56 protein-coding genes and 1 other RNA gene (1 of these 57 running past the window's edge) are annotated in these 56,120 nt (G+C 64.5%); 34 read left to right on the top strand and 23 right to left on the bottom strand.

The genetic code is table 11. The features are described 5' to 3' along the window. Window positions 1–203: 203 nt before the first annotated feature. The 12 genes from yjgA to ACXAF3_RS14330 all read right to left on the bottom strand — a co-directional run bounded on the left by yjgA (window position 204) and on the right by ACXAF3_RS14330 (window position 9,830). A complete protein-coding gene (gene yjgA, locus ACXAF3_RS14275; protein WP_475112989.1) occupies window positions 204–803 on the bottom strand; it encodes a ribosome biogenesis factor YjgA in 600 nt (199 codons plus the stop codon). A 25-nt stretch (window positions 804–828) separates the two neighbouring features. Further along, entirely contained in the window at window positions 829–2,196 is a 1,368-nt protein-coding gene (mgtE, locus tag ACXAF3_RS14280) for a magnesium transporter (protein WP_475112990.1), read from the bottom strand. Window positions 2,197–2,280: 84 nt separating this feature from the next. Next, window positions 2,281–2,550 carry an HPr family phosphocarrier protein gene (locus tag ACXAF3_RS14285; RefSeq protein ID WP_475112991.1) on the bottom strand — a complete coding sequence of 90 codons (270 nt, stop codon included), beginning with the start codon at window positions 2,548–2,550 and terminating at the stop codon, window positions 2,281–2,283. Window positions 2,551–2,582: 32 nt separating this feature from the next. Then, window positions 2,583–3,464, bottom strand: a complete 882-nt coding sequence (rapZ, locus tag ACXAF3_RS14290; protein ID WP_475112992.1) for an RNase adapter RapZ — start codon at window positions 3,462–3,464, stop codon at window positions 2,583–2,585. Window positions 3,465–3,541: 77 nt separating this feature from the next. Beyond that, the gene (gene ptsN, locus ACXAF3_RS14295; protein ID WP_475112993.1) at window positions 3,542–4,003 is read right to left on the bottom strand and encodes a PTS IIA-like nitrogen regulatory protein PtsN; all 462 of its coding nucleotides are present in this window, start codon (window positions 4,001–4,003) and stop codon (window positions 3,542–3,544) included. Between the two features lie 3 nt (window positions 4,004–4,006). Further along, window positions 4,007–4,297: a ribosome hibernation-promoting factor, HPF/YfiA family gene (hpf, locus tag ACXAF3_RS14300; RefSeq protein ID WP_475112994.1), complete on the bottom strand. Its 291-nt coding sequence runs from the start codon at window positions 4,295–4,297 to the stop codon at window positions 4,007–4,009. 367 nt (window positions 4,298–4,664) lie between these two features. Next, on the bottom strand, window positions 4,665–6,110 hold the full coding sequence (locus ACXAF3_RS14305; RefSeq protein WP_475112995.1) for an RNA polymerase factor sigma-54: 1,446 nt from the start codon (window positions 6,108–6,110) through the stop codon (window positions 4,665–4,667). Window positions 6,111–6,303: 193 nt separating this feature from the next. Continuing rightward, window positions 6,304–7,029 (bottom strand): LPS export ABC transporter ATP-binding protein, encoded by a 726-nt coding sequence (gene lptB, locus ACXAF3_RS14310; protein ID WP_475112996.1) that lies wholly within the window; start codon window positions 7,027–7,029, stop codon window positions 6,304–6,306. A 72-nt stretch (window positions 7,030–7,101) separates the two neighbouring features. Further along, window positions 7,102–7,659, bottom strand: a complete 558-nt coding sequence (lptA, locus tag ACXAF3_RS14315) for a lipopolysaccharide transport periplasmic protein LptA (protein ID WP_475112997.1) — start codon at window positions 7,657–7,659, stop codon at window positions 7,102–7,104. After that, entirely contained in the window at window positions 7,646–8,212 is a 567-nt protein-coding gene (gene lptC / locus ACXAF3_RS14320; RefSeq protein WP_475112998.1) for an LPS export ABC transporter periplasmic protein LptC, read from the bottom strand. The genes lptA and lptC overlap by 14 nt, the downstream gene beginning before the upstream one ends. Further along, a complete protein-coding gene (locus ACXAF3_RS14325; protein WP_475112999.1) occupies window positions 8,212–8,760 on the bottom strand; it encodes a KdsC family phosphatase in 549 nt (182 codons plus the stop codon). The genes lptC and ACXAF3_RS14325 overlap by 1 nt, the downstream gene beginning before the upstream one ends. 98 nt (window positions 8,761–8,858) lie before the next feature. After that, on the bottom strand, window positions 8,859–9,830 hold the full coding sequence (locus ACXAF3_RS14330) for a KpsF/GutQ family sugar-phosphate isomerase (RefSeq protein ID WP_475113000.1): 972 nt from the start codon (window positions 9,828–9,830) through the stop codon (window positions 8,859–8,861). A 409-nt stretch (window positions 9,831–10,239) separates the two neighbouring features. Here ACXAF3_RS14330 and ACXAF3_RS14335 point away from each other — a divergent pair, with 409 nt between their 5' ends. From ACXAF3_RS14335 to hisD, 5 genes are all read left to right on the top strand, one after another. Continuing rightward, window positions 10,240–10,890, top strand: a complete 651-nt coding sequence (locus ACXAF3_RS14335) for an MlaC/ttg2D family ABC transporter substrate-binding protein (RefSeq protein WP_475113001.1) — start codon at window positions 10,240–10,242, stop codon at window positions 10,888–10,890. Window positions 10,891–10,984: 94 nt separating this feature from the next. Next, window positions 10,985–11,221 carry a BolA family protein gene (locus tag ACXAF3_RS14340; RefSeq protein ID WP_475113002.1) on the top strand — a complete coding sequence of 79 codons (237 nt, stop codon included), beginning with the start codon at window positions 10,985–10,987 and terminating at the stop codon, window positions 11,219–11,221. A gap of 117 nt (window positions 11,222–11,338) precedes the next feature. Further along, window positions 11,339–12,601: a UDP-N-acetylglucosamine 1-carboxyvinyltransferase gene (murA, locus tag ACXAF3_RS14345; protein ID WP_475113003.1), complete on the top strand. Its 1,263-nt coding sequence runs from the start codon at window positions 11,339–11,341 to the stop codon at window positions 12,599–12,601. A gap of 298 nt (window positions 12,602–12,899) precedes the next feature. Then, window positions 12,900–13,529, top strand: coding sequence for an ATP phosphoribosyltransferase (gene hisG / locus ACXAF3_RS14350; protein WP_475113004.1), 630 nt, complete (start codon window positions 12,900–12,902; stop codon window positions 13,527–13,529). Window positions 13,530–13,558: 29 nt separating this feature from the next. Continuing rightward, window positions 13,559–14,866 carry a histidinol dehydrogenase gene (gene hisD, locus ACXAF3_RS14355; RefSeq protein WP_475113005.1) on the top strand — a complete coding sequence of 436 codons (1,308 nt, stop codon included), beginning with the start codon at window positions 13,559–13,561 and terminating at the stop codon, window positions 14,864–14,866. A 7-nt stretch (window positions 14,867–14,873) separates the two neighbouring features. Here hisD and ACXAF3_RS14360 read toward each other — a convergent pair whose 3' ends face one another. Together ACXAF3_RS14360 and ACXAF3_RS14365 are read right to left on the bottom strand one after the other, a co-directional pair. Continuing rightward, window positions 14,874–15,311 carry a nuclear transport factor 2 family protein gene (locus ACXAF3_RS14360; RefSeq protein WP_475113006.1) on the bottom strand — a complete coding sequence of 146 codons (438 nt, stop codon included), beginning with the start codon at window positions 15,309–15,311 and terminating at the stop codon, window positions 14,874–14,876. A 43-nt stretch (window positions 15,312–15,354) separates the two neighbouring features. Beyond that, entirely contained in the window at window positions 15,355–16,494 is a 1,140-nt protein-coding gene (locus ACXAF3_RS14365) for a S1C family serine protease (protein ID WP_475113007.1), read from the bottom strand. A 153-nt stretch (window positions 16,495–16,647) separates the two neighbouring features. Here ACXAF3_RS14365 and sat point away from each other — a divergent pair, with 153 nt between their 5' ends. Continuing rightward, window positions 16,648–17,838 carry a sulfate adenylyltransferase gene (gene sat, locus ACXAF3_RS14370; RefSeq protein WP_475113008.1) on the top strand — a complete coding sequence of 397 codons (1,191 nt, stop codon included), beginning with the start codon at window positions 16,648–16,650 and terminating at the stop codon, window positions 17,836–17,838. A gap of 47 nt (window positions 17,839–17,885) precedes the next feature. Here the strand turns inward: sat and ACXAF3_RS14375 are convergent, their stop codons facing one another. Then, window positions 17,886–18,344 carry a Z-ring associated ZapG family protein gene (locus ACXAF3_RS14375; RefSeq protein ID WP_475113009.1) on the bottom strand — a complete coding sequence of 153 codons (459 nt, stop codon included), beginning with the start codon at window positions 18,342–18,344 and terminating at the stop codon, window positions 17,886–17,888. Window positions 18,345–18,500: 156 nt separating this feature from the next. Here ACXAF3_RS14375 and zapE point away from each other — a divergent pair, with 156 nt between their 5' ends. The 9 genes from zapE to ACXAF3_RS14420 all read left to right on the top strand — a co-directional run bounded on the left by zapE (window position 18,501) and on the right by ACXAF3_RS14420 (window position 27,282). After that, window positions 18,501–19,625, top strand: a complete 1,125-nt coding sequence (gene zapE / locus ACXAF3_RS14380; protein ID WP_475113010.1) for a cell division protein ZapE — start codon at window positions 18,501–18,503, stop codon at window positions 19,623–19,625. Window positions 19,626–20,097: 472 nt separating this feature from the next. Next, entirely contained in the window at window positions 20,098–20,526 is a 429-nt protein-coding gene (gene rplM, locus ACXAF3_RS14385; RefSeq protein ID WP_073272498.1) for a 50S ribosomal protein L13, read from the top strand. Between the two features lie 14 nt (window positions 20,527–20,540). Continuing rightward, entirely contained in the window at window positions 20,541–20,933 is a 393-nt protein-coding gene (rpsI, locus tag ACXAF3_RS14390; protein ID WP_475113011.1) for a 30S ribosomal protein S9, read from the top strand. Between the two features lie 304 nt (window positions 20,934–21,237). Then, complete coding sequence (petA, locus tag ACXAF3_RS14395) at window positions 21,238–21,837, top strand: ubiquinol-cytochrome c reductase iron-sulfur subunit (RefSeq protein ID WP_475113012.1); 600 nt, start codon at window positions 21,238–21,240, stop codon at window positions 21,835–21,837. Further along, complete coding sequence (locus ACXAF3_RS14400) at window positions 21,834–24,035, top strand: ubiquinol-cytochrome c reductase (RefSeq protein ID WP_475113013.1); 2,202 nt, start codon at window positions 21,834–21,836, stop codon at window positions 24,033–24,035. The genes petA and ACXAF3_RS14400 overlap by 4 nt, the downstream gene beginning before the upstream one ends. 111 nt (window positions 24,036–24,146) lie before the next feature. Continuing rightward, window positions 24,147–24,773 (top strand): glutathione S-transferase N-terminal domain-containing protein, encoded by a 627-nt coding sequence (locus ACXAF3_RS14405; protein ID WP_475113014.1) that lies wholly within the window; start codon window positions 24,147–24,149, stop codon window positions 24,771–24,773. A gap of 52 nt (window positions 24,774–24,825) precedes the next feature. Next, the gene (locus tag ACXAF3_RS14410; RefSeq protein ID WP_475113056.1) at window positions 24,826–25,221 is read left to right on the top strand and encodes a ClpXP protease specificity-enhancing factor; all 396 of its coding nucleotides are present in this window, start codon (window positions 24,826–24,828) and stop codon (window positions 25,219–25,221) included. Window positions 25,222–25,367: 146 nt separating this feature from the next. Further along, complete coding sequence (locus ACXAF3_RS14415) at window positions 25,368–26,561, top strand: GGDEF domain-containing protein (RefSeq protein ID WP_475113016.1); 1,194 nt, start codon at window positions 25,368–25,370, stop codon at window positions 26,559–26,561. A 106-nt stretch (window positions 26,562–26,667) separates the two neighbouring features. After that, entirely contained in the window at window positions 26,668–27,282 is a 615-nt protein-coding gene (locus tag ACXAF3_RS14420) for a Yip1 family protein (RefSeq protein ID WP_475113017.1), read from the top strand. Window positions 27,283–27,341: 59 nt separating this feature from the next. Here the strand turns inward: ACXAF3_RS14420 and ACXAF3_RS14425 are convergent, their stop codons facing one another. Beyond that, window positions 27,342–29,294, bottom strand: a complete 1,953-nt coding sequence (locus tag ACXAF3_RS14425) for a M48 family metallopeptidase (protein WP_475113018.1) — start codon at window positions 29,292–29,294, stop codon at window positions 27,342–27,344. 3 nt (window positions 29,295–29,297) lie between these two features. Then, window positions 29,298–29,894, bottom strand: a complete 597-nt coding sequence (locus ACXAF3_RS14430) for a LemA family protein (protein ID WP_475113019.1) — start codon at window positions 29,892–29,894, stop codon at window positions 29,298–29,300. A 248-nt stretch (window positions 29,895–30,142) separates the two neighbouring features. Here ACXAF3_RS14430 and ACXAF3_RS14435 point away from each other — a divergent pair, with 248 nt between their 5' ends. Further along, entirely contained in the window at window positions 30,143–31,333 is a 1,191-nt protein-coding gene (locus tag ACXAF3_RS14435) for an acetyl-CoA C-acyltransferase (protein ID WP_475113020.1), read from the top strand. Between the two features lie 149 nt (window positions 31,334–31,482). Here the strand turns inward: ACXAF3_RS14435 and ACXAF3_RS14440 are convergent, their stop codons facing one another. Genes ACXAF3_RS14440 through ACXAF3_RS14455 form a run of 4 tightly spaced genes read right to left on the bottom strand, consistent with a single transcriptional unit; the run spans window position 31,483 to window position 35,008 of the window. Continuing rightward, window positions 31,483–32,058, bottom strand: coding sequence for a BON domain-containing protein (locus tag ACXAF3_RS14440; protein ID WP_475113021.1), 576 nt, complete (start codon window positions 32,056–32,058; stop codon window positions 31,483–31,485). Between the two features lie 18 nt (window positions 32,059–32,076). Continuing rightward, on the bottom strand, window positions 32,077–32,667 hold the full coding sequence (locus ACXAF3_RS14445) for an SIS domain-containing protein (RefSeq protein WP_475113022.1): 591 nt from the start codon (window positions 32,665–32,667) through the stop codon (window positions 32,077–32,079). A gap of 57 nt (window positions 32,668–32,724) precedes the next feature. Beyond that, complete coding sequence (locus ACXAF3_RS14450; protein WP_475113023.1) at window positions 32,725–33,087, bottom strand: YraN family protein; 363 nt, start codon at window positions 33,085–33,087, stop codon at window positions 32,725–32,727. Further along, a complete protein-coding gene (locus tag ACXAF3_RS14455) occupies window positions 33,074–35,008 on the bottom strand; it encodes a penicillin-binding protein activator (RefSeq protein ID WP_475113024.1) in 1,935 nt (644 codons plus the stop codon). Before ACXAF3_RS14455 ends, ACXAF3_RS14450 begins: the two co-directional genes overlap by 14 nt. Window positions 35,009–35,059: 51 nt before the next feature. Between ACXAF3_RS14455 and rsmI the strand changes: the two genes are divergently transcribed. Further along, a complete protein-coding gene (rsmI, locus tag ACXAF3_RS14460) occupies window positions 35,060–35,902 on the top strand; it encodes a 16S rRNA (cytidine(1402)-2'-O)-methyltransferase (protein WP_475113025.1) in 843 nt (280 codons plus the stop codon). Window positions 35,903–35,970: 68 nt separating this feature from the next. Next, window positions 35,971–36,323, top strand: an RNA gene (gene rnpB, locus ACXAF3_RS14465) — RNase P RNA component class A. Between the two features lie 141 nt (window positions 36,324–36,464). Here rnpB and ACXAF3_RS14470 read toward each other — a convergent pair. Together ACXAF3_RS14470 and ytfE are read right to left on the bottom strand one after the other, a co-directional pair. Beyond that, entirely contained in the window at window positions 36,465–38,753 is a 2,289-nt protein-coding gene (locus tag ACXAF3_RS14470) for a nitric-oxide reductase large subunit (RefSeq protein WP_475113026.1), read from the bottom strand. A gap of 9 nt (window positions 38,754–38,762) precedes the next feature. Then, window positions 38,763–39,425 carry an iron-sulfur cluster repair protein YtfE gene (ytfE, locus tag ACXAF3_RS14475; RefSeq protein WP_475113027.1) on the bottom strand — a complete coding sequence of 221 codons (663 nt, stop codon included), beginning with the start codon at window positions 39,423–39,425 and terminating at the stop codon, window positions 38,763–38,765. Window positions 39,426–39,547: 122 nt separating this feature from the next. On the opposite strand from ytfE, the gene ACXAF3_RS14480 reads away from it, so the two are divergent. The 16 genes from ACXAF3_RS14480 to ftsZ form a co-directional block, all read left to right on the top strand. Continuing rightward, a complete protein-coding gene (locus ACXAF3_RS14480; RefSeq protein WP_475113028.1) occupies window positions 39,548–40,027 on the top strand; it encodes a DUF454 family protein in 480 nt (159 codons plus the stop codon). A gap of 2 nt (window positions 40,028–40,029) precedes the next feature. Beyond that, window positions 40,030–40,482 carry an RrF2 family transcriptional regulator gene (locus ACXAF3_RS14485; RefSeq protein ID WP_475113029.1) on the top strand — a complete coding sequence of 151 codons (453 nt, stop codon included), beginning with the start codon at window positions 40,030–40,032 and terminating at the stop codon, window positions 40,480–40,482. A 510-nt stretch (window positions 40,483–40,992) separates the two neighbouring features. Continuing rightward, complete coding sequence (gene mraZ, locus ACXAF3_RS14490) at window positions 40,993–41,436, top strand: division/cell wall cluster transcriptional repressor MraZ (RefSeq protein ID WP_475113030.1); 444 nt, start codon at window positions 40,993–40,995, stop codon at window positions 41,434–41,436. Between the two features lie 12 nt (window positions 41,437–41,448). After that, window positions 41,449–42,375 carry a 16S rRNA (cytosine(1402)-N(4))-methyltransferase RsmH gene (rsmH, locus tag ACXAF3_RS14495; protein WP_475113031.1) on the top strand — a complete coding sequence of 309 codons (927 nt, stop codon included), beginning with the start codon at window positions 41,449–41,451 and terminating at the stop codon, window positions 42,373–42,375. Between the two features lie 2 nt (window positions 42,376–42,377). Then, entirely contained in the window at window positions 42,378–42,647 is a 270-nt protein-coding gene (gene ftsL, locus ACXAF3_RS14500) for a cell division protein FtsL (RefSeq protein WP_475113057.1), read from the top strand. Window positions 42,648–42,683: 36 nt separating this feature from the next. Continuing rightward, the gene (locus ACXAF3_RS14505; protein ID WP_475113032.1) at window positions 42,684–44,453 is read left to right on the top strand and encodes a peptidoglycan D,D-transpeptidase FtsI family protein; all 1,770 of its coding nucleotides are present in this window, start codon (window positions 42,684–42,686) and stop codon (window positions 44,451–44,453) included. Then, window positions 44,450–45,967, top strand: coding sequence for a UDP-N-acetylmuramoyl-L-alanyl-D-glutamate--2,6-diaminopimelate ligase (locus ACXAF3_RS14510; protein WP_475113033.1), 1,518 nt, complete (start codon window positions 44,450–44,452; stop codon window positions 45,965–45,967). Before ACXAF3_RS14505 ends, ACXAF3_RS14510 begins: the two co-directional genes overlap by 4 nt. Further along, window positions 45,964–47,343 carry a UDP-N-acetylmuramoyl-tripeptide--D-alanyl-D-alanine ligase gene (locus ACXAF3_RS14515; RefSeq protein ID WP_475113034.1) on the top strand — a complete coding sequence of 460 codons (1,380 nt, stop codon included), beginning with the start codon at window positions 45,964–45,966 and terminating at the stop codon, window positions 47,341–47,343. Before ACXAF3_RS14510 ends, ACXAF3_RS14515 begins: the two co-directional genes overlap by 4 nt. After that, the gene (mraY, locus tag ACXAF3_RS14520) at window positions 47,343–48,428 is read left to right on the top strand and encodes a phospho-N-acetylmuramoyl-pentapeptide-transferase (protein ID WP_475113035.1); all 1,086 of its coding nucleotides are present in this window, start codon (window positions 47,343–47,345) and stop codon (window positions 48,426–48,428) included. Before ACXAF3_RS14515 ends, mraY begins: the two co-directional genes overlap by 1 nt. A gap of 71 nt (window positions 48,429–48,499) precedes the next feature. Further along, window positions 48,500–49,867 (top strand): UDP-N-acetylmuramoyl-L-alanine--D-glutamate ligase, encoded by a 1,368-nt coding sequence (gene murD, locus ACXAF3_RS14525; protein WP_475113036.1) that lies wholly within the window; start codon window positions 48,500–48,502, stop codon window positions 49,865–49,867. Then, window positions 49,864–51,087 carry a putative lipid II flippase FtsW gene (ftsW, locus tag ACXAF3_RS14530; RefSeq protein WP_475113037.1) on the top strand — a complete coding sequence of 408 codons (1,224 nt, stop codon included), beginning with the start codon at window positions 49,864–49,866 and terminating at the stop codon, window positions 51,085–51,087. Before murD ends, ftsW begins: the two co-directional genes overlap by 4 nt. Then, window positions 51,087–52,196, top strand: a complete 1,110-nt coding sequence (gene murG, locus ACXAF3_RS14535) for an undecaprenyldiphospho-muramoylpentapeptide beta-N-acetylglucosaminyltransferase (protein WP_475113038.1) — start codon at window positions 51,087–51,089, stop codon at window positions 52,194–52,196. Before ftsW ends, murG begins: the two co-directional genes overlap by 1 nt. A 70-nt stretch (window positions 52,197–52,266) precedes the next feature. Further along, window positions 52,267–53,712 (top strand): UDP-N-acetylmuramate--L-alanine ligase, encoded by a 1,446-nt coding sequence (murC, locus tag ACXAF3_RS14540; RefSeq protein ID WP_475113058.1) that lies wholly within the window; start codon window positions 52,267–52,269, stop codon window positions 53,710–53,712. Continuing rightward, window positions 53,712–54,503 (top strand): cell division protein FtsQ/DivIB, encoded by a 792-nt coding sequence (locus tag ACXAF3_RS14545; protein WP_475113039.1) that lies wholly within the window; start codon window positions 53,712–53,714, stop codon window positions 54,501–54,503. The genes murC and ACXAF3_RS14545 overlap by 1 nt, the downstream gene beginning before the upstream one ends. A gap of 115 nt (window positions 54,504–54,618) precedes the next feature. After that, window positions 54,619–55,854, top strand: coding sequence for a cell division protein FtsA (gene ftsA, locus ACXAF3_RS14550; protein ID WP_475113040.1), 1,236 nt, complete (start codon window positions 54,619–54,621; stop codon window positions 55,852–55,854). A 154-nt stretch (window positions 55,855–56,008) separates the two neighbouring features. Beyond that, window positions 56,009–56,120 carry the beginning of a cell division protein FtsZ gene (gene ftsZ, locus ACXAF3_RS14555; RefSeq protein WP_475113041.1) on the top strand. The gene runs 1,106 nt beyond the window's last position, so 112 of the gene's 1,218 nt are visible here — the first part of the coding sequence; it begins with the start codon at window positions 56,009–56,011; its stop codon lies off the right edge, out of view.

The raw sequence follows: 56,120 nt of genomic DNA on the forward strand, positions 1-56,120 counted from the left end.
CCCCCCCCCCCCCCCCCCCCCTCCCCCCCCCCCCCCCCCCCCCCCCCCCCCCCCCCCCCCCCCCCCCCCCCCCCCCCCCCCCCCCCCCCCCCCCCCCCCAGGGCCCTCGCATTTGGGTTGTTGGATAAGCGCACCTACGCAGGGCGACCACAAGCTTCGTTCCGGCCGCTCCGCGTATTCGCGGCGCTATATGTCAGCTGCGCTTATTGGGTTTCCTGCATAAAGAAATCGCGCAGAAAGCGGAACAGCTTGCGCTGGTTGGTCGGCGGTTTGTTATTGTTGATTTCCCGCAGTGAATCGCGCACCAGCTGGCGCAGCTGCTGGTGGTCCGCCCGGGGGTGGCGGTCGAAGAAGTCGCTCTGCGCGGCGTTGCCCTCCTCGAGCAGGCGCTTGCGCCAGTCCTCGGCCATCCTGTCGAAGCGCAGGTGCTGCTGGTCGCGTTCCTTGAACCGGTTCAGCACCGCCTCTATCGCCTCGGCGTCCGCGCTGCGCATCAGCTTGCCGATATACTGCAGCTGGCGCCGGCGCGCCTCGTTGGACTTGATGCGGTGCAGTGTGTCTATCGCCTCGCGCAGATCCTCGTCCAGCGGCACTTCCGCCAGCTGCGCCTTGCCGAGCTCGGTCAGCTGTTTGCCCAGGTCCTGCAGCTGGTGCATCTCCTGTTTGACCCTGGTCTTGCTCTTCGGCAGCTCTTCTTCGAAATCGTCGTAATCCTGCATCTTCTGTATCCAATTGATGACCCGTAGGAGCGGCCCATGGCCGCGATCAGACTTGAGGTACACCCCGACATCGTTCGCGGCCATGGGCCGCTCCTACGAAGTGTTCGTTCTAGCCAAAATACCAAGTGGCCAGGCCCAGGAAGGACATAAAGCCCACCACGTCGGTGACAGTGGTCAGTGCCACGCCGCCGGCCAGGGCCGGGTCTATGCGCATGGCCCGCAGCGCCACCGGCAGTATCGCTCCGGCCAGGGCGGCGGTCAGCAGGTTGATGACCATCGCGGCGACAATGATGATCGCGATGCGCTCGTCGCCGAACCAGAGGGCGGCGATGGCGCCCATCACCAGGGACCACAGCAGCGCGTTCAGCGCGCCGGAGCCCAGCTCGCGCGACAGCAGCCAGCTGAGGTTGCTCCTGCCTATCTGGCCGAGGGCCATGCCGCGGATCACGACGGTCAGCGTCTGGCTGCCGGCGACGCCGCCCATGCTGGCCACTATCGGCATCAGCACCGCGAGCGCCACCACCTTGTCGAGGGTGCCCTGGAACAGGCTGATGACCCAGGAGGCGAGCAGCGCGGTGAGCAGGTTGATGCCGAGCCACAGGGCGCGGCGCCGCGCGGTGCGCCTGACCGGCGCGAAGGTGTCCTCCTCCTCGTCGAGGCCGGCGAGGCTCATCAGCGAGTGATCCGCGCCCTCGCGGATCACGTCGACCACGTCGTCGATGGTGATGCGTCCGAGCAGGCGGTTTTCCTCGTCCACCACCGGCGCGGTGATCCAGTCGTACTTCTCAAACAGACGCGCCACCTCGGTGTCGGGCATGTCCGCCGGAATCGGCTCCACGTCGGTATTGACCACCTCGCGCACGGTCACCGACGGGTCTGTGGTGAGCAGCTTGGACAGCGGCAGCACGCCAATGTACTGGCCCCGGCGGTTGACGACGAACAGGCTGTCGGTGGATTCGGGCAGCTGCTCGTGGCGGCGCAGGTAGCGCAGCACCACGTCCAGGGTCAGGTTGGGGCGCACGGACACTGTGTCCGTGTCCATCAGGCCGCCGGCGGTCTCCTCGTCGTAGGCGAGCACACTCTCGACCCGCGCGCGGTCCGTCTCGCTCATCGCGGAGAGCACTTCCGCCATGACCCTTTCCGGCAGCTGCTGCAGGATATCCGCCACGTCGTCGGCGTCGAGGCCCTCCATCACCGCCACCATCTGCTCGGTGTCCATGGTGGCCAGTATCTGGCTCTGCACCTCGTCGGTGAGCTCCTGCAGGACCTCGCCCTCGATCTCGGTGTCGATCAGCTTCCACAGCACCTGGCGGATACGCGGCGGCGAGCTCTCCAGCAGCTGGGCGATGCTCTGCGGTGTCAGGGTGGCGAGCATGCGCCGCACTTCGCGCCCGGTGCCGCTGTCGAGCGCGGCGAACAACTCCCCCAGCTGGTTCTGTGTGCGGAACTTGATTTCTGCTGGGGGAGTATTGGACACGGCGTTTCCTTTGTGGGTGGATGGTGGTGGTTAGTGGCGAGGGGGGATTCTATGCCGATCCCCGGTCGCTCTCCACTGCGGTGGTTACTCGGCTTCGCCGAAGCGGTCTGCGACCAGTTCGCTGATGGCGCTGAGGGCGGCGTCTTCGTCGCGGCCGTCGACTTCCAGTTCCAGTTCAGTGCCCTTGCCGGCGGCCAGCAGCATCAGCGCCATGACGCTCTTGCCGTCCACGCATTTACCGTTGCAGTGCACCTTGATATCGGCGGAGAAGCGGGCCGAGGTCTGTGCGAATTTGCTCGCGGCGCGGGCGTGCAGGCCCAGCTTGTTGATGATCTGGAGGCGGCTCTTCTGCATGGGGCGTCGACTGTTCCGGCTTGCTGGTGGGCTTATTTCTGCTGTTCGCGGTGGCGGACCTGCACATTGTCGAACTGGCTGGAAAACCGCTCGGCCAGCTGTTCCACCATATACACGGAGCGGTGGCGGCCGCCGGTGCAGCCGATCGAGACGCAGGTGTAGCTGCGGTTGCTCTTCTGGTAGGAGGGCAGCCAGCGCTGCAGGAATTCGCTGATGTCCCGCTCCATGTCGGCGGTCTCCGGGTGGGTGCGCAGGAACTCGATCACCTCCGGGTCCAGGCCGGTCTTCTGGCGCAGCTCCGCGACCCAGTAGGGGTTGGGCAGGCAGCGCAGGTCGAACACCAGGTCCGCGTCCACCGGCACGCCGTGTTTGAAGCCGAAGGATTGGAACAGGATTGCCATGCCCTCGGAGCCGTCGCCCACCACGCGGGTTTTGACCAGGTCGCGCAGCTGGTGCAGGCTGAGGCTGCTGGTGTCTATGACCAGATCGGCCATGGCGGAGATGGGGGCCAGCAGCTCTTTTTCCCGGTTCAGGGCTTCGAGCAGGTGGGTGCGGTTGTCGGAGAGCGGGTGTTTGCGGCGGGTCTCGCTGAAGCGCTGCACCAGCACCGGCGAGCGCGCATCCAGGTAAATCACGTCGCACTGGATGCCGCTCGCGCGCAGGGATTCGATTACGGCCGGGGCCTGCTGGACATCCTGCCACAGGTTGCGGGCGTCGATGCCGAGCGCCAGGCGCGGGCTGCCGAGCGCGCTCTGGGGGCTGTCGGCCTGCGGCTGTTCGCGCGCCCGCTTGACCAGTTCCGGCAGCAGGCTGGCGGGCAGGTTGTCGATGCAGTTGAAGCCGACATCCTCCAGCAATTGCAGGGCGGAGCTTTTTCCGGAGCCGGAGCGGCCGCTGATAATCACTAGGCGCATAGTGGGAGCGATCAGTGGTTAGTGGTCGGTGACCAATGATAAGGGACTGTTGTCAAACCTGCACGGCCGGCCACCGATCAGGCCGCGGCGGCACTGTCGATGGCGAGGGCGTAGAGTTCGTCGCCGCTCTGCGCCTGGCGCAGTTTTTCCCTTACCCGGCTGTCGGAGAAGAGGGCGGCGATTTCCGCCAGGGTCTCCAGGTGCTCCTGTTCGGCGTCCTCCGGCACCAGCAGCGCGAACAGAAGGTCCACCGGTTGGCGGTCGGCGGCGTCGAAGTCGATGGCGGGCTCGGTGGTGCAGAGCACACCGATCGGACGTTCGCAGCCGGGCAGGCGGCAGTGGGGAATGGCCACGCCGTCGCCGATGCCGGTGGAGCCTAGGCGCTCGCGGGCAATCAGCTGGTTGAAGGTGGTGTCGGCGTCGTGTTGTGGATATTGTTCGGCGATGGCCTGGGCAATATTGAGCAGCAGTTTCTTTTTGCTGCTCCCCGCCAGGTGACAGAGACTCAGGCGGGGAGAGAGTAATGCTTCCAATGTCATAGTTCAGCGGTGGTTCTGCAACTTCTCTTTGTATTTTTTCAGTTGGCGATCCAGCTTGTCCGTGACGGCGTCTATGGCCGCATACATGTCTTTGTCTTCGGAGCCGGCGCAGAGATCGTGCCCGTTGATATGGACCACGGCCTCGGCTTTCTGGATCAGTTTTTCCACCGACAGGATGACCTGGGCGGTGGTGATGTTGTCGTAGTGTCGGGAGAGTTTTTCCAGCTTGGTCTCGCAGTAATCGCGGATGGGCGGAGTTACATCGACGTGGTGACCACTAATGTTGATCTGCATGGACTTCTCCTTATCGAGAGCATCGCTTGGCGGCGCCCCCCGTTTGGGCGGCAACCCTACTAGGAAGTGCGCCAGAATGGAAGGATACACTCAAAGTTTGAGTATCGGTCGTGCAAGGGGTGCCATTGGGCGTCCATCAATTTGTGACTGGGAGTTCTTGTCTGGTCATGGATGGCGCTGTAGCGGGTCCGCTTTGCGCTTCGTATGCGATTCGGCGGGCGGCGCTGCTGCCGGGGGCCCTTTGTGGGACACGCTGTGAATACGTCCCTGTACGCTCTCCGCGGCCATCCCTGGCCGTGAAAGGTCCCGCAAACGGCCCCCGGCATCACCGCCTTCGCGTCACGTTTCGGTGAACCCTCGTCCCGAATCAAACCAGTCGCTTGCGCTCGCTGGAGGAGGGGATGCCCATGGACTCGCGGTACTTGGCCACGGTGCGCCGCGCCACCTTGATGCCCTGTTTGTCCAGTTCCTGGGTGATCTTGTTGTCGGACAGCGGCTTGCGCGGCGGCTCGGCGTCGATCAGTTTGCGGATCATCGCGCGGATGGCGGTGGAGGAGGCGTCTTCGCCGGAGTCGGTGCTGACGTGGCTGGAGAAGAAGTACTTGAGCTCGAAGACACCGCGTGGGGTCAGCATGTATTTCTGCGTGGTGACCCGGGAAACGGTGGATTCGTGCATGCCGATGGTCTCGGCAATATCCGCCAGCACCATGGGTTTCATCGCCTCGGGACCCAGCTCGAAAAAGCCCTGCTGCTTCTCGACGATACTCGATGCGACCTTGAGCAGGGTTTCGTTGCGGCTCTGCAGACTCTTCAGGAACCAGCGCGCCTCCTGCAGGTGGTCGCGCAGGAAGTTGTTATCGCGGGAGTTGTCGGCGCGCCGGATCAGCGCCGCGTAGTCGCCGTTGATGCGCAGCCTCGGGGTGGTCTCCGGATTCAGTTCCACCAGCCAGCGCTGCTCCCTGCGGCTGACGATGATGTCGGGCACCACATACTGCGGTTCCTCGCCGCCGAAGGCCTCGCCGGGATAGGGGGTCAGAGTCTGGATCAGGCGCACCACCTCCCCCAGTTGGGCCTCGTTCAGACGCGTGCGGCGGCTGAGGCTGCGGAAGTCGCGCTTGCCGAGCAGGTCCAGGTGCCGCTCGACCACCGCCTGCGCCTGCGCGAGCCAGGGGGTGCCGGCCGGCAGTTGGCGCAGCTGTAGCAGCAGGCTCTCGCGCAGGTCGCGGGCGCCGCAGCCGGCGGGCTCGAACTGCTGAATGGTCTTGAGTACGGTGAGGATTTCGTCCTCCTCCGCACCGGTCGCCGCGGCAATTTCGGCCAGTGGGGTTTCCAGGAAGCCGCTCGGCGCTATGCCGTCGATCAGGTTCTCGCCGATCAGCTTGTCGCGTTCGCTGAGGGTGGTGAGGTTGAGCTGCCACAGCAGGTGGTCCTGCAGGCTGTCGGGGGCGGCGTTGCGCTGTTCCAGGGCGAGCTCGTCGCCGTCGCCAGTGTAGCTGCCGCCGCTGTAGATATCGTCCCAGCGGGTGTCCACGGGGAGCTCGTCGGGGATGTCCTGGCTCCAGTCGCTCTCGCCGTCCGCTTCGCCGCCCTGCGGGTCGTCGTTGGCGGCGGCCTGTTCCGGGAGCTGCTCCCCGACGGACTCGGGCGCGGTGTACTCCTCGCCGTCCACCTCCAGCAGCGGGTTGCTGTCCAGCGCCGACTGGACCTCCTGCTGCAGGTCCAGTGTCGACAGCTGCAGCAGGCGGATCGCCTGTTGCAGCTGGGGCGTCATCGTCAGCTGGGTGCCGAGCTTTAGCTGGAGAGACTGCTTCATATCTGGGGACTGCAGACCAGGGTGGCGGATGATTCGTCTAAATATCCAAGACGCAGCAGACTAACCTTCTGGCCGGGTGATTACAAGCAATAAGTGTGCCGAAGTTGCAGCGGGAAATTGTGGCAGGATCTGCCGGAAGGTGATGGAGTTCCGGTCACCGCCGGGAATGGGTGACCGGAAGGGTGGAATGGCGCTAAATGGTAAATTCGTGTCCCAAATACACCTCGCGCACCTGCTGGTTGGCGAGCACTTCCGCGGGAGTGCCGGCGGCGATGATGTGGCCCTCGCTGACGATATAGGCGGTCTCGCAGATATCCAGCGTCTCGCGCACATTGTGGTCGGTGATCAGCACGCCGATACCGCGGTCGCGCAGGTGGCGGATGATCTGCTTGATATCGTTGACCGATATCGGGTCCACGCCGGCGAAGGGTTCGTCCAGCAGCACGAAGTTGGGGTCCGTGGCCAGGGCGCGGGCTATTTCCACACGGCGGCGCTCGCCGCCGGACAGGGCCATGCCGAGGCTGTTCTCGATATGGGTGATATTGAACTCCTGCAGCAGTTCCGTCGCCCGCTGCAGCCGCTCGGCGCGGGACAGGTCCTTGCGCGTCTCGAGGATGGCGAGGATGTTGTCGCGCACCGACAGGCGGCGGAAGACCGAGGCCTCCTGGGGCAGGTAGCCGATACCCTTGCGCGCGCGACCGTGCATGGACAGGCGGGTGATGTCCTCGCCGTCGATCAGCACCTGTCCGGCGTCCGCCTGCACCAGGCCGGCGATCATATAAAAACAGGTGGTCTTGCCGGCGCCGTTGGGGCCGAGCAGGCCGACCACCTGGCCGTTGGTCACGCTGACGGATACGTCCTGGACCACCTTTCGCTTCTTGTACTGTTTGGCGAGGTGTAACGCTTTCAGCGTTGGCATACTTGTGTTCCGAATTCTGTCTGTGCGGCGCTGGCGGGTTCGCCCCGCGCCTGTTGGATGCTTGGTCGTGCGCTACTGGTCCCGCTGGGTCTCGCCGCTCTGCTGGTTGCCGGTTTTCTTTTCCGGCTTCCAGATCATTTCCACGCGGCCTTCGCCGGATTGTCCGTGGGCCTGCATCTGTTCGCTGTTCAGGTCGTAGTCGATCTTCTCCGCGGTCAGGGTGTTGCCGTCGCGGTCCACATGGGCGTCGCCGGTCAGGTGCAGCTCGTCGGAGCTGACGGTGAACTCGATGCGCCGGGCCCGCGCCTTGACCGGGTTCTGGCTCTGCTGCACCTGCTGCTGGAAGTGCGCCGGCTTGCCGGTGGCGATTACGCGGCTGATCTCGCCGGCGGCGTTGCCGTGCACTTCGACGCGGTCGGCGCGGATCTGCAGCGAGCCCTGGGTGATGACCACATTGCCGCTGTAGACGGACAGGTTCTTGCCGCGGTCGGCCTGCAGGTGTTTGGCCTGCACCTTGATCGGCTGTTCGCGGTCGTCCGGCAGCGCCTGGGCCTGGGCGCCCAGGAGCAGCATGGCGGCGATGGGCGCCAGGTAGCGGCGCAGGTGGCGGCTTGGGTTACTCGGTTTCATAGCTGCTCTTAACGTCGGAGAGGATTTCCACCCGGTCTTCCTTCAGGAAGGCGCGCAGGCCTTTGCCGGTGGTGATGTTCGGGCCGGCGGTAATGGTAACAACTTTGTCCGTCTCGGCGTATTCCTCGCGGGGCTCGATGGTGATGGCCTGGGTATCCAGTCTGATGCCGCCGGGCGCCGGAAGTTCGGTGACTTTCACGTCACCGCGCAGTACGACGCGCTCGCCGTTGTTGTGGGCGACGCCGCTGCGGGACTCGGTGCGCCATTTCGGCTGGTGCTCCTGGTAGAAGAGGATGCGCGGCTCGGTCAGGTCGGCGCGGTCGCGGCGCTCGAACTGGAAGTAGGTGATCTTTTCGGCGTCCACGCGGTAGGCGAGGGTACCCTCTTCGTTGAAGTGGCGCGTCCTGGCGTCGTGGATCACCAGGTCGGCGGCGCGCTTTTGCTCCTGGGGAGTCGGTTTTTTGCCGAGCAGCTGCGGCGGCGGGCTCTCGGCGAACCAGAGCCCGGCGCTGATCAGCAGCACGACGATGACCAGGGGCAGCCATGTGCGCATCAGTCTTCTCCGTCGGAGGCGATATAGGGGGCCAGTGCGGCGTCGAAGGTGCCCTGGGCCTGCATGATGCGGTCGCACACCTCGCGCACCGCGCCCTCGCCGCCGCGGGCCTGCGTGACCCACAGGGCGCGCTCGCGCACCGGCGGCGCGGCGTTGGGGACCGAGATGGGGCAGCCGACGCGGGTCATCACCAGCAGGTCCGGGTAGTCGTCGCCGACAAAGGCGATATCCTCGAGGCGGCAGGGCTCGTCGGCAAACAGTTCCTGCAGCGCGGTAAACTTGTCCTCGCGGCCCTGGATCAGCTTGCTGACGCCAAGGTCGTGGGCGCGGCGCTCGACCACGGCGCTGCGCCGGCCGGTGATGATCGCCACGCGCACACCGGATTTCTGCAGCATCTTGATGCCGTGGCCGTCCAGCGTATTGAAGGTCTTCAGCTCATTGCCGCTGTTGTCGAAATAGAGCTTGCCGTCGGTCAGCACGCCGTCGACGTCCAGCGCCAGCCAGCGGACTTTTTTCAGGGCTTGGTTGAGTTTTTCTTCTGTGGTCACGGATTGTCCTTAACGGCTTTCGGGGCGGCAGCGCCTTCGTATCGTGTTTCAGTCGTAGGGTGGACAGGCGCAACGCGTCCACCAACGGCGCTGCCGGATCAAATCACGCCGGCGCGCAGTATATCGTGCATATGCAGTACACCGACCGGGTGGTGCGCCTCGTCCTCGACCACCAGCGCGGTGATCTTGTGATCCTCCATGATGCGCAGCGCCTCTGCGGCCAGGGTCTCCGAGGAGACGGTCTTCGGGCGGCGGCTCATGACCTCCTCCATCGTGGCCTTGTCCAGTTCCACCTTGTGGTCGATCACCCGGCGCAGGTCGCCGTCGGTGAAGACGCCGAGCAGGGTGCCCTTGTGGTCGACCACCGTCGTCATGCCGAAGCCCTTGCTGGTCATCTCCAGCAGCGCCTTGGACAGCAGGGTTTCCGGGAATACCTGCGGCAGCTCGTCGCCGGAGTGCATTACGTCTTCCACCTTCAGCAGCAGTCGGCGGCCGAGGGCGCCGCCCGGGTGGGAGAAGGCGAAGTCTTCGGCGGTAAAGCCGCGCGCCTCCAGCAGTGCAACCGCCAGGGCGTCGCCCATCACCAGGGTCACGGTGGTGGAAGAGGTGGGGGCCAGGCCCAGGGGGCAGGCCTCGGTTTCCACGGCGATATCCAGGTTGACATCGGCGGCCTGGGCCAGGGGGGAGTCCGCCTTGCCGGTCATGCTGATCATCGGAATGCCGAGGCGCTTCAGCAGTGGCAGCAGGGTCAGCACTTCCGCGGAGGAACCGGAGTTGGAGATGGCGATGACCAGGTCGTCCCGGGTAATCATGCCCAGGTCGCCGTGGCTGGCCTCGCCCGGGTGTACGAAGAAGCTCGGCGTGCCGGTGCTGGCCAGGGTGGCGGCGATCTTGCGGCCGATATGGCCGGACTTGCCCATGCCGGTGACGATGGTGCGCCCGCGGCACTGCAGGATCAGTTCGCAGGCGCGCTTGAATTCGTCGTTGATTCTGGTTTCCAGCGCGGCCACGGCCTCTGTTTCCATCAGTACAGTGCGGCGCCCCGCTTGCAAAATCAGGTCCTGGGTCATTGGGTGTCTCTAGTTTTCCGCTTCTACTTCTATTGAGTGTAGAGATTTCGCATGTGGCGCCGGTCGCCGGCGGAGCTCCGCTGAAGCGGGGCGCGGCCCGGGGAGCGGCTCACGGGCGCGAATCCGCCTGCCTTGCGGCGTGCTAATCTCTATCTGCTGTCTATAGGAATGTTGAATTCCGTGAAATCCGCCCCACGGCGCGGCAGGCGGCAGTTTGCCTGTGATGGGCGGCCACGCTATTGAACGCCGGCCATGGTATAGTCTGCCGCCGCCTCTGTCAGCTCTGTCGCTCAGTGGATGATCTACAGGTCTGCGAACCCGGGGCGGAACGCCGAAATATCCGGCGTCGCCATGGCACTTAATTGCACCATGTGCGTCCAAGGAACGATTTGCCAATGGGAGAAACTTTGTGAACGTATCGTCATTGAATGGTCGGCTGGGTCTTTTGCAGTGGATGAAGCTCGCCCTCTGCGCCCTGCTGGTGTCCGCCTGGGTCCCGTCCGCGAATGCTGCCCAGAATCCCTACACGATGATCGAAGGGGTGTCCCAGAACCTGCTGGGGGTGATCCGAGCCAATGCCCAATACCTGAATTCGGATCCGCAGCGCTACTACAGCGCCGTGGACAGTGTGCTGACGCCGGTGGTGGATTTCGATTTCATCGCCCGCGGTGTCATGGGCCGTTACGCCAAACAGGCGACCGCGGCACAGCGCTCGCGCTTTACCAGCGCGTTCCGCCGCGACCTGGTGGCCACCTTCGCCCGCGGTGTGGCCACCTTCGGCGACATGGATGTGCGGGTCGTGAACCCCGGCTCAGCGCCCAGCGGCAACCGCGTCAACGTGCTGCAGGAGGTGCGCAGCAAAGAGGGCATCACCAAGGTCTCCTACACGCTGGTGCGCAATCGCGCCGGGCAGTGGAAGCTGATCAACGTGATTCTCAACGGGGTCAATCTGGGCAAGACCTTCCGCAGCCAGTTTGCGCAGTCGATGCAGACACACGGCGATATCGACAAGGTAATCGCCAACTGGTCCGCCCGCGATGTGGCGGACAAGGTGAGCTGAGGCGCGCCCATTCCGGTCGCGCGGCTGCGGCTGCGCGACCGCTTGGTTTCCAGTACACTTGCGCGCTGTTTTTCAAATCAACGCGATCCCGCCTATGCAACCCGAAGATATCAAGGCCCTGATCGAAGGGCACATTCCCGAGAGCCGTGCCGAAGTCGCCTTCGAGGGCAGCCACCTGATGGTCACCGTCGTCAGTCCGGCCTTCGCGGGGCTGAGCCGGCTGAAGAAACAGCAGCTGGTCTATGCCGCGCTCGGTGACAAGATTGCCGACGGCACCCTGCACGCTGTGCAGATGCAGACCCTCACTCCGGAAGAGGCCGGCCTCTCTTGACCTTGCGGTGAAACGGGCCCGGGCTGCCCGCGACCAGTTTCACCGGCGCCCGCAGGGCACCCATGTGCCCGCGCGAACTGCGGCCGAGCCGCTTAGGTAATGAATACGCGAGACTGAATGGATAAGTTAATCATCGAGGGCGGCAGCCCCATCTCCGGCACCCTGAAGATCTCGGGGGCCAAGAACGCCGCGCTGCCGATTCTCGCCGCCGCGCTGCTGGCGGACGGGCCGGTGCACATTCACAACCTGCCGCACCTGAACGACATCACCACCATGATCACGCTGCTGCGCTGCATGGGCTGCGAGGTGACCATCGACGAGAAACTGGGGGTGGAGATAGATCCGCGCTCGGTCAACGACGTCACCGCGCCCTACGAGCTGGTGAAGACGATGCGCGCCTCCATCCTGGTGCTGGGCCCGCTGCTGGCGCGCCACGGCGTGGCCAATGTGTCCTTTCCCGGCGGCTGTGCCATCGGCAGCCGCCCGGTGGATATCCACCTGAAGGGCCTGGAGGCCATGGGGGCCGAGATCACCATCGACGAGGGTTTTATCCGCGCCCGCAGCAACGGCCGCCTGAAGGGCGCCAATATCGTGATGGAGAAGGTCACCGTCGGCGGTACCGAGAACCTGCTGATGGCCGCGGTGCTGGCCGAGGGCACCACGGTGCTGCACAACGCCGCGCGCGAGCCGGAGATCGTCGACCTGGCGGAGTTCCTGATCGCGATGGGGGCCCAGATTGAGGGGGTCGGCACCGACACGCTGCGCGTGCACGGCGTGCCGCGCCTCAATCCCTGCACCTTTACCGTGATGCCGGATCGCATCGAAACCGGCACCTTCCTCGCCGCCGCGGCGGCGGCGCGCGGCAAGGTGCGCCTGACCCATACCCGCGCCGACATTCTCGACGCGGTGCTGGTCAAGTTCGAGGAGGCCGGCGCACATATCTCGACCGGCGACGACTGGATAGAGCTGGACATGAAGGGCAACCGCCCCAAGGCGGTCAGCTTCCGCACCGCCCCCTATCCGGCCTTTCCGACCGATATGCAGTCACAGTTCACCGCGATGAACGCGGTGGCCGAGGGCAAGGGCGCGGTGGTGGAGACCATCTTCGAGAACCGCCTGATCCAGGTGCACGAGCTCAACCGCATGGGCGCGAATATCCTGCTGGAGGGCAACACCGCGATTGTCACCGGCGTGGAGAAGCTGAAGGGCGCCCCGGTAATGGCCTCAGACCTGCGCGCCTCCGCCAGCCTGGTGATCGCCGGCATGGTGGCGGAGGGCACGACGATCGTGGACCGCATCTACCATATCGACCGCGGCTACGAGTGTATCGAGGAGAAACTGCGGCAGCTGGGGGCGAATATTCGCCGGGTGCCGGGCTGACCCGGGAGCGCGGAGCTCCGGTGCCGCTTGCGGGCCGTTGGCCTGCTTGGGGGCTTAAGCAAAGTGCCGGGCGGCCCTGCTGCCGGTAGCGCTTTGCGGGACACGCCGTAAATACATCCCTGTGGGCTTGTCGGCGAGGTGACCCGGCCGCTCCAGGTATTCACGGCGCCTTCGGCCCCTCTCGCCGACAGTCCCGCAAAGCGCTACCGGCAGCAGGGCCTTCGCATCTGATTCTTGTGTTCTTTTGCCGGCCGGTTTCCAGTCAGTAGGTCGGACCGAGTAATAAACGATAACCGCCATGCAAATCACTATCGCCCTTACCAAAGGAAGAATCCTCAAGGAGACCCTGCCGCTGCTCGCCGCGGCCGGCCTGGAGCCGCTGGAGGATATCTCCAAAAGCCGCAAGCTGATTTTCCCCACCAACCAGGACGGCGTGCGCCTGCTGATTCTGCGCGGTGTGGACGTGCCCACCTATGTGCAGCACGGTGCCGCGGATATGGGCGTTGCGGGCAAGGACACGCTGCTTGAGCACGGCGCCGACGGTATCTACGAGCCGCTGGATCTGGGCATCGCCCGCTGCCGGCTGATGACCGCCGGTGTGAAAGGCGTGGCGCTGCCGCGCGGGCGCATCAAGGTCGCGACCAAGTTTGTGCAGAGCGCCAAACGCTACTACGCGGCCCAGGGGCGCCAGGCGGATATCATCAAACTGTACGGCGCCATGGAGTTGGCGCCGCTGATGGATCTGGCCGATGAGATCGTCGATATCGTCGATACCGGCAATACCCTGAAAGCCAACGGCCTCGAGGCCCGCGATACCATAGCGCAGATCAGCAGTCGCCTGATCGTGAACAAGGCGTCGATGAAAATGAAGTACCAGCCCATCAGCGCGCTGATTGAAAAGCTCGCCGCCGCCGTAAAAACAGACTGATCGAAGCCATTTCCGAAATGGATACCGCCATGAGCACTGACTGTATTCGCCGGCTGAACGCCGCAGACACGGATTTCGATGCGCAACTGGAACAGCTGCTGGCCTGGGAGTCGGTCGCAGACACCGGCGTGGAGGCCACTGTCGCGGAGATACTGCAACAGGTGAAGCGCCGCGGGGACGCGGCGGTGATCGAATACACCAACCGTTTCGACCGGCGCCAGCTCCGCAGCGCGGAAGAGTTCTGCCTGCCGCCATCGGAACTGGCCGCGGCGCTGGAGCGCATTCCGGCGGCGGAGCGCCGGGCGCTGGAGCAGGCCGCCGAGCGGGTGCGCGACTACCACCGCCACCAGTTGCAGGAGTCCTGGCGCTATACCGAGGCCGATGGCACGGTGCTCGGCCAGCAGATCACGCCGATGGAGCGGGTCGGCATCTATGTGCCCGGCGGCAAGGCCAGCTACCCCTCGTCGGTGTTGATGAATGCGATCCCGGCCAAGGTGGCCGGTGTCGACTGCGTGACCATGGTGGTGCCGGCGCCGGACGACCAGCTGAACGACCTGGTACTGGCCGCCGCGGCCATCGCCGGCGTCGACAGGCTGTATACCATCGGCGGCGCCCAGGCGGTGGCGGCGCTGGCCTACGGCACTCAGTCCGTGACGAAAGTGGACAAGATCGTCGGCCCCGGCAATATCTATGTGGCCGCCGCCAAGCGCGCCGTGTTCGGCCAGGTGGCCATCGATATGATCGCCGGCCCCTCGGAGATACTGGTGATCTGCGACGGCGCCACGGATCCGGACTGGATCGCGATGGATCTCCTCTCCCAGGCGGAGCACGACCAGCAGGCGCAGTCGATACTGCTGAGCCCGGACGCGGAGTTTCTGGATGCGGTGGAGGCGTCGCTGCAGAAACTGCTGGCGCAGCTGCCGCGCCGGGATATCGCCGCCGAGTCACTGGCCGGCAGGGGCGCGCTGATTCAGGTGGATTCCATAGACGCGGCCATAGCGCTGTCAAACCGCATAGCGCCGGAACATTTGGAGGTTTCGGTCGAGGATCCGGAGCGCTACCTGGCGCAGATCCGCCACGCCGGCGCCATCTTCCTCGGCCGCCACACCGCCGAGGCCCTGGGCGACTACTGCGCCGGCCCCAACCACGTGCTGCCCACCAGCGGTACGGCGCGCTTCTCCTCGCCGCTCGGCGTCTACGATTTCCAGAAGCGCAGCTCGGTGATCTACTGCTCGCCGGCCGGCGCCGACAAGCTTGGCCGCGTGGCCCGCACCCTGGCGCGCGGCGAGGGCCTGGAGGCGCACGCGCGCTCGGCGGAATACCGGGTTAAGGACTGACGCCCGGCTACTCTTTGCTGGCGGGTATCCTGGTGGCCTGCCAGGCCACTGCCCGCCACTCGCCGTTGCGCTTTACGAAGGTGCCGGTGTTGAGATAGCGGCTGACCTCCGCTTTTCCGCCGGCCCCGTCCTCGCCGATCAACTGGAACGCGACCACCGCGGTATCGCCGAACAGGCGGATATCCACATCCTCGGCGCGGTAGCTCGCGGTAACCGGCCGCCCCTTGGCCTGCGCCATGCCCTGCATGATCGCGTCCTTGCCGAAGCGCTTGCCGGCGGAACTGGTGTAGATCAGGTCTTCGGCCCAGAAGCGGCGGTGGACTTCGGCATCGCCGGCGGCACCGGCGAGGAAGCCGTCCAGCAGCTGCCGCAGCTGCTCCCGGTCGCCGGCGCTGGCGGGCGCGGCCAGCAGTGTGAAGAGTAGGGCGGCGGTCAGGGTGCGCATAGAAATCTTCCTTGTTGTCAGTGTTCGCCGCGCATCGAAACGATTAGCTGCGGCGCTGGGTCTTGGGTTTTTCCGACACTGTGGCCTCGACGGTGTTGGCCACGCCGTTGCGCAAAAAGGTGATCGAAACCGTATCGCCCGGGCGCAGCGTGGCCATGGTGGCGACGCCCCGTTTGCCGTCGTTGATCGGCTGGCCGTCGATATGCGTGATCACATCGCCGGGCTTGAGCCCCGCCTGGTGCGCGGGGCCCTGGTTGTAGATGGCGGTGATAATGACGCCACTGGTGGAGCTCAACTTGAACGCGCGCGCCACCTGCGGCGTAATCGCCTGCGCCTCTATGCCGAGCCAGCCGGGGACCACGCGCCCGTATTCGATGATGTCCTGCATCACCTTGAAGGCGATGTTGGCGGGTATCGCGAAGCTGATACCGCCGGAGTAGCCGGACTGGTTCAGTATCGAGGTGTTGATGCCCAGCAGGCGGCCCCGCGCATCGACCAGGGCGCCGCCGGAGTTGCCGGGATTTACCGCCGCATCCGTCTGCAGGAAGTTCTGCAGGTAGCCGCCGGTGCCGCTGTTTTCCAGGTAGCGGCCGGTCGCGCTGATAATACCCTGGGTCACCGTCTGCCCGACGCCGAAGGGGTTGCCGATGGCCAGTACCACGTCGCCCACCTGGGCCTTTTCCGGCTCGCCCACTTCGATGGAGGTCAGATTGGACAGTTCGACTTTCAGTACCGCCAGATCGAAATCCGCATCCGAGCCGACCAGCTGCGCCTGGGCCTCGCGACCGTCCGCCAGCAGTACGACGATCGCATCCGCCTGATCGACCACATGGTGGTTGGTCAGGATATAGCCGTCGTCGCTGACGATAACGCCGGAGCCGAGGTTGGACTGCATGCGCTCCCGTTGCGGCAGGTTCATGCTGTCGAACAGGCGGCGAAACAGCGGATCGTTGAACAGCGGGTGCTGCCGCTGCGGCATGGCCTTGCGGGTGTAGATATTGACCACCGCGGGCCCCGCTAGGCTCACCGCGCGGGCGTAGGACACCGGTCCCTGCCACTCGTCCGCAGTGGGGGCGGGCGCGCCGCTGCGCAGCTGCGGAAACAGCAGCAGCAACAGCGCCGCTACCGCCAGGCCGATACCGGTGGGCGCGGCCCACTCTTGCAGAAAACGTTTCAGGGACACTCTCGACTCCTCATTTGCGGCCATTATACGGCTTTCGCTTCTAGTGTCCTTAGCATCCGCTATAACCAGCCCCTTGGGTGCGCAGGCGCAATCCGTATAATGTCGGCTCCAAAATTCCAAGAATTACCCGCAATCCTGTAGTTGGAGACCACAATGTCCCTGGTTCGCCCTCACGGCAGCGTCGAGCTGCAGCCCCGATTTGTCTACGACAGCGAAAGGCACCACCAACTGATGCACGAGGCGGAGTCCCTGCCGTCGATCGTGGTCAGCTCCGCCGCAGCCGCCAACGCCGTAATGCTGGGGGCCGGTTACTTCAACCCGCTGCACGGCTATATGAACCTGGCGGACGCCCTGAGCGTGGCGGAGACGCTGCGCACCGTCGACGGCCTCTTCTGGCCGGTGCCCATCCTGAATATGGTGAAGGATACCAGCGCCATCGAGGGGGCCTCGCGCATCGCCCTGCGCGACCCGAATGTGGAGGGCAACCCGGTGCTGGCGATCATGGATGTCGAGGCGATAGAGACGGTGTCCGACGAACAGATGGACACCATGGTCGAGCAGGTTTTCGGCACCCTGGATGAGAAGCACCCGGGTGTGGCCACCTTCAAGGCCGCCGGTCGCAAACTGATTTCCGGCCCGATCGAGGTGCTGAATTTCAGCTACTTCCAGAGCGACTTCCCCGACACCTTCCGCACCGCGGTGGAAATCCGCAACGAATTCATCGAGCGCGGCTGGAACAAGGTGGTGGCCTTCCAGACCCGCAACCCGATGCACCGCGCCCACGAGGAGCTGTGCAAGATGGCGCTGGAAGCCGTGGACGCCGATGGCGTGCTGATCCATATGCTGCTGGGCAAGCTGAAGCCGGGCGATATCCCCGCGCCGGTGCGCGACGCTGCGATCCGCAAGATGGTGGAGCTGTATTTCCCGGCCAACACCGTGATGGTGACAGGTTATGGCTTCGATATGCTCTACGCAGGCCCGCGCGAGGCGGTGCTGCACGCGGTCTTCCGCCAGAACTGCGGCTGCAGCCACCTGATCGTCGGCCGCGATCACGCCGGGGTGGGGGACTACTACGGCGCCTTCGACGCGCAGGCCATTTTCGATGAGAAAGTACCGGAGGGGGCCCTGGAGATAGAGATCTTCCGCGCCGACCACACGGCCTACTCAAAAAAGTTGAATAAGGTGGTGATGATGCGCGACGTGCCGGATCACACCAAGGAGGACTTTATCCTGCTGTCCGGCACCAAGGTGCGCGAGATGCTGGGCGACGGCATTGCACCGCCGCCGGAATTCTCCCGGCCGGAAGTGGCGCAGATTCTGATGGACTACTATCAGAGCCTGTAAACAAAAAAGGGCGGGTTGATCCCGCCCTTTTTTGTGTCCGCCGAAAATCAGCGGGTGGTGGCGCTCTCGGTGCCGGCCAGCGGCTCCTTCTCCAGGCCGAAATCCTCCGCCAGTGTGCCCTTGGCGCCGGGCTCCTTCGGCGCCCAGTCCCGCGGCGGCGCGACGCTCTGCAGGTTTTCGTCGTTGTCGCTCAGCTTGCCGCTGCCGGCTTCCAGCATCTGGCGGCCGATATCCTGGCTGGACAGGCGCAGAGCGCTGTTGGCCAGGTATTCGTGCACTTCCCGGTAGCTTTCGGTCAGGTTGTGAACCAGTTGAGCAGTCTGGTCAAAGTGTTCGTTGACCTGTAGCTGGAAGTCCTCCAGCTTGCTGTTGGCCTCGCGCAGGCGCAGCTCCAGCTCCTGTGTGCGATCGACGCCGTTGCGGCCGCGCACGGCGAGAAACGCCAGCAGGGCGCCCAGCGCTAGTCCGAGGATACCTACCAGAATCAATACCGATGTAGAGTGCACGAATACTTCCTCCGCAGTTAAAAAGTGGCACTGGCCATCCATGACGTCGCCACCATTATACGCAATTCCGACCGCGGCGTCGGAATCCTAGGCGGGGGCGCGGGGAATTTGGTAGAGTGGCGCCCCCGCAACCAGGCAGTCGGTTATTTTTTCAGCATGTCCCCAGTCAACAGCCCGTTGCTTTCACCGCTAGAGCGCTACCAGCGCGACCTGCAGCGCCCGGATTTTGTCGCGGATCCCGCCCAGCAGGCGGCGGTGCACGAGTTACAGGATCTGTATTTGCGGCTGCTGGACCGCTCGGGGCGCGGCGGGCTTTTCGGGCGCCTCCGCAATCTGTGGCGGGACCGGTCGGCGCCGGAGCGGGGTCTCTACTTCTGGGGCGGTGTCGGGCGCGGCAAGACCTATCTGATGGACGCCTTCTACGAATCACTGCCGTTTGCGCAGAAGCAGCGCACCCACTTCCACCGCTTTATGCGCGAGGTGCACAGGGAGCTGAAGGCGCTGGCCGGGGAGAAGAACCCGCTGCAGAAGGTGGCGGACCGTATAGCCGAAAAGGCGAAGGTGCTGTGTTTCGACGAGTTCTTCGTCTCCGATATCACCGACGCGATGATCCTCGGCGGCCTGCTGGAGGCGCTGTTCGAGCGCGGTGTGACCCTGGTGGCCACCTCCAATATCGAGCCCGCAGGCCTATATAAGGATGGCTTGCAGCGGGCGCGCTTCCTGCCCGCCATCGCGCTGCTGGAGCGCCACACCAGGGTGGTGAACGTGGACGGCGGTACCGACTACCGGCTGCGCGCGCTGGAGATGGCGGAACTGTACCACTCGCCGCTGGACGCCGCGGCGGATGCCAGCCTTGCGCGCAGCTTCGCGAGCCTGAGTGTCGAGGGCTCCGAGGTGCGGGAGAAGGTGGATCTGGATATCGAGGGCCGCCGCATTCGCGCACTGCGGGTTGCAGACGACGTGGCCTGGTTCGATTTCAGCGATCTCTGTGACGGCCCCCGCTCGCAGAACGACTATATAGAGCTGGCGCGGGAGTTCCACACGGTGCTGCTGGCGGAGGTGCCGCGCTTCGACGAGCGCATGGAGGCCCAGGCGCGGCGCTTTATCAACCTGGTGGACGAGTTTTACGACCGCTGCGTCAAGCTGGTGATCTCCGCCGAGGTGCCGGCGGAACAGCTCTACGGCGGCAAGCACCTGAGGTTCGAGTTTGAGCGCACGGTCAGTCGGCTGCTGGAGATGCAGACCCACGACTATCTCGCGCGGCCGCACCGGCCTGAGTGACGTGCTTTGAGCCTTCTGGCCAGCGCTCCGCAAGGGGCTGCCGGGCGGCTCTGCTACCGGGATTCGCTTGCGGGACACGCCGTAGACCCATCCGTGGGGGCTTGTCTGCGAGATCCCTCTCGCAGACAGTCCCGCAAGCGAATCCCGGTAGCAGAGCCTTCACGTTGCGGCTTTGCGCTTTAATCGCCTGCTGTGTAAGGGTCGGAAGAGCGCGGCGATTCAATGCGAAGAGTGGCCCTTTGCGGGACTGTCGGCCGGAGGGATCCGGCCGCCAAGCCTGCAGGGATGTATTTACGGCGTGTCCCGCATAAGGCCACCGGCTGCAGGGCTGCTCAGGAACTCCGCTTACAGGGCGCAAAGGCGCTGGGGGATGTCGCCCAAAATCGCTTGAAAAGCATACACTCCTTATGTACTATCCGCGCTCTTTCGTGGGACGGCCCCATTTCGGGGTCTTATTACAGGTGTTTATAACATGAAGACTTACAGTGCCAAGCCGGAAGCGGTAAAACGCGACTGGTACATTGTTGACGCTGCGGACAAGACTCTCGGCCGTATTTCCGCCGAGATCGCCCACCGCCTGCGCGGCAAGCACAAGCCTGAATACACGCCCCACGTGGACACTGGCGATTACATCATCGTGATCAACGCCGAGAAGGTCCGCGTGACCGGCAATAAGGCCAAAGACAAGATCTACCACAGCCACTCCGGCTACCCCGGTGGTCTCAAGTCCATCAGCTTCGAGAAGCTGATCGAGAAAGCGCCCGAGCGCACCATTCAAAGCGCCGTAAAAGGCATGCTGCCGAAGGGTCCGTTGGGTCGCGCCATGTTCAAGAAGCTGAAAGTGTACAGCGGCAGCGAACATCCTCACGCGGCGCAACAGCCGATTGAACTGGCGATCTAAACGGGAAGACTCTCATGGCAACTACTCAATACTACGGTACCGGCCGCCGCAAGACCTCCACCGCGCGCGTATTTCTCGTGCAGGGCGAGGGTAAGATCACCATCAACGGCCGTTCCATTGACGAATACTTCGGCCGCGAAGTAGCGCGCATGATCGTGCGTCAGCCGCTGGAAGTGGTCGATATGGCGGAAAAGTTTGATATCAACGTCACAGTGAAGGGCGGCGGTTCCTTCGGTCAGGCGGGCGCTATCCGTCACGGCCTGACCCGCGCCCTGATGCAGTACGACGAGGCGCTGCGCCAGCCGCTGCGCGCTGCGGGCTATGTAACCCGCGACGCCCGCGCAGTCGAGCGCAAGAAGGTGGGTCTGCGCAAGGCGCGCAAGAAGCCGCAATTCTCCAAGCGTTAAGCTTTCTTTCAAGCCCGGCAACTGCCGGGCTTTTTTGTTTTTCGCGTCCTGCGGGCACCGAGCGCTTCTTGTTATTTCTGCTCAATTTCTCGCCAGTTCGCAACGCGATTCCCGACGTTCCCCTCTGTCATTGCCTTGTATCAACTTGGCATTTTCTTTAACATTGCGCGAATTTGTATCCGCTCGATTTATGGGGTTTATTCGCACGGACAGCTCGTCGGGCGGATTTCTTGCAAGATTTCTTTTGGGTTTGGGCCAGCCAGTCTCCGGTGAGCCGGGGACGCTGTGATGGGAGAAATACGTCATGAGTGATGACGGTGTAAACGTAGGACGGCGTCGCTTCCTGACCGCCGCTACCTCGGTTGTCGGTGGCGCGGGTGCGGTGGGAGTTGCCGTGCCCTTCGTCGCATCCTGGAATCCGAGTGCCAAGGCCAAGGCCGCCGGCGCGCCGGTCAAATACAATGTCAGCAAGCTCGAGCCGGGCCAGATGGTCACCGTAGAGTGGCGCGGCAAGCCGGTCTATGTGGTGCGCCGCACCGAGGAGGCTCTGCAGAACCTCGAGAAAGTCGAGCCCCTGCTGCGCGACCCCAATTCCGAGGAGTCCATCCAGCCCGATTACGTGAATCCGGAAAATCGCGCGATCAAGCCGCAGATGCTGGTACTGGTCGGCCTCTGCACCCACCTGGGCTGCGCGCCCATGTACCGCCCGGAAGTGGGCGCCGCCGATCTCGGCGGCGACGAGTGGATGGGCGGCTTCTTCTGTCCCTGCCACGGTTCCAAATACGACATGGCCGGCCGTGTCTACAAGGGCGTTCCCGCCCCGACCAACCTGGATGTGCCGCCCTATTCCTATGAGGGCGACGACGTAATCGTAATCGGCGTGGATCAGGAGGGCAGCGCATGAACTGGTTAACCGCTCTGGGTGACTGGGTAGACCAGCGTCTGCCGATCTATCAGGCCTGGGACAAGCACATGGGCAAGTATTACGCGCCCAAGAATTTCAACCTCTGGTACTTCTTCGGTGTGCTGTCGCTGCTGGTGCTGGTAAACCAGCTGCTCACCGGTATCTGGCTGGTGATGAGCTACAACCCGTCCGCCGAAGGCGCCTTCGCCTCCGTCGAATACATCATGCGCGATGTGGAATGGGGCTGGCTGATCCGCTATCTGCACTCCACCGGTGCCTCGGCCTTCTTCGTGGTCGTCTACCTGCACATGTTCCGCGGCCTGATGTACGGCTCCTACAAGCCGCCGCGGGAGCTGGTGTGGATCTTCGGTATGTGCATCTATCTGGTGCTGATGGCCGAGGCCTTTATGGGCTATGTACTGCCCTGGGGACAGATGTCCTACTGGGGCGCGCAGGTGATCGTATCCCTGTTTGGCGCCATTCCCGGTATCGGCGAGGACCTGGTGCAGTGGATCCGCGGTGACTACCTGATCTCCGGTATCACCCTGACCCGCTTCTTCTCCCTGCACGTGATCGCGCTGCCGCTGGTGCTGGTGCTGCTGGTGGTGCTGCATATTCTGGCGCTGCACGAAGTCGGCTCCAACAACCCGGACGGCATCGAGATCAAGAAGAACAAGGACGAGAACGGCATCCCCAAAGACGGCGTGCCCTTCCACCCCTACTACACGGTGCACGACCTGGTGGGCGTGGCGGTATTCCTGTTCATCTTCTGTACCGTCGTATTCTTCTTCCCGGAAATGGGCGGCTTCTTCCTCGAATATGCGAACTTTGAGGAGGCCAACCCGCTGAAGACGCCGCCGCATATCGCGCCGGTCTGGTACTTCACACCCTTCTACGCGATCCTGCGCGCGGTGACCATCGATATAGGTCCGTTGACCGCCAAGTTCCTCGGCCTGGTGGCCATGGGCGCGGCCATCGCGATACTGTTCGTGCTGCCGTGGCTCGACAAGAGCCCGGTGCGCTCCATCCGTTACAAGGGCTGGCTGCCGAAGGCGCTGCTGCTGCTGTTCGCGGCGGTATTCATCATCCTCGGCTACCTGGGCGTCAAGTCGCCGACACCGGGACGCAACTTCCTGGCCCAGGTGGGTACACTGTTCTACTTCGCCTTCTTCGTGACCATGCCCATCTGGAGCAACCCGAAGGCGCGCAAGGGGCTGGCCTCCTGGATAGTGAGCGGCATCTTCGGTGTCCTCTTCCTGTGGATGGCGGTCGCCAACTTCAAGGCCAGCCTGTTCGTCGGCGTCGCGGCCCTGCTGCTGGCGGCATTCTTCGCCGCGCTGCCGTGGCTGACCAGCCGCGACCAGGTGCATCCGGAGCCCGAGCGGGTTACCAGCCCGTCCGGCGGCAAGACCTTCGGCGCCCTGTTCTTCGGCCTGATCGTGGTCGGATTGCTGACCTTGCTACCGATCAAGGCGGTTGGCGCCGAGGTGGAGGTCGAGCTGGACCCTATCACCATCGACCTGCAGGACAAGCCGTCCCTGCAGCGCGGCGCCAAGTATTTCGTCAACTACTGCATGGGCTGCCACAGCGCCAACTTCTCCCGCTGGGAGCGGGTCGCCACCGACCTGGGCATCCCCAATGAGCTGATGTTGCAGAACCTGGTGCTGGGCGACGCGAAGATCGGCGACCTGATGCAGATCTCCATGCGCCCGGAGGATTCCAAAGTCTGGTTCGGCGCCGCGCCGCCGGACCTGACGCTGGTTGCCCGCGCCCGCTCGCCGGAATGGCTCTACACTTACCTGCGCAGTTTCTACAAGGACGACAGCCGTCCGACCGGCGTGAACAACAAGGTGTTTCCGAACGTGGGTATGCCCCATGTGCTGATGGAGCTGCAGGGGCTGCCGGAGTGCGCCCCTGGTCCGAAGCGCGAGCACGGCCGCATAGTGCGCGATGAACTGGGCAACCCGATCATGGATGCCGACTGCGGCAGCCTGAAGGTGGGTGACATCAAGGGGTCGATGAGCGAGGCGGAATACGACCAGGCCATGTACGACCTGGTCAATTTCATGGAATATATCGCCGAGCCGATGGCCGAAGAGCGCAAGCGCGTAGGCTTCTATGTGCTGGCCTTTATCCTGGTATTCTTTGTCTTTGCCTGGCTGTTGAACCGCGAATACTGGAAAGACGTGCAGCACTGAGCTCGCCACTGAATTTCCCCTGTCGGGTGGTGGAGCTGCTCCGCCACCCTTTTATATTTTTGGATCGATGGTCGGCGCCTGTGCCGACCGCTAGTTTGAGGTAGTAAGACCATGGGTGTGCCGACCAACAAGCGCTCCTCCATGACCTTCTTTTCCGATGGTCGTAGTCATTTCAGCCACCGGGTTCGCATCGTGCTCGCGGAGAAAGGGGTCTCAGTCGATATTATCGATGTGGATCCGGACGATAAGCCCGCGGAGCTGGCTGACCTCAACCCCTACAACTCCCTGCCGACGCTGGTGGATCGTGAGCTGGTACTGTTCGAAACCAAGGTGATGATGGAGTACCTGGACGAGCGCTTCCCGCACCCGCCGCTGCTGCCGGTCTACCCGGTGGCGCGCGCGCAGAGCCGCCAGATCATGTACCGTATTGAGCGCGACTGGTGCCCGCTGGTGGACAAGATCCTCGCCGGCGGCAAAGACGCGGCAGCGGCGCGCAAGGATCTGCGCGACAGCCTGGTGGGTATAGCGCCGATGTTCACCGACCTGCCGTACTTCTTCAACGAGGAGTTCTCTCTGGTGGACTGCTGCATGGCCCCGCTGCTGTGGCGCCTGGAGCAGTTCGAGATCAGCCTGCCCAAGACCAAACAGGCCAAGCCGCTGCTGGACTACATGGACCGCCTGTTCGCCCGCGAGGCCTTCCAGGCGAGCCTGACCGAGTACGAACGGGAAATGCGTTGAGGCGCATTTGAGCGGCAGCCTTTGAGGGGAGTGTGCTTTGAGTAAACCGGCCATGACGTCCAATCGCCCGTATATCCTGCGGGCCTTCTACGAGTGGATAACCGATAACCGGTGCACTCCCTATATCCTCGTCGATACCCATCTACCCGGCGTCTTGGTGCCGCAGCAGCATGTCAATGACGACGGCCAGATAGTGCTGAATATCTCCGAGACGGCGGTCGCGGGTCTGACGATGGACAATTACGCCATCCGCTTCAACGCGCGTTTCGGCGGTGTGCCCACCGATATCCAGGTGCCGGTGGGCGCCGTCGTCGGCATCTACGCGCGGGAGAACGGCCAGGGGATGGTGTTTGAAGCGGAGGAGACGCCGGAGCCGCCGGAGCCCACCCCGCCCACCAGCCTGGGCCGCAAGTCGGCCAGGAAGCCGGCGCTGCGCGTGGTCAAATAGCGGGCGCTTGAAGGCGTATTGGCCGCTCGCCCCTGACGCTGTTCACCCGGCGATCTCGAGCGCCGGGTGAATAACTGCGATCCAATCCCGCCGGCACCTGTTGCAAGCGCGTATAATCGGCGGCAAATTTCACCTTCCGCCATCCTATGCCGCACTATCTGTCCTGGCTGCGCTACAGCTGGCTAGCGCTTTTCCCGCTGCTTTACCTCGCTGCACAGCATCTGTCCTGGATCGACTTTTCCCCGCTGCTGACGCCGCAAACGCCGCCGCTATTGCTGGGGGCGTCCCTGCTGCTGGGCGCCTTTTTCAAGTCCAGCCGCGTGGCGTTTTCCGCCGCGCTGCTACTGGCTCTCTATTTCGCCGCCGACGGAATGCCCTGGCTGCGCCGGGGCGAGATGTTGTCCCTGTGTCTGGGGCTGGTGGGGCTCAACATCGGTCTGGTCGCGTTTATCCGCGACCGGAGCCCGATCAGCACTTTTGGCCTGCTGCTGGCACTGGCTGTTGTGGGGCAGGGCGCCGGGCTTTACCTGCTGCACGGCTGTTGCGGCGCGGAGCTGGACATCTGGCGGCTGCAACTGCCGCGCGTCTCGGCTGTATCTGTCGGCGTCGCGGAATCGCTGTTTGCCGCCGCGGCGCTGCTGTCCGCACTGCGTCTGTGCACCGGGCCGGACATCACCGCAGTGGGCCTGCTGGCCTGTATCCCGGCCCTCTATCTGGCGCACGACCGCGGCGCCGATCCGCAGGCGCTGCAACTGGCCGCCGCGGCCGTCGGCCTGCTGCTGACCCTGCTGGTGCTGCGCAGCGCCTACGAGCTGGCATTTCGCGACGAGCTGACCGGTATCCCGTCGCGCCGTGCCTACAGCCGCTACCTGCTGACACTGGGGCGCCACTTCAGCATCGCCGTCATCGATATCGACCACTTCAAGAAGCTCAACGACCGCCACGGCCACCAGGTCGGCGACCAGGCGCTGCGCATGGTGGCCGGCAGAATCGCCCGCTTCGGCGGCGGTCGCGCCTTTCGCTACGGCGGCGAGGAGTTCGTGGTGGTGATCAGGGGCCGCGACGGGGAGCGCGCCCGGCAGTCGCTGGAAAGGATGCGCGAAAAGATCGCCGACTACCCGCTGCGCCTGCGCTCGGCCTCCCGCGATACGGCCGACAGCGCGCGCGCCCGCAGGCGGCGCGGGCGGGGCGGCGGCCGGGCGATCAAGGTTACCGTCAGCGTCGGCATAGCCACCAGCGGCGGCGGGTTGAAATCGCCCCGTCAGGTCCTGGAGGCGGCGGATCGCGCGCTCTACCGCGCCAAGCGCGGCGGGCGCAACCGCGTCTGCGCGCACACTTGACTCAGGTCAACTGTCGTTAAAATTGGCGCCTTATTCCTGATTGATATTGGTTAATCGCAGGCGGGACCCCAATACTGCTAACAACAGCAGCGAAGGGAGCTCAAGCGTGCGACTTCTCAGTCATACCATCGGTATTCTCACCAACCCGGACAAAGAGTGGAAAGCGATCCGCGCGGACCGCCATTCCTTTGTTCAGGTATTCCTGAGCCATGTGCCGTTTCTGGCGTTGATTCCGTGTATTGCGGGTTATATCGGCGTCACCCGCGTCGGCTTTGAACTGGGCGGCCACCTGACGAAGCTGACGCCCACCAGCGCCGGGGTGCTGGCGCTGGTGACGTATTTTGCGATGCTGCTCGGGGTCTATCTGCTGGGCGAGTTCATCAACTGGATGGCCAAGTCCTACGGGGTCGAGGGGGACGAGCCCACGCGCCACTATGAGGGCACGGCGCTGGCGGTATTCGTGACCACGCCGGTTTTCCTCGCCAGTATCGTTCTCCTCTACCCGCACCCGTGGCTGGCGGTCGCGGTGGTCGGCCTCGCGGGGATCTATTCGATCTACCTGTTGTTTGAAGGCATTCCGATTCTGATGAGTATGAACAAGGAGCGCGCCTTCCTCTATGCCTGCGCGGTGGTCACGGTTGCGCTGGTGATGATGGTGACAACGATGATCGGCTCGGTGATCCTGTGGAGTATGGGAATAGGGCCCGTGTACCAGCAGTGAATCTGCGGTAGCGGAGACAAAAAAGCCGGCCATTTGGCCGGCTTTTTGCTATCCGCGGCTCAGGCGGTCTCGGCCGCGCTCTGCCTGCGCGGTGCAGCTGAGTCCCTAACCGGCACTATCGGCGGCATCGGGCAGTCGAGGCTGTCGGCGACAGCGCGCAGCAGTTCGATTTCCTCCGCCTCGACCACGCCGTCGTGGGCCATGGTGGCCGCGATGGCCTTCAGCAGCAGCGGTTTGCGCAGCGGCTGGATGGTGGCGGCTATAGCGACGGCCTTGTCCAGCCGCGGCAGGGTGATATCCGCCGCCGCGGGCAGCGGCGTGATATCCAGCTGCATCGCGTTCAGGCCACTCTCGTAGGCGCGCTTGGCCGGCAGGTAATCGGCGTGGCCGGCGTGGGCCACGGCGGCGAGGATAAAGCGCGCCGCGTCCCGCTCTGCGCCTTTCTTCGGAGACAGGCGCTGGCGGTCCGGGCTGCCTTCGAGGGCGTGCATCAGCACCCGGTACAGGGCCCACTCCCACAGCTCCACCACCCCGTCGCTGCGCAGCAGCTTGATCAGGTTGCGCTTGAACACCTGGTACTGCTGCGGCACCAGCGCCTTCAGCGCCGGCACACACAGGTCGAGCAGCGGCAGGCGCGCGCTGGTGGGCAGCTCCTGCAGTTGGGGTTGCAGCCTGTGCAGCTCCCGCATCACCGCCGGGTGGGCGATCTTCCGCAGCAGCTGGAGCTGCTGCTGACGCTGCGCCTCGTCTGCGTGCATCAGCAGCTGGTAAACCAGTGCGCGCGCGGCGAAGGGGTCGTGTGCCGCCTGCTGCAGTGCCGGCGGCACCGACAGCAGCAGCTGCCGGCCGTAGTGCACCTGTTGTTCGCTCGGGTTGCCGATGCTGTTGTCCACCGCGTCCAGCACTCTGTCGAGGGGCGCGGCCGCGGCGATACCCAGTACCTGCGCATCCTGTTGTGGCGTGACGGAAAGGCCTTCCGGCTCGGCTTCGGTCCGCGGATAGTGGCCGTTCCACTGCGGATCCAGCCTCGAGATGCGCTCCGCCAGCGGCGGGTGGGTCGAAAAGAGGTTGGCGAAGGATCTCTTCAGGCCGCTGGCGAAATACATATGGCTGAATTCCGCCGCGTTACTCGACGCCAGTTGTGAACCGGCGCTGTGGCCGCCGATCTTTTTCAGCGCGCCGGCAATGCCGCGGTTGTTGCGGGTGAACTGCACCGCCGAGGCGTCGGCGAGGAATTCCCGCTGGCGGCTGACCGCGGACTTGATCAGGTTGCCGAAGAAGGTCCCGGTATAGCCGACCACCATCAGTCCGGCGCCTATGCCGAACAGGGCCACGCGACCGCGGTTGTCGCGGCCGGAGCCGAAGTGCGAGCCGCGCAGCAGCCAGTAGCCGAGCATGCCGATAATCAGTATGCCGTGCAGCAGGCCGACGATGCGGATATTGAGCCGCATATCGCCGTTGAAGATATGGCTGAATTCGTGTGCCACCACGCCCTGCAGCTCGTCGCGGTTGAGTTTTTCGATACAGCCGCGGGTCAGGCCGATCACCGCGTCTGTGGGCTTGTAGCCGGCGGCGAAGGCGTTGATGGCGTCGTCCTCGATCAGGTAGACATCCGGCACCGGCGTACCCGAGGCGATGGCCATCTCCTCGACGATATTGAGCGCGCGCCGCTCGGCGTCGCCGTGGGGGGCGATATTGATCTTGCGCCCGCCCAGGGACTCGGCCACCGCGCGTCCGCCGGCGGCCAGCTGGCGCAGCTTGTACAGGCTGCCGAGCGCGATTACCGCGGCGATGGAAATTGCGATTGTGGCGACAGTGTCCCAGCCCAGCAATTGACCGCCGGTATTGTTGAAGAGCGCCGCGAGCGAAAACCCCTGGCCGCGGGACCAGGCCACCAGGGCCGCGGCGAGCAGCGTGGTGATACCGATCAGCAGCGCCACCGCCAGCGCGAAGAGCGCGACCAGCAAGCCGGAGTTGCGCCTGGCCCTGTCCTGGTATTCGAAGAAATCCATCGATTAGAACTCGACTTTCGGCGCGGCCTGGATGGTTTCGGAATCGGCGAATTCCAGCAGCTTGCCGTCGTCGCGGTGACCGAAGAAGCCGGCGAAGAAGACCGGCGGGAAACTCTGCTTGTAGATGTTGTAGGCCATCACCGAGTCGTTGAAGGCCTGGCGGGCGAAGGCGACCTTGTTCTCGGTACTGGTCAGCTCCTCGTTGAGCTGCATCATATTCTGGTTGGCTTTCAGGTCCGGGTAGGCCTCCATCACGACATTGAGCCGCCCGAGGGCATTGGCCAGGGCCCCCTCGGCGTGACCCAGGTCGGCGATGGCGGAGGCGGAGCCGGGGTTGGCCGCGGCGGCCTTCAGGCCGGCGAGGGCGACGTTGCGCGCCTCGACCACGGCCTGCAGCGTCTCGCGCTCGTGTTTCAGGTAGGCCTTGGCGGTTTCCACCAGGTTCGGGATCAGGTCGTAGCGGCGCTTCAGCTGCACCTCTATCTGCGCAAAGGCGTTTTCGTAGCGGTTCTTCAGCGAAACCAGCTTGTTGTAGATGCCGACCACATAGAACAGCAGTGCGGCAATGGCCACGAGCCAGACGATGCTTGAGATTTCCATAGGACTTCTCGCCGTTGTTGTTGTGAGTTGTTGGCGCCGATAGTAACACGGCGCTTGTGGCTTCTCTGTGGCCCTGTCGGAGTTCTTGTCTGGCGGCCCCGCTGCCGGAGGCTTCGCTCAATGCTCCTGCATTCTTTCCCGAGTCATTCCAAGGGCCTATGGCGGCGCCGGACTCCGCTTCGGGTATAATGCGCCGCGAAATAAAGATTCCCGGCGCGGGCGCCGGCACAGATTTGGGAGCAGCCAGTATGAGCGATGTAACTTCAGACCCGGTGGTCATAGTTGGTATGGCGCGCACGCCGATGGGCGCGATGCAGGGTGCCCTGTCCGCGGTCAGCGCGCCGCAGCTGGGCGCCGCGGCCATCCGCGCGGCACTCGAGGACGCGGGCGTGGCAGCGGCGGACGTGGACGAGGTGCTGATGGGCTGCGTGCTGCCCGCCGGTGTCGGCCAGGCGCCGGCGCGCCAGGCGTCTATCGGCGCCGGCATCCCCGAGGCTACCCCCTGTACCACGGTCAACAAGGTGTGCGGCTCCGGTATGAAAACCGTGATGATGGCCCGCGACGCGCTGCTGCTGGGTGAGGGCAGGGTGATCGTCGCCGGCGGTATGGAGAGCATGAGCAACGCTCCCTATCTGCTGCAGAAGGCCCGCAGCGGCATGCGCCTGGGGCACGGCGAGGTGAAGGACCATATGTTCCTCGACGGCCTGGAAAACGCCTACGACGGCAAGCTGATGGGCACCTTTGCCGAGAGCACCGCGGACAAGTACGGCTTTACCCGCGAGGAGCAGGATGCCTTCGCGCTGGAGTCCCTGGCGCGCGCCAAGGCGGCCATCGAGAGCGGCGCCTTCGAACGCGAGATAACGCCGGTCACCGTCTCCTCCCGCCGCGGCGATGTGGAAGTCAGTGTGGACGAGGGCCCCGGCTCCGCGCGCCCGGACAAGATTCCGCAGCTGAAACCGGCCTTCCGCAAGGACGGCACAGTCACCGCCGCCAACGCCAGCTCCATCTCCGACGGCGCCGCGGCGCTGGTGCTGATGCGCGAGAGCGAGGCCAAAAAACGCGGTCTGAAGGTGCTGGCGTTAGTGCGCGGCCAGGCCCAGTTCGCGCAACAGCCTGAGTGGTTCACCACCGCGCCGGTGGGTGCGATGCAGAAGCTGCTGGAGAACACCGGCTGGTCTGCCGACGAGGTGGATCTGTTCGAGATCAACGAGGCCTTTGCCGTGGTCACCATGGCCGCGATGCGGGAGCTGAACCTGCCCCACGACAAGGTCAACGTAAACGGCGGTGCCTGTGCCCTGGGCCACCCGCTCGGCGCCAGCGGTGCGCGTATCCTGGTCACGCTGCTGGCGGCGATGGAGAGGCGCGACGCGAAGAGGGGCATCGCCAGCCTGTGTATCGGCGGCGGCGAGGCCACGGCGGTGGCCATCGAGCGGGTTTGATTTCCGCGCGATAAAAAACGGAGGCAAATGCCTCCGTTTTTTATTGGCCCTTGTAGGAGCGGCCCATGGCCGCGATGGAAATGTCCAAATATTCTGGAATCCGATCGCGGCCGTGGGCCGCTCCTACAGGGAGATGTTCGGCGTCTGGATCAATTTATATATTCGACCGCCTTGACCACCTTCTGCACCCCGCCGATACCGCGGGTCACATCCGCGGCGCGCTCCGCCTCGGCGCGGGTCAGCAGTCCCATCAGATAGACGACGCCGTTCTCGGTCACCACCTTGATGCGGCCGCTGTCGATTTCCTTGTTGGCGAGTAAATTGCTTTTCACCTTGGCGGTCAGCCAGGCATCGCTGGAGCTGGCGAGCAGGGACACATTGCCGCGCACCTGAATCTCATTGTACACCTGGCGCACGTTCTGCACCTGCTGCGCGGTGCGCCCGGCCAGCAGGCGCAGATCGTTGTTCGCCACCTGGCCGGTCAGCAGCACCACGCCGTTGAAGGCATTGACGTTGATATTGGCCGCCTTCAGGTCCGGGTGCGCCTTGTTGATGTTGACGGTAGTGATGGTTTCGATTTTCTGGTCATCGATATAGGTGCCCAGCGAGCGCTTGCCGGGGTCCTGCTGGATGGGGCCGTCGTGGGTGGCCTCCAGCACCGTACTGCAGCCGGCCAGCGCAGTGCTCATCGCCAGGGCGACAAAAAAGCGTTTCTTAACAGTCATTAGATTTTTTCTCATGGTTCAGTCCTCGTAACCACCGAACAGGCTGCTGTCGATCAGGTCGCACAGACAGAAAATGGTGAGCAGGTGTACCTGGTGTACCTCAGCTGCGACCTCGGAGGGTACACGCAGTTCAATATCGTCGGTATCCAGCAGCGCGGCGCAGTCGCCGCCGTCGCCGCCGGTCAGGGCCAGTATGCCCATATCCCGGTCGCGCGCCGCGCGCATGGCCTGTATCAGGTTGGAGTCGCGGCCGTCGTTGCTGATGATCACCAGCAGGTCGCCGGGTTGGCCGAGGGCGCGCACCGGCCGCGCAAAGGATTCCGCGCGTCCGTGATTGCGCGCGACAGTGCCGATGGAGACGCCGTCGCTGTTCAGGGCGATGGCCGGCAGGCCCGGGCGCTCGCGCTGGAAACCGCCCAGCAGCTGCGCGCTGAAGCTCTGCGCCAGTGCACCGCTGACGCCGTTGCCGCACAGCAGCAGTTTGTTTTCCGCCAGCAGTGTGTGCACGATCATCTCGCTGGCCTCGGCAATCAGTGGCGCCAATATTTCGCCGGCGTTCATTGTGGCTTCCAGGCTGCGATGGAAGAGGGTTACGACTCGCTGTTCCATTTTTTTCCTTGACGGGCGAACACAGGGGCCGCCCCTGCAAATTTTCCGGATCGGGAATCAGGCCCCGAAGGCGTTTTTAATCCACTGGATATTGTGCGTATCGCCCTCGATCGCGATGACATCGAAGCGACAGGGGCAATCCAGTTTGTGCTGCTGCAGGTAGCTCTGCGCGGTGGCGACCAGCTTTTGCTGCTTGCGTCGGTCGACAGTGGCACCGGCGGAGCCGAAGCGGCTGTTGCGGCGGTAGCGCACTTCGACGAACACCAGAGTATCGCCGTCGCGGGCAATCAGGTCGATCTCGCCGCGACGGCCGCGGTAATTCTGCGCTATGACAGCGAGGCCCTCGGCCCGCAGGTAGCGCGCCGCGGCCTCCTCCATCCTTGCGCCGACATCGCCGGCAGTGCGCTTAAAGAGCTTCACTATTGCCGGTCAGCTCCATGCCCTGGGGCTGCGGCAGCAGGGGCTCCACCGCCGTCGTTACCGGCACCGGTACACCCTTGTCGATACGGGCCCAAATCTGCTCGCGCACGATGCGGCCGCCGGGTGTCAGGCTCAACGCACCGGTCAGGCCGTGCACCTTCTGTTGCGGGAAGCGGCGCAGCATCGGGATGCGCGGGAAGAGGCGGAAGGCGTCGGCGCCCAGGGCGTAGAGACGCGCGAAGGCCGGCGCCGGTGCAGCCTGCTTTTCGATATTGCGCTTGGTGATATTGTCGTTTTCGAACAGCCACGGCAGGGCGGTGAAGCGAATGCCGTTGATATCCCGGTCGCGGTTCGGATTGATATTGCCGTCGAATATGTGCGAGGTCGCGTACACCGGCAGGTCGCTGGCGTAGAAGAAGGTCAGCATCGGGTTGATCTGCCGGGCCTGCTGCGGTTGAGCGAGCAGGAACAGCATGTCCACGTCGTCGCGGCGGCGCGGGGTGAATTTGAGCGGTGCGGCCAGGCGGCGGCGCAGGGCCGCTTCGCGCGCCTTGCTGTCCGGGATCAGCAGCGCGTCGCTGACCAGTTGGGAGAAGTTGCTGTTGTCGCGGAAGCGCCTGCTGACGGTGACGCTGCCGCCCAGGCGCAGCCACTCCTCCTGGAATGCCTCGGCACCGCGCTGGCCCCAACTGGACTCGGCGGCCAGGATCATGGCCTGGCGGTGGCCCTGGCGGTAGGCCTGTTGGGCCACCTGGCGCGCCTCGTCCTCGATGGCAAGGCCGAACTGCACCAGATCGCCGGTCAGGCGGCTCTCTTCACCCCAGTCGCCGGCATAGTTCAGCGCCAGGGTCGGTACCGGCAGTTTTTCTGTGGCCAGCAGGTTGGCCACCTTGCGCTTGTCCAGCGGGCCGACAATGGCCTGGGCACCCGCATCCACGGCGCTCTGGTAAATCTCTTCAAACGGCCGCTCGCCCCCTGTGTCGTAGACCATCACCGCGGGGGTGGGGGCGCCGGCGTTCAGGGCGGTGTAGTGTGCGGCCATAAAACCGTCGCGGATGGCGCGGCCGGCGCCGCCCAGCGGGCCGGACAGCGGCAGCAGCAGCGCTATGCGGTCGGCGCGCTGGGAGGCCAGTTGCTCCAGCAGCCGCAGCGCCTGTGGCGGGTGCGCGCTGGCGCTGTGGCCCGGCCACTGTTGGCGCCAACGGCTCAGGGCGGTGAGCTGCGAACTGAGATCGGTTTGGGTATCGCGGCCGAGCAGGGCCAGCTGGTACCATCCGCGCATCTGCGGGTCGCGGCTCTCGTCCGCGCGCAGCTGCAGTTCGCTGGACGGCAGTTGGGTCAGCAGCTGCCAGAAGCCGTCGTTGTTTTTGGCGATGGTCTCGTCGCTCTGTGCCAGCTCGGCGATCTGGCGGCGTTCGGCGATGGCGCTGTCCAGATCCCCGAGCAGGCCCCAGAGGTCGGCGCGCAGGTCGCGCAGGGGCAGGGCGGTGGCCTGCGGCAGTTGCGTCCAGACCCGGTCTAGGCGCGGGTCTGTGGCCAGGTCCAGGGCCTTGAAGAACTCGTCCTCGGCGGCGAGCAGGCTGCCGTATACCCGCGCATACTGGGCGTAGTCTGTGTCGTCCAGCTGTTCCGGGGAGATATCGACCACCGCCTGCCTGGCGGTCTCCTGGTCGCCCAGCTCGTATAGAATGGCGGCCGCCTGCAGGCGCTGCCTGTCCCGCTGTGGTGCCGGCAGGGTTTCCGCGCTGTGCAGCAGTTGTACGGCGGCGCTGCGGCTGGCGGCGGAACCTGTGTCTACCTGTGGCTGCGTGCCGGGCTTGGTGGCAGGTGTCTGGCAGGCGGCCAGGGCCAGAGCCAGGGCGCCGGCAGCGACTCTGGCGGCGATTTTGGCGACAGCGTGGGGTACGCCGGGGGCGGACATAGGCTTCTCCCGCAAAACTGAACTCTTATTTGGACTATGGGGTTGTGATTTATGGGGCCGGAACAGGCGCTGCTTTATATAGTGGCTACGCCCATTGGGAATTTGGGCGATATGGTACCGCGAGCCATTGAAGTTCTACAATGCGCCGATCTGGTTGTGGCGGAGGACACGCGTCACAGTCAGAGGCTTTTCTCCCACTTCAATATCGATACGCCGCTGATGGCGTATCACGACCACTCGGACGACAGGCGCACCGGGCAGATACTGCAGCGCCTGGAGCAGGGGCAGACGGTTGCACTGATCTCGGATGCGGGCACGCCGCTGATTTCCGATCCGGGCTACAGACTCGTGCGCGAGGCCCGCGAGCGCGGTATCCGCGTGGTGCCCATTCCCGGTCCCTGCGCCTTCGTGGCCGCCCTCAGCGCCGCCGGCCTGCCCAGTGACCGCTTCAGCTTCGAGGGTTTCCTGCCGGCCAAGCCGGGCGCGCGGGAGAAGACGCTGCGCGCACTGGCGACAGACACCCGCACCCTGGTGTTCTACGAGGCCCCGCACCGGGTGGCGGACACCCTGGATGCGATGGCGGCGGCATTTGGCGGCGAGCGCGAGGCGGCGATTGCCCGAGAACTGACCAAGACCTTCGAGACTATCCGTCTGGCGCCGCTTGCGGAGTTGGCGGCCTGGGTGGGCGCGGACAGCAACCAGCAGCGCGGCGAGATAGTGCTGCTGGTGCGCGGCGCCGAGCGCAAGGCGGATTCGGAGCTGAATCCGGAGGCGGAACGGGTCATGAAGCTGCTGCTTGCCGAGCTGCCGCCGAAGCGCGCGGCGGCGCTGGCCGCCGAGATCACCGGCGTCAACAAGAAGGCCCTGTACAACTGGAGCCTGGAACAGAAGTAACCGCTTTCCACTGCGGGTGATCCCTAGGGAGCCTTGCATTCCCGCATATACCCCATTACCCTTCGCCGCGAGCTGGCCGGACAATCGCTGCCGCTTTTGCGGTGGAGGAAAGTCCGGGCTCCATAGGGTGGGACGCCAGGTAACGCCTGGGGGGCGCGAGCCTACGGAAAGTGCAGCAGAGAGTAGACCGCCGATGGCCTGTTCGCAGGCACAGGTAAGGGTGAAAGGGTGCGGTAAGAGCGCACCGCGCGGCTGGTAACAGTCCGCGGCACGGTAAACCCCGTCCGGAGCAAGACCAAATAGGCCCTCTATAGGTGTGACCCGCACCGAGGGCGGGTAGGTCGCTTGAGGTGTCTGGTGACAGGCATCCCAGATGAATGATTGTCCTCGACAGAACCCGGCTTACAGGCCAGCTCATCAGATTTCCTTCCTGTATCATTCGCCTGCCGCTCTAGCGGTAGGCGAATGACTGTTTAGATGGCCTCTGCTCAATGCCTCGTCACAGTTGCTCAGAAGCCGCCGGAGAGGAAATCCCTCTCCGGCGTCGTGTCATTTCGAGCGATTAATCCGTCAACGCTGACTGATCGCTGACCGCCGGCTGGGCTACGCCCTGCGCGCCGATATTCAGCAGACCCTTGACCACCTGCCAGGCGACCGCCACGGCGCCGACGATAAAGACCACGTCGCCGATGGTGCGGATCCAGCGCAGCGTCTGCAGCAGGTCGCCCTGCATAAAGCTCTCGCTGCGCGCATACCAGAGTCCCTCGGAGGCGCTGGCGACAAACTGGATGATGCCGACCGGCAGCAGGCTGGTGAACAGCATCAGTACCAGGCCGCCGTTGAGCCACCAGAAGGCGGTTTTCATCAGCTTCTCGTCGAAGACCATCTGCGGGCGAATGTAGCGCAGCACCAGCAGCGTAAAGCCGAGGGCGAGGAATCCGTACACGCCGAACAGCGCCGCGTGCGCGTGGGTGGCCGTGGTGTTCAGCCCCTGTATGTAGTACAGCGAAATCGGCGGGTTGATGGAGAAGCCCAGTACACCGGCGCCGAGCATATTCCAGAAGGCAACGGCGACGAAGAACAGCAGCGGCCACTTGACCTGCTGCATCCACGCGGCGCGGTTCTTCAGGCGGTAGTGCTCCCAGGCCTCGTAGCCGAGCACGATCAGCGGCACGACTTCCAGCGCGCTGAAGGTGGCGCCGACCGCCATCACCGGTGTGGTGGTGCCGGAGAAATACAGGTGGTGGAAGGTACCCGGTACGCCACCGAGCATGAACAGTGACGCGGAGCCCAGTGAGGCAACGGTTGCCATGCGCTTGGATACCAGCCCCATGCTGCAGAAGATGAAGGCCAGTGCGGTGGTGGCGAACACCTCGAAGAAGCCCTCCACCCACAGGTGCACTATCCACCAGCGCCAGTACTCCATGATGGAGATGTGCGTCTTCTCACCGTAGAAGAAGCCGGCACCGTAGAAGAGGCCGATCGCGACGACCGAGGCGGTCAGCAGCGCCAGCAGGTGCTTGTCGCCCGGTTGGCGCAGTGCGGGCACTATCGCGCGCAGCATCAGTACCAGCCAGAAGGCGACGCCGGTGAATTTACCGATCTGCCACAGGCGGCCGAGGTCGACGTACTCGTAACCCTGGTGGCCGAGCCAGAAGCTCCACTCCTGCGGCATTATTTGCGCAATCGCCAGGTAGTTGCCGATAAAGGAGCCGGCAACGACGGTCACCAGTGCCCAGAACAGGATGTCGACGCCCAGTTTCTGGAATTTCGGGTCCTTGCCGCCGTTGATGATCGGCGCCAGGAACAGGCCGGCGGCGAGGAAGCCGGTGGCGATCCAGAACAGCGCCGACTGGATATGCCAGGTGCGCACCAGGCTGTAGGGGAACCACTTGGACGTCTCGAGGCCGTAGAAGGACTGGCCCTCGACCGTATAGTGCGCGGTAAAGCCGCCGAGAAACACCTGGAAGGTGAATAGGGCAACGACAATAAACAGGTACTTGCCCAGGGCTTTCTGCGATGGTGTCAGATTGAAGGTGGTCAGCGGGTCCCGCGCGGGTGCCGCCGGCTCCTTCTCGTCCTCGTTGCGCATAAAGGACCAGGCCCATACCAGGCCGCCGATACCGGCGATCAGCAGTACCACGCTGACAATGGACCACACCACATTCTCGGCGGTGGGGACATTGTCGATCAGCGGTTCGTGCGGCCAGTTATTGGTGTAGGTGGCACCGCCGGGCTCGCGCTCGGTGGCCGCGGCCCAGGCGGTCCAGAAGAAGAACTCGGTCAGGCGGTCGCGGCGCTCGGCGCTCGGCAGGGTGTTCTCCTTCATCGCGTAGCTGCTGCGGGTGGGCTGCAGCTCCGGCGCATCGCCGAACAGCCGGTGGTAGTAGTCGGCGGTGGCCCGGATCGCCTGCACGCGGCGCTCGCTCAGTACCAGTGCATCGGCTTCCTTGTCGAAGTTGTTCTTGCGGTAGGCCCGCTTCAGCTGGAACTGCAGTGCGTTCTGCTGCTCGGCGTCCAGCTCGGCATAGGCTTTGCCGTAATGATCCGCTGCGGCAAGATCCAGCCAGGCGACCAGTTCGCGGTGCAGCCAGTCGGCCGTCCAGTCCGGTGCCTGGTAGGCGCCGTGGCCCCAGATGGAGCCGAGTTGCATGCCGCCGACCGACTGCCAGGCGCTCTGGCCGTCGAGAATGCTGTCCCTGGTCATCAGCACTGTGCCGTCTGCCGACAGGACCTGCGCCGGTATCGGCGGGGCCTCGCGATAGACCTCTTTGCCGAAGTAGCCGAGCACGCCAAAAGTGACGGCCAGTATCGCGATCAGTGTCCACCAGAGTTTGTAGTACTTGCCCATGACTGCCCCCTATGACGCGAGATTGCGCGCAAACAAAATGTCGTTTTCGAGCTGAATATGCCGCTCCAGGTCGGCCTTGAAGCTGCGCAGGCCGGCGTAGAGTGCGCGCCAGGTGTTGCAGGCGCCGTCCGGCGTGACAATGCCACCGGTCAGCGTATCGATGCCGGCGATAGCGGCGGCGTGCTCGTCGTGTTCGTGGCGCATCACCTGGATGGGGCCGCCGGCCATGGCGCCCTGGCCGCGCAGCAGCATCGGGAACAGGATTTGCTCTTCCTTCTGCATATGCTGTTCGAGTTCCGCGGCCATCCGCTGCAGGTGCGCGGTCAGACCCCGGGGACAGTCGGGCCGCTCGTAGTGAACTGTCTCAACGCGTTCTGCCAGCCGCTGCAGTTCCGCCAGTTGCGCGCGGTGCACCCGGTGGAAGCGTTCGAGCAGGTGGTCGATCAGCTCGCCGTCGCTGGCCTCGCGCCAGTCCCTGTCGTCGTCGGCGCGGCCGCTGAGTTCCCGCAGGGCCGCCAGCAGCTGCTCGCGGTCGAGATCGGCATCGGCAATGGCCTGGCGCAGGGTTTTGTCCCCCCCGCAGCAGAAGCTCAGTCCGTGCTGATTGAAAATGGCGGTGGCGCCGGGCACTTCCCGGGCCAGGCGCGCTATCGGAATATCTAAGAGGTCCATATTGTCTCCCGTTTCCCCGAAGGGCCAAGAACGCAAGGGTGGAGGTCGAAACACATAAGAAGTATTTCAAATGCATCTTTATGGGGTGGATTGTACTTGCCTCTCAATAAGATGTAAATTAAATGCATGTTAATGAGTTGGTTGCTGGATTGATGGGCAGAGATTCTTTGCGGGGCGGGCGGCGAGGGGCCTGGTATCGGAGCCTCTACCTGCCGCTCGCCTGGTGCTGCCTTGCGCTCGCCGTGCTCGGGGCGCTGCTGCCCCTGTTGCCGGTTACGCCGTTCCTGCTCTGCAGCCTGTGGTTCAGTGTCAAGGCCGAGTCCGGCCTGGCGCGCTGGCTGCTCGACCACCCCAGGTTCGGGCCGCCAATCCGGCAGTGGCAGCGAGAGCGGAGTCTGTCTTTGGCCACCAAGCGCCTCGTCGTCGCGATGTTGATCGTCAACTGGCTGGGCTTGCTGGCTGTCGGCGTCGGTCCGGTGGGGCTGCTCCTCTGCGGGCTTATGTTTTGCGGGCTCATACTATTTATTTGTTGCCGTATCCCGACGGCGGGCGGCCAGGGTGGGGCCCGTGGCCGCCGCCCGCATTCGACTGAACAGGAATAGCCATGCATATCACCCGATATACCGATTACTCGCTGCGCGTCTTGATCTACCTGGCGGTCAATAACGATGGGCTGTGCACCATCAGCGATATCGCCAATAGCTACGATATTTCCAAAAACCACCTGATGAAAATCGTTCAGGATCTGAACGCAAAAGGCTATTTGCTGGCTATCCGCGGTAAGAACGGTGGTATCCGGCTGAATACCGAGCCGTGCAATATCAATATCGGCAAGCTGGTGCGGGAGCTGGAGGGTGACAGCAAGATGCTCGAGTGTTTCGGCAGTAACAACCAGTGCGTCATTACCCCCAGTTGCCAGCTGAAGCGGATATTTGCCCGGGCCCTGGAGTGTTTTTTTGCGGCGCTGGACGAGTATACGCTGGAGGATCTCGTTGGCGGGAAGCGGAAGCGGGAGTTGACTGAGCTGCTGTCCATAACGGATGTATCCCGCCGCTAGCTGTGATCTCTTTTTCCGCAGTTGTGTCCGGGGCGCGGTTTGGGCGGGCTCCCGGTGGATCTACCCGGAATGTGCCGGCGCGACGCGAGGTGGTAGATATTCACGCCAACCGCCGTTAGTATTCGCTAACTTTCTTTGATTCAATCTTTTCCCTTCTGAAGTTAAAGTAATCTCTCACCTTCCAAGAGTAAGTACTTGCTCCGTTTTGCAATAGCGGCGCCGGAAATTGTCCGTTTTTTCGCCTTTCCCCCTCTGCAGCCCGCGAAATTACTGGGATTTCGCGGCACTTTGCCGTTGATTTCCTTGACTTTACGCAGTCCAGATTTATAGTGTCAGCAGTGGGGAAAAGTGGAAATTTGTGGAGATTGGTGGTTCATCTGTGGCTGTGAGTGGGTATTTACACCGTGCGGATGAAAACTGCGCAATTTTTCCCCGTTTGGGCTCGATATAAAAACACCGGCACCCGCGGGTGCGTCACCAGCGCATACGAGCAAAACGCACGAGCAAAAAGTGTATCTAGGCAGCCACGCAATCAATATGGACGCCAAAGGGCGTCTGGCCATTCCGGCGCGGGTCCGCGACACGCTGCTGGAAGAGTGCGCCGGGCGGCTGGTTGTCACTGCCCATACCGAAGAGCGTTGCCTGCTGGTCTATCCCGAGCCCCAGTGGCGGGAAATCCTTCCCAAAATCGAAGCCCTGTCCAGCTTTAACAAAGTGGCGCGCCGCGCCCAGCGGCTGTTGATCGGTTACGCCTGCGAGCTGCAGGTGGACGGCAACGGCCGCGTGTTGATTCCGCCGACCCTGCGCGAGTACGCCGGCCTGGAGAAAAAGCTGATGCTGGTGGGGCAGGGCAAGAAACTGGAACTCTGGAGCGAGGACCGCTGGATGGCCTGGCTCGATGACAGCGAGGGCGAGGGGGAGATGCCGGAGGAAATGGCGTCCCTCTCTTTGTAAGGAGGACACGGGGTGTCTCAAGAACTGCATCGCAGTGTGTTGTTGCGCGAGGCCGTGGACGCCCTGGTCACCGATCCGGGCGGCTTTTATATAGACGGCACTTTCGGCCGCGGCGGTCACAGCGCGGCGATATTGGAAAAACTGAATCGGGACGGCCGCCTGCTGGGGATAGACAAGGACCCGCAGGCGGTTGCCTATGCGCGGGAGCGCTTCGCCGGCGATGCGCGCTTTGCCATCTGGCACGGCTCCTTCGCCGATATGGACGCGGCGGCTGCGGATCAGGCTGGCCGGGTGAGCGGAATACTGCTGGATCTGGGCGTGTCATCGCCGCAGCTGGATCAGGCCGAGCGCGGCTTCAGCTTTATGCAGGACGGCCCGCTGGATATGCGTATGGATACCAGCCGCGGTATCAGCGCCGCGGAATGGGTCAACAGTGAGTCGGAAGCGGAGCTGGCGAGAGTCTTCAGGGAATACGGCGAGGAGCGCTTCGCCCGCCGCATGGCCGCGGCCATAGTCAAGCGCCGGGCGGAGAAGCCGTTCGAGCGCACCCTGGACCTGGCGGAGGTGGTCAAGGCGGCCAATCCCGCCTGGGAGAAGGGCAAGCACCCGGCCACGCGCGTGTTTCAGGCCATCCGCATCCATGTCAATGGCGAGCTGGACGACCTGCAGCAGGCACTGGACAAGTCCCTGCGGCTGCTCGTCCCCGGCGGGCGGCTGGTGGTGATCAGCTTCCACTCGCTCGAGGACCGCATGGTGAAGCGCTTTATCCGCGATAAGGAGCGCGGCCCCAAACTGCCGCGCGGGCTGCCGGTGATGGACAGCCAGGTCGAGAGAAGCCTGAAGTCGGTGGGCAAGGCGGTCAAGGCCGATACCGGCGAGGTGGGCGAAAACGTGCGCTCCCGCAGCGCGGTGATGCGGGTCGCGGAGAAGCTGGCTTGAGCGTGAACGGCAAGGCGGCGCTGGCGCTGTTGTGGATTGCGACCATCGCCTCGGCGCTGGCGGTGGTGCACAGCACCCAGCGCAGCCGCGAACTGACCGCGCAGCTGGTGCAGGCGCAGAAGGCGCGCGACGAGCTGCGCTACGAACAGAAGCGGCTGCTGCTGGAGAGGGGCGCCTGGTCCGCCTACAGCCGTATCGAAAAGGTGGCGCGGGAAGAGCTGAACATGCGTGTGCCGGCACCGGACGAGCGGGTACTGGTGCCGGCGGAATAAAAATCGAAACCATAAAACGATAGGGGCGGAGGCGCCATGGGCGCAGTCAAGAAACAGCAGATTCAACCGGGTATCGCCCGCTGGCGCTTCGCGCTGGTGGCGGCCCTGCTGTGCCTGCTCGCCCTGGCTCTGGTGTTCCACCTGGCGCGCCTGCAGGTGCTGCCGGAGGCCGAGCGCGGCTACCGCTTCCTGCAGGATCAGGGGCGCGCGCGCACCATTCGCACCGAGGAGATCGCCGCCTACCGCGGTTCCATCGTCGACCGCAACGGCGAGCTGCTCGCGGTCAGCACGCCGGTGCAAAGCCTCTGGGCCAATCCGCAGCTGCTGCGCGAGGCCGGCGCCGACGAGCTGCGCAAACTGGCAGCGGCGCTTGAGATGAAGCCCTCTGCGCTGGCCAAGCGCCTGCAGAAGTACCGCAACAAGGAGTTCATGTACCTGCGCCGCCACCTGGCGCCGGAGCAGGCCGAGCGGGCGCTGCGCCTGGATCTGGCCGGCGTCTACAGCAAGCGCGAGTACCGCCGCTTCTACCCCGCCGGCGAGGTGGTGGCGCAGCTGCTGGGCTTTACCAATATCGACGACCGCGGCCAGGAGGGGCTGGAGCTGGCCTACGACGACTGGCTTTCCGGTCAGCCGGGCGCGCAGCAGGTGGTCAAGGACCTGAAGGGGCGCACGGTGCAGGACCTGGCCACCAAGCGCGAGGCGCGCCCGGGGCGCGATCTGCGCCTGTCCATCGATATGCGCCTGCAATATCTGGCCTATCGTGAACTGAAGCGCGCGGTGGCCGAGAACGGCGCCGCGTCCGGCTTTATGGTGATCCTCGACACCAGGAGCGGTGATGTGCTGGCGATGGCCAACCAGCCCTCGTTCAACCCCAATAACCGCCGCGGCGTCACAGCCGCGGCGATGCGCAACCGCGCCCTGATCGACCAGTTCGAGCCGGGCTCCACGGTCAAGCCGCTGACCGCACTGGCGGCGCTGGAGAGCGGCCGCTACCAGCCGCACACGCCGATCGACACCAGCCCCGGCTATATCCGCGTGCCGGGCAAGACGCTGGTGGACCCGGTGAACTACGGCCGGCTGGACCTGACCGGCGTCATCACCAAGTCGAGCCAGGTGGGCATTACAAAAATCGCCCTGGATCTGGAACCAAACTCGCTGCGGGAACTCTTTTACCGACTGGGGCTGGGGGAGGCCGTCGGCAGCGGTTTCCCCGGCGAGGCGGCGGGCATACTGCCCAGCCGCAGCCGTTGGCACCCAATCGAGCGGGCCAACTTCGCCTTCGGCTACGGTTTAACAGTGAACGGGGTGCAGCTGGCCCAGGCCTACAGCGTACTGGCCAACGCCGGGCTCAAGCGCCCGGTTTCTTTGGTTTTGTCCGCCGACAAACCGGCGGCGGAACCGGAGCGGGTGGTCGAGAGCGAGCTGGCCGAACAGGTCACCGCGATGCTGGAAACGGTGATCGGTAAGCGCGGCACCGGTAAACGCGCCGCGGTGGAGGGCTACCGGGTGGCCGGCAAGACCGGCACAGTGCACAAGGTGGGCCGCAGTGGCTACGCGGAAAACCGCTACCGCTCGGTGTTCGCGGGCTTTATTCCCGCCGACAGGCCGCGCCTGGCGGCGGTGGTGGTGATCGACGAACCGAGCCGCGCCAAATACTACGGTGGGGAAGTGGCCGCGCCGCTGTTCGGCTCGGTCATGGCCGGCGCCATGCGCCTGCTGCAGGTGCCGCCGAGCGAGTTTGCGCCGGCGGAACAGCAGCTGGCCAGGCAATTGGCTGAACAAGACAAAAGAGGTAACAAGTCGTGAGTCAGCGCAAGGTTTCATTGAAAGATCTGGTGCCCGGCTACGCCGGTATTCCGGACGTGGCGGTGACCGGTGTGGCGCTGGACAGCCGCCGGGTGCAGCCGGGCGACGTGTTTATGGCCCTGCGCGGCACCGTCGTGGATGGACGCGAATATATAGATGCGGCCATCGGTGCCGGCGCGGCCGCGGTGCTCGCCGACGGCGATCAGCTGGCGTGCCGGGAGCGCGACGGTGTACAGGTGGTCAGCGTGCCCGGCCTGGCCAAGCGCGTCGGCGAGATAGCGGCGCGCTTCCACGGCAACCCCACCGAGCAGATACACCTGGTGGGGGTGACCGGCACCAACGGCAAGACCACCTGTGCCTATCTGACCTCACAGCTGCTGGCGCGCCACTTCGGCAGCGCCGCGCTGATGGGCACCATCGGCAACGGCGTCTGGAGCGACGGCGAGATCGCGCTCGAGGAGACGGGCCTGACTACGCCGGACCCGGTGCGCCTACAGGCGGACTACGCCGCCTTCCGCGAGCGCGGCGTGCGCGCCGCGGCGATGGAGGTGTCGTCCCACGCCCTGTCACAGGGGCGTGTGCACGGGCTGATTTTCGATACCGCGATTTTCACCAACCTGTCGCGGGATCACCTGGACTACCACGGCAATATGGCCGCCTACGGCGCCGCCAAGGAAAAGCTGTTCGGCCTGCCGAAACTGAAGCGCGGCATTATCAATCTGGACGACCCCTTCGGCGCGCAGCTGGCGGAGCGCTGCAAACTGCGCAACCTGAAGGTCATCACCTACGGCCTGCAGGCGGGGGATCTGCACGTCACCGACCTGCGCCGTCACGAGGGCGGCTTCTCCGTGCGGCTGACCACGCCCTGGGGCAGTGGTGAGCTGACGGCACCGCTGATCGGCGACTTCAATATCCACAACGCGCTGGCGGTGGTGGCCGCGGTGGCATCGGCGGGTATGCCCCTCGAGGATATCCTGGCCGCCTTCCCGGCCATCAAACCGGTGCCGGGGCGCATGGAGCGGGTCAGGGCCGACGGTGCCGACGGAGACGTGGGTGTGCTGGTGGATTACGCCCACACCCCGGACGCGCTGCGCGCGGCGCTGGCGGCGGCGCGTCCCTACTGCCGCGGCAGGCTCTGGTGTGTGTTCGGTTGCGGCGGCGACCGCGATACCGGCAAGCGCGCGCCCATGGGGCGTATCGCGTCGGAGATGGCGGACCGCGCCATCGTCACCAGCGACAACCCGCGCAGCGAGGATCCGCAGAAAATCATCGACGATATCCTCGAGGGCGCGGCCAGCAACATCGAGGTGGAAATCGACCGCGCCGCAGCGATCGAGCGTGCGGTCAGTGCCGCGGAGCCGGGCGACATAGTGCTGATCGCCGGCAAGGGGCACGAGGACTACCAGATTATCGGCAGTGAAAAAATTCACTTCTGCGACCGCGAACAGGCCGCCGCCGCGCTGCAGCGGCGCGCCGGCGCCCGCGCCGGAGAAACACAGGGGGAAGCCGAGTGATCAGTCCGCTCTCCCTGCAACAGTTACAAGGGCGCTTCGGTGGCGAGCTGGTCAACGGTTCGGTGCAGTTCGAGCGCGTGTGCACCGATACCCGCAAGCTGGATCCGCAGGCCCTGTTTGTTGCCCTGAAAGGGGAGCACTTCGATGCGCACGACTTTGTCGGCGAACTGGAGGGGCGGGTGCTGGGCCTGGTGGTGGAGCGGGAAGTGCCCGGCTGCAAGCTGCCGCAGTGGCGCGTGGCCGACACCACCGTCGCCCTGGGGCAGATAGGCCGGCTCTGCCGCGAACAGTTCAAGGGGCGCGTCATCGCGATCACAGGATCCTGCGGCAAGACCACGGTCAAGGAGATGCTCGCGGCCATCTTCTCCCAGCGCCACACCCCCTGCGTGACCCGCGGCAATCTGAACAACCAGTTCGGCCTGCCGATGACACTCTTCGGGCTGGCGCCGGAGCACGACGTGCTGATTCTGGAGATGGGTGCCAGCGGGCCGGATGAAATCGGCTACCTGTGCAGTATCGGCAGGCCGCAGGTGAGCGCGGTCAACAATGTGATGCCGGCGCACGTCGAGGGCTTCGGTTCCGTGGACGCAATCGCCAAGGCCAAGGGGCAGATCTATACCGGCCTCGAAGTGGGCGGCACCGCGGTGATCAACGCCGACGACGGCTACGCGAACTACTGGCGCGAGCGTATGCCCGAGGGCGTGCGCACCCTGGAGGTTGGGCTCGGGCACCCCTGTGCGATCAGCGCCGACAATATCGCGCTGGACGAGAGCGGCTGCCCGTCCTTCGACCTGGTGATCGAGGGCCTGGCCCACCCGGTGAAGCTGCGCCTGCTCGGCGAGCACAATGTGCACAACGCACTGGTCGCCGCCGGCTGCGCCTTCGCCGCCGGCGTGCCGGCGGCGGAAATCGCCAGCGGCCTCGGCAAGCTGGGCGGTGTGGCGGGCCGCCTGCAGGAGAGTCGCGGCCTGAGGGGCGCGACTATCATCGACGACAGCTACAACGCCAATCCGGGCTCTGTCAGCGCCGCGATAGAACTGCTGGCGCAGCGCCCGGGAAGAAAAATCCTGGTGCTCGGCGATATGGCCGAGCTGGGTGCGGATGCAGAGGCAATGCACCGGCAGATGGGCGAGCTGGCGCGAGAGCGTGGGCTGGACGCCCTGTTTACCCTGGGCCCGCTGGGTGCCGCCGCCAGCGTCGCCTTCAGCGCGGGAAGGCATTTGCCGCTGCACAACTACCGGGACAGGGAGCCGCTGGTCGCGGCGTTGGTTCACGAACTGAATAAAGACACCACCGTGCTGGTGAAAGGTTCCCGCAGCGCACGTATGGAACTGGTGGCGCAGGCGCTGAGCGGGAACGGAGAAGAGGATAAATAATGCTGCTCTGGCTGGCGGAAATTCTGCAACAACACGTGAGCACCTTTGCGGTGTTCAACTACCTGACCGTGCGCGCCATCCTGGGAGCCCTGACCGCGCTGGGCATCTCCTTGGTCGTCGGCCCGCGCATGATCACCTGGCTGAATCAGCTGCAGGTGGGGCAGGCGGTGCGCGACGACGGGCCGCAGACCCATCTGAGCAAGTCCGGCACGCCGACCATGGGCGGCACCCTGATTCTGGCCTCGATCTTTTCCTCGGCGCTGTTGTGGTCGGATCTCTCCAACCGCTATGTGTGGGTCACGCTGCTGGTGACCTTCGTGTTCGGCGCGGTTGGATTCGTCGACGATTACAAGAAGGTGGTGCACAAGAATCCGCGCGGTCTGATCGCGCGCTGGAAGTACTTCTGGCAGTCGGTCGCCGGTCTGGGTGCGGCCATCTACCTGTATTTCAGCGCGACCAGCCCGGCGGAGACCCAGTTCTTCGTGCCCTTCTTCAAGGATGTGGCGATCAATCTGGGGCCGGTGTTTTTTATCCTGCTGACCTATTTCGTCGTGGTCGGTTCCAGCAACGCGGTGAACCTGACCGACGGACTCGACGGCTTGGCGATCATGCCGACGGTCATGGTCGGCGGTGCGCTGGGGCTTATCGCCTACCTGGCCGGCCACGTGGAGTTCGCCAACTACCTGCATATTCCGTCGATCCCCGGCGCGGGGGAGCTCGCCGTATTCTGCGCGGCCCTGGGCGGCGCCGGCCTCGGCTTCCTGTGGTTCAACACCTACCCGGCGCAGGTGTTTATGGGGGATGTGGGCGCGCTGGCGCTGGGCGCCGCGCTCGGCATCATCGCGGTCATCACCCGCCACGAAATCGTGCTGTTCATTATGGGCGGCGTCTTCGTGATGGAAACCGTGTCGGTGATCCTGCAGGTGGCGTCTTTCAAACTGACCGGAAAGCGTATTTTCCGTATGGCGCCGCTGCACCACCACTTTGAGCTGAAGGGCTGGCCGGAACCGCGGGTTATCGTGCGCTTCTGGATCATCACCGTGGTGCTGGTGCTGGCGGGCTTGGCGACCCTCAAGTTGCGCTAGTTGCAGGATTGAATCGGAGCCTGTGGGGGCTCCTGGCGAAAAAGAGATTGGATAAATAAGCAGATAAGCGAATGGCTTTGATCGCGACCTCGGAGAAAAAAGTGGTAATCGGCATGGGCGCCACCGGTCTATCGGTGGTGCGCTTCCTGCTGCGTGCCGGTTTTACTCCGCTGGTCGCGGACAGCCGAGAACAGCCGCCGGGCCTGGACGCCTTCCGCGAGGCATTTCCCCAGGTGCCGGTGGAAACCGGCCCGCTGAACCCGGAGACGATGCTCGCCGCCAGCGAAATTATTGCCAGCCCCGGCGTAGCGCTGGCCGAGCCTGCGCTGCAGCAGGCGATAGACGCCGGTGTTCCGGTTATCGGTGATATCGAAGTGTTCGCGCGCGAACTGGCAGGATTTGAGCAGCCGCCGAAAGTCGTGGCGATCACCGGCTCCAACGGCAAGAGCACCGTCACCACCCTGGTCGGGCTGATGGCGGAGAAGGCCGGTGTGGACACGCGCGTGGGTGGCAATATCGGCGTGCCGGTGCTGGATTTGTTGGCGCAACCGCTGCCGCAGCTGTTCGTGCTGGAGCTGTCCAGCTTCCAGCTGGAGACCACCTACTCGCTGGCGGCGGATGTGGCCACGATCCTGAACCTGAGCGCGGACCATATGGACCGCTACGAGACGCTGGCGGACTACCACCGGGCCAAACAGCGGATCTACCGCAACGCCAAGCAGCTGGTGGTCAACCGCGCGGACCCACTGACCCGCGGACCCCTGTCCCGCGACAGCCACGAGTGGAGTTTCGGCCTGGACGAGCCGGACCTGCAGCAGTTCGGCCTGAAGAAAGCCGGTGGGGAAGAGTGGCTGGTGCAGGGTATGGAAAAGCTGCTGCCGGTCAGCGAAGTGGCGATGGTCGGCAAGCACAATATCGCCAATGCGCTGGCGGCGCTGGCGCTGGGCAATGCGGTCGGCCTGCCGATGGCGGCGATGCTGTCGGCGTTGCGCGACTTCAACGGCCTGCCGCACCGTTGCGAGCGGGTCGCGGACCTGGACGGCATCACCTTTGTGAACGATTCCAAGGGCACCAATGTCGGTGCCACCCGCGCGGCGCTGGAGGGGCTGGCGACAGAGACCGGCAAAATCGTGTTGATCGCCGGCGGCGACGGCAAGGGCGCCGACTTTTCGCCGCTGGCGGAATCCGCCGGCGCGCTGCGCGCACTGGTCACCATCGGTGTCGACGGCGACCGGATAGCGCGGGTGTTCGAGGGCAAAACCGCAGTTTACCGCGCCCTGTCGATGGATGACGCCGTGGCCCAGGCGCGCGCGCTGGCGAAACGCGGCGACTATGTGCTGTTGTCGCCGGCCTGTGCCAGCTTCGATATGTACCGCAATTTCGAGGCGCGCGGCGACGACTTCCGCCGCGCGGTTGCGGCGCTGGGAGGTGCCGGATGAGCCGGGTGCCGGAGCAGATGCGGGAAGAGCGGAACCTCGACTGGTTGCTGCCGTTCTGCGTGCTGGCGCTGGCCAGTATCGGCGTGGTGATGGTGGCTTCGGCGTCCATCGCCTACGCGGCGGACGTGTACGGCGACCCCTGGTTTTTCCTGAGGCGCCATCTGATCTATCTGGGCGTGGGTGCCGCGGCGGCGCTGGTGGTCAGCCAGGTGCCCCTGTCGGTCTGGTCGCGCCTGTCGTGGCCGCTGCTGCTGTTCTCCTGCCTGCTGTTGATGGCGGTACTGCTTCCCGGCATAGGGCGCGAGGTCAACGGCAGCCGCCGCTGGCTGGCGCTGGGCTCGATTACCGTACAGCCGGCGGAAGTGGCGAAATTCTGCCTGCTGGTGTTTTTCGCCAGCTTCCTGACCCGCCGCAACCAGCAGCTGCGCCACTGGAGCAGTTTTATGGTGCCGGTGGTCATTCTCGGCATAGTCGCACTGCTGCTGCTGTTGCAGCCGGATTTCGGCTCGGTGGTGGTGATTTCCGGCACCGTGCTGGCGATGGTTTTCCTCGCCGGCGCGCGCCTGCCGCACACCTTCGTACTGGTGGCGGCGGCGGCCTGCGGCCTGGCGCTGATGGCGCTGGTGAGCCCCTACCGGCTGCAGCGGCTGATGACTTTTCTGGACCCCTGGGGGGACCAGTTCGCCAGCGGCTACCAGCTGACTCAGTCGCTGATCGCCTTCGGCCGCGGCGAGTGGTTTGGTGTCGGCCTCGGCAACAGTGTGCAGAAGCTGTTTTACCTGCCGGAGGCGCACACGGATTTTATTTTCGCCATCCTCTCCGAGGAGTGGGGCATCGCCGGCGGGCTGGTGGTGATAGGGCTTTTCGTCGCCCTCACTTGGTCGCTGCTGCGGCTGGTGCGCGAGGCACTCGCGCAGCAGAAATTCTTCGCCGCGCTGCTGGCTTTCGGCATCGCGGTACTGCTGGCTGGCCAGGCGTTCGTGAATATGGGGGTGGCGTCCGGCCTGCTGCCGACAAAGGGGCTGACACTGCCGTTCGTCAGTTTCGGCGGCAGCAGCCAGGTGATCTGCTGCGCGCTCTTCGCGCTGGCGCTGCGCCTGCAGACCGAGCTGCGCCGGCAGGGCAACAGCGAAAAACCGGGTCTGGGCAATATTCGACAACTGCCGATCTTCAATCCGCTACAGGTGGGGGATCGCACACTGAAAGGGGAGGCGGCCTGATGGTTGAGAGTAGTGCGCCGTTTTCCGGCGGATTTTCGGGTAAAAAGTTTCTGCTGATGGCCGGCGGCACCGGCGGTCACGTATTCCCGGCCCTGGCGGTGGCCAGAGCGCTGCAGGCGCAGGGCGCGGCGGTGGAGTGGTTGGGTACTGAGCGCGGCATAGAGGCGCAGTTGATTCCGGAAGCGGATATACCGCTGCACTTTATTACCGTCGAGGGTGTGCGCGGCAAGGGCAAGCTGGCGCTTTTGAAGGCGCCGCTGCAGATTGCGCGCGCGATCGCGCAGGCGCGCGCGGTGGTGAAGAAGGTGCAGCCGGATGCGGTGCTCGGTTTTGGCGGCTTCGCCACCGGACCCGGCGGCGTCGCCGCGCGCCTCGGCGGCATACCGCTGATTATTCACGAGCAGAACGCGGTGGCCGGCACCACCAACCGGTTGCTGGCACGCATCGCCAGCCGCGTGCTGGAGGCCTTCCCGAGCGGACTGCCGCGCGGGCAGCAGGTGGGCAATCCGGTGCGCAGCGAGATAGCACAACTGCCGGAGCCGCAGATGCGCATCGGCAAGGAGAAGCCGCTGCGCCTGCTGGTACTGGGCGGCAGCCTCGGCGCCGTGGCCATCAACGAACTGGTGCCCCAGGCCGTCTCCCTGCTGGAGCCGGAACTGCGCCCGCGCATCGTGCACCAGGCCGGCAAGCGCCATCTGGATGTGGCCCGCGAGGCCTACCGCCTGGCGAATGTGGACGCGCAGGTGGTGCCCTTTATCGCCGATATGGCGGCGGCCTACAGCGAAGCGGATCTGATTATCTGCCGCGCCGGCGCCTTGACAGTTTCTGAAATCGCGGCAGCGGGCGTAGGAGCCATCATGGTGCCCTTCCCGTTTGCGATCGACGACCACCAGACCAAGAACGGCGAATGGCTGGCGCAGGCCGGCGGAGCCATAGTGATTCAGCAGGACGCGCTGGATGCGGAAAAACTCGCCGGGCTGCTGAAAGAGTTGTTTGCCGAGCCGCAGAAGCTGCTGGCGATGGCCGAGGCGGCGCGCCGCGTGGCGAAAATCGACGCGACGGAGCAGGTACTGGCGGCCTGCGGCGAAGAGTTGGCAGTGGCCGGATAGAAACACAGGGCGGGCATGTCGCTTCTTTGCCCGTCCCACAAGAGTGAATCAGAGAATGTCTGCAAAAGCCGTGACAGCACAGAACAGCTACAGCGTACCCAGGATGCGCCGCGTCAGCCGTATTCACTTTATCGGCGTCGGCGGCGCGGGTATGAGCGGTATCGCCGAAGTGCTGCAGAACCAGGGCTACGAAGTGTCCGGTTCCGATCTGCGCGAGTCCTCGGTGACCGAGCGGCTGCGCAAGCTGGGCGTAAAGGTACAGATAGGCCACAGCGCGGAAAATATCCGCGACGTGGATGTGGTGGTGAACTCGTCCGCGGTACACGGCGACAACCCGGAGCTGGTGGCGGCACACGAAAACCGCATTCCGGTGGTGCGCCGCGCGGAGATGCTCGGCGAGCTGATGCGCTACCGCTACGGCATCGCGGTGGCCGGCACCCACGGCAAGACCACCACCACCAGCCTGATCGCATCGATTTTTGCCGCGGACAAGAAGGATCCGACCTTCGTGATCGGCGGCCTGGTCAATGCGGCCGGCGCCAACGCGGCGCTCGGGGAGAGCCGCTACCTGATCGCCGAGGCGGACGAGAGCGATGCATCGTTTATTCACCTGCAGCCGATGGTCACCGTGATCACCAATATCGACGCGGACCATATGGAGACCTACGGCGGCGATTTCGAGAAGGTCAAGCAGATCTTCATCGACTTCGTGCACAACCTGCCGTTCTACGGGCTGGCGGTGGTCTGCGGGGATGACGAGCATATCAATGAAGTGATCCCGAAGTTTTCGCGCCCGGTGGTCACCTACGGATTCGACGAGGGCAACGATTACCGCATCGTCGACGTCCGGCAGGAACCGCTGCGCAGCCACTTCAGCGTGCAGCGCCCGGACGGCAAGAAACTGGATGTCTGCGTCAATACGCCGGGCATTCACAATGTGCTGAATGCGACCGCAGCGATTGCGGTGGCGACGGACGAGGGCATCGGTGACGAGGCGATCCGCGAGGGGCTGAAGGGCTTCCAGGGGGTCGGCCGCCGCTTCCAGATTTACGGCCACTACGCCGTCAGCGATGACGAGAGCGCGGACAAGGTCATGCTGGTGGACGACTACGGTCACCACCCGCGGGAAGTGGCCGCGACCATCAAGACGGTGCGCGACGGCTGGCCCGAGCGGCGCCTGGTGATGATCTACCAGCCGCACCGCTACACGCGCACCCGCGACCTGTTTGAGGATTTTGTGCAGGTGTTGTCGCAGGTGGACAAGCTGATACTGCTCGACGTATACAGCGCCGGCGAGGCGCCGATTCCCGGTGCCGACGGCCGCACCCTGGCGCGCAGCCTGCGCAACCGCGGCCAGGTGGATCCGATTTTTGTCGAGACCATCGAACAGGTGCCGCCGGTTCTCGCGGATCTGCTCGAGCCGGGCGATATAGTGCTGACCCAGGGTGCCGGCAACGTGGGCGCGCTGGCCCAGCAGCTGGCCAAGTGGCGCCTCGGCGAGAGGAACGGGGGGTAATGGCTCGTGCCCATCAAAAGAAAAAAGTGCGCGGCGCGCGCCCGATTGCGGAGCGCGGCGGGCGCTCGGGGCGCAACTGGCGGCCGCTGCTGCTGGTAGTGCTGGCCATCGGCGCCCTGGCGGGGCTCAGTTACGGCGGCCTGTGGCTGTGGCAGCGGGTTCCGGTGCAGGAACTGAGCCGGGTGGACGCGCTGGAACAGGTGCGGGTCAAGGGGCCGTTTAACGCGGTGACCCAGCGGCAGATAGAGGAGATCCTGCTGCCCTATTTGCAGGAGGGGTTCTTCTCGTTGGATATCCGCGCTATGCGCGAGGCGCTGGAGGAAAACCCCTGGATAACCGCAGCCTCGGTGAGCCGGCGCTGGCCGCGCGGAGTCGAGGTGGCGGTGCAGGAGGCGCAGCCGCTGGCGGCCTGGGGCGAGGACAAACTGCTGGTGGCGAGCGGCGAACTGCTGCCGCGGCCGGCGCAGATGAATACCGGCCGCCTGCCGGCGCTGGCGGGGGACGAGGAGCTGGTCGAGCGCATAGTGGCGCAGTACCAGGCCCTCGCCGGCCTGCTGACCACGCGGGATATGGAAGTGAAGCGGTTGTCTTTCGACGACCTGGCAGGCTGGCAGCTGGAACTGGTCTCCGGTGTGGAGTTGCACCTGGGGCACGAGGAGTTGCTGGAGCGGGTCAACCGCTTCCTGCAGTTGAGCCGCGGCGTGCTGGCGCCACATCTGGCGAAGGTATCCAGGGTGGATACCCGCTACAGCAATGCGGTGGCGGTGCGGTGGAAAGACGATAAAGAGTAAGACGTAGCGCGGTGCACAGGCCGCGACAACAAAAAAATTTAAAAGCGAACGCTGTGCCCTGGTCCGTTATTGGGAATGCGGCCCGGAGCACAGTTCAGCGAGGTTGGTAGATAAAATGACACAAGCATCCGATCACCGCATGATCGTGGGTTTGGATATCGGCACTTCCAAAGTGGTCGCGATCGTCGGCGAAGTCTCCGACGACGGCGAACTGAATATTGTCGGTATCGGTTCGCACAGATCCACGGGAATGAAAAAAGGTGTGGTGGTTAACATCGAGTCCACCGTGCAGTCGATTCAGCGCGCGGTAGAGGAGGCGGAGTTGATGGCCGGCTGTGAGATTCACTCGGTCTACGCCGGTATTGCCGGCAGCCATATCCGCAGCCTGAACTCCCACGGCATAGTCGCGATCAAGGACCGCGAGGTGACACAGCAGGATCTGGACCGGGTCATAGACGCGGCGCGCGCCGTGGCCATTCCGGCGGACCAGAAAATTCTGCACACGCTGCCGCAGGAATTCCTGATCGACAACCAGGAGGGCGTCAAGGAGCCGCTCGGCATGTCCGGCGTGCGCCTCGAGGCGAAGGTGCACCTGGTCAGCGGCGCGGTCAACGCGGCGCAGAATATCGAGAAATGCATCCGCCGCTGCGGCCTGGAAGTGGAGGACATCATCCTCGAGCAGCTGGCCTCCAGCTACGCGGTGCTGACCGACGACGAAAAGGAACTCGGTGTGTGCATGGTGGATATCGGCGGCGGCACCACCGATATCGCGGTGTTTACCGGCGGGGCCATCCGCCACACCGGCGTGATCCCGATTGCCGGCGACCAGGTCACCAACGATATCGCGATGGCCCTGCGCACGCCGACGCCCCACGCGGAGGAACTGAAAATCAAATACGCCTGCGCGCTGGCGAAGCTCGCGCGCGAGGGCGAGACCATCAAGGTGCCCAGTGTCGGCGACCGCGCGCCGCGGGATTTGTCCCGCCAGGCGCTGGCGGAGGTGGTGGAGCCCAGATACGACGAATTGTTCACGCTGGTGCAGGCGGAGCTGCGCCGCAGCGGTTTCGAAGACCTCTGTGCGGCGGGTGTGGTGCTGACCGGCGGCTCCTCGAAGATGGAGGGCGCGGTCGAGCTGGCGGAGGAGATATTCCACATGCCGGTGCGCCTCGCGGTACCCCAGGGCGTTGCCGGCCTGACCGATATCGTCAGCAACCCGATTTACTCCACCGGCGTGGGCCTGCTGATGTACGCGATGCGGGAAGAGGACAGTGGCGAGAACAAACAGCGCCCGGCGCGCAACGAAAACCAGTGGTGGGACAAGGTAAAGCACTGGTTCAGAGGCAATCTGTAGGGAAGCGGAACAATGGAAAGGGAGTGATGGATTAATCGTATCTGCGGTGCGCCTCGCGCACCTAAGGCCAGGCGCGGTGCCGGAGGCACCCCTGGCAGAGGAATTTTAGGGACCGAATTATAAATTTTGACATGAGCAAAAAAGGGGAACAGAGATGTTCGAACTAGTCGATAGCGTACAGGACAAGCCTGTCATCAAAGTGATTGGTGTCGGCGGCGGCGGCGGCAATGCGGTGAAGCATATGATTGCCAGCGAAGTGGAGGGCG

This window comes from Microbulbifer sp. ABF4_143 (genome assembly GCF_056160225.1).

Coding starts and splice junctions, on each gene's coding strand:
- ACXAF3_RS14410 (WP_475113056.1), top strand. CDS start 24,826: ATGACGTCCAATCGCCCGTATATCCTGCGGGCCTTCTACGAGTGGATA.
- ACXAF3_RS14545 (WP_475113039.1), top strand. CDS start 53,712: ATGGCTCGTGCCCATCAAAAGAAAAAAGTGCGCGGCGCGCGCCCGATT.
- mraY (WP_475113035.1), top strand. CDS start 47,343: ATGCTGCTCTGGCTGGCGGAAATTCTGCAACAACACGTGAGCACCTTT.
- ACXAF3_RS14485 (WP_475113029.1), top strand. CDS start 40,030: ATGCATATCACCCGATATACCGATTACTCGCTGCGCGTCTTGATCTAC.
- ACXAF3_RS14480 (WP_475113028.1), top strand. CDS start 39,548: ATGCATGTTAATGAGTTGGTTGCTGGATTGATGGGCAGAGATTCTTTG.
- hpf (WP_475112994.1), bottom strand. CDS start 4,297: ATGCAGATCAACATTAGTGGTCACCACGTCGATGTAACTCCGCCCATC.
- rapZ (WP_475112992.1), bottom strand. CDS start 3,464: ATGCGCCTAGTGATTATCAGCGGCCGCTCCGGCTCCGGAAAAAGCTCC.
- murG (WP_475113038.1), top strand. CDS start 51,087: ATGGTTGAGAGTAGTGCGCCGTTTTCCGGCGGATTTTCGGGTAAAAAG.
- petA (WP_475113012.1), top strand. CDS start 21,238: ATGAGTGATGACGGTGTAAACGTAGGACGGCGTCGCTTCCTGACCGCC.
- ACXAF3_RS14405 (WP_475113014.1), top strand. CDS start 24,147: ATGGGTGTGCCGACCAACAAGCGCTCCTCCATGACCTTCTTTTCCGAT.
- ytfE (WP_475113027.1), bottom strand. CDS start 39,425: ATGGACCTCTTAGATATTCCGATAGCGCGCCTGGCCCGGGAAGTGCCC.
- ACXAF3_RS14435 (WP_475113020.1), top strand. CDS start 30,143: ATGAGCGATGTAACTTCAGACCCGGTGGTCATAGTTGGTATGGCGCGC.
- sat (WP_475113008.1), top strand. CDS start 16,648: ATGTCCCTGGTTCGCCCTCACGGCAGCGTCGAGCTGCAGCCCCGATTT.
- ftsA (WP_475113040.1), top strand. CDS start 54,619: ATGACACAAGCATCCGATCACCGCATGATCGTGGGTTTGGATATCGGC.
- ACXAF3_RS14285 (WP_475112991.1), bottom strand. CDS start 2,550: ATGCAGAAGAGCCGCCTCCAGATCATCAACAAGCTGGGCCTGCACGCC.
- hisG (WP_475113004.1), top strand. CDS start 12,900: ATGCAAATCACTATCGCCCTTACCAAAGGAAGAATCCTCAAGGAGACC.
- ACXAF3_RS14470 (WP_475113026.1), bottom strand. CDS start 38,753: ATGGGCAAGTACTACAAACTCTGGTGGACACTGATCGCGATACTGGCC.
- ACXAF3_RS14455 (WP_475113024.1), bottom strand. CDS start 35,008: ATGTCCGCCCCCGGCGTACCCCACGCTGTCGCCAAAATCGCCGCCAGA.
- ptsN (WP_475112993.1), bottom strand. CDS start 4,003: ATGACATTGGAAGCATTACTCTCTCCCCGCCTGAGTCTCTGTCACCTG.
- zapE (WP_475113010.1), top strand. CDS start 18,501: ATGTCCCCAGTCAACAGCCCGTTGCTTTCACCGCTAGAGCGCTACCAG.
- rplM (WP_073272498.1), top strand. CDS start 20,098: ATGAAGACTTACAGTGCCAAGCCGGAAGCGGTAAAACGCGACTGGTAC.
- ACXAF3_RS14445 (WP_475113022.1), bottom strand. CDS start 32,667: ATGGAACAGCGAGTCGTAACCCTCTTCCATCGCAGCCTGGAAGCCACA.
- yjgA (WP_475112989.1), bottom strand. CDS start 803: ATGGCCGCGAACGATGTCGGGGTGTACCTCAAGTCTGATCGCGGCCAT.
- ACXAF3_RS14505 (WP_475113032.1), top strand. CDS start 42,684: ATGGGCGCAGTCAAGAAACAGCAGATTCAACCGGGTATCGCCCGCTGG.
- ACXAF3_RS14415 (WP_475113016.1), top strand. CDS start 25,368: ATGCCGCACTATCTGTCCTGGCTGCGCTACAGCTGGCTAGCGCTTTTC.
- ACXAF3_RS14305 (WP_475112995.1), bottom strand. CDS start 6,110: ATGAAGCAGTCTCTCCAGCTAAAGCTCGGCACCCAGCTGACGATGACG.
- ACXAF3_RS14330 (WP_475113000.1), bottom strand. CDS start 9,830: ATGACCCAGGACCTGATTTTGCAAGCGGGGCGCCGCACTGTACTGATG.
- ACXAF3_RS14425 (WP_475113018.1), bottom strand. CDS start 29,294: ATGGATTTCTTCGAATACCAGGACAGGGCCAGGCGCAACTCCGGCTTG.
- rsmI (WP_475113025.1), top strand. CDS start 35,060: ATGGGGCCGGAACAGGCGCTGCTTTATATAGTGGCTACGCCCATTGGG.
- ACXAF3_RS14430 (WP_475113019.1), bottom strand. CDS start 29,894: ATGGAAATCTCAAGCATCGTCTGGCTCGTGGCCATTGCCGCACTGCTG.
- murA (WP_475113003.1), top strand. CDS start 11,339: ATGGATAAGTTAATCATCGAGGGCGGCAGCCCCATCTCCGGCACCCTG.
- ACXAF3_RS14440 (WP_475113021.1), bottom strand. CDS start 32,058: ATGACTGTTAAGAAACGCTTTTTTGTCGCCCTGGCGATGAGCACTGCG.
- hisD (WP_475113005.1), top strand. CDS start 13,559: ATGAGCACTGACTGTATTCGCCGGCTGAACGCCGCAGACACGGATTTC.
- ACXAF3_RS14400 (WP_475113013.1), top strand. CDS start 21,834: ATGAACTGGTTAACCGCTCTGGGTGACTGGGTAGACCAGCGTCTGCCG.
- lptA (WP_475112997.1), bottom strand. CDS start 7,659: ATGAAACCGAGTAACCCAAGCCGCCACCTGCGCCGCTACCTGGCGCCC.
- lptB (WP_475112996.1), bottom strand. CDS start 7,029: ATGCCAACGCTGAAAGCGTTACACCTCGCCAAACAGTACAAGAAGCGA.
- ACXAF3_RS14360 (WP_475113006.1), bottom strand. CDS start 15,311: ATGCGCACCCTGACCGCCGCCCTACTCTTCACACTGCTGGCCGCGCCC.
- murD (WP_475113036.1), top strand. CDS start 48,500: ATGGCTTTGATCGCGACCTCGGAGAAAAAAGTGGTAATCGGCATGGGC.
- ftsW (WP_475113037.1), top strand. CDS start 49,864: ATGAGCCGGGTGCCGGAGCAGATGCGGGAAGAGCGGAACCTCGACTGG.
- ACXAF3_RS14340 (WP_475113002.1), top strand. CDS start 10,985: ATGCAACCCGAAGATATCAAGGCCCTGATCGAAGGGCACATTCCCGAG.
- rpsI (WP_475113011.1), top strand. CDS start 20,541: ATGGCAACTACTCAATACTACGGTACCGGCCGCCGCAAGACCTCCACC.
- lptC (WP_475112998.1), bottom strand. CDS start 8,212: ATGCGCACATGGCTGCCCCTGGTCATCGTCGTGCTGCTGATCAGCGCC.